The sequence below is a fragment of the Eubacterium pyruvativorans genome (assembly GCF_900102225.1).
In the GTDB taxonomy this organism is placed as follows: Bacteria; Bacillota; Clostridia; order Peptostreptococcales; family Anaerovoracaceae; genus Aminicella; species Aminicella pyruvativorans.
In genome coordinates, this window is the sequence record NZ_FNBF01000014.1 from 1 (window position 1) to 44631 (window position 44631).

The 44631-nt window shown below is 52.9% G+C and carries 35 protein-coding genes; 3 read left to right on the forward strand and 32 right to left on the reverse strand.

The genetic code is table 11. The features are described from left to right. From BLQ24_RS06010 to BLQ24_RS06140, 28 genes are all read right to left on the reverse strand, one after another. A partial coding sequence (locus tag BLQ24_RS06010) for a transposase (protein WP_176755870.1) occupies positions 1–214 on the reverse strand: 214 nt, incomplete at its 3' end. 392 nt (positions 215–606) lie between these two features. Next, positions 607–1200 carry a YdbC family protein gene (locus BLQ24_RS10485; RefSeq protein ID WP_090163694.1) on the reverse strand — a complete coding sequence of 198 codons (594 nt, stop codon included), beginning with the start codon at positions 1198–1200 and terminating at the stop codon, positions 607–609. 250 nt (positions 1201–1450) lie between these two features. Then, complete coding sequence (locus BLQ24_RS06020) at positions 1451–2368, reverse strand: metallophosphoesterase (RefSeq protein WP_176755871.1); 918 nt, start codon at positions 2366–2368, stop codon at positions 1451–1453. A gap of 93 nt (positions 2369–2461) precedes the next feature. After that, the gene (locus tag BLQ24_RS06025; RefSeq protein ID WP_090163698.1) at positions 2462–5863 is read right to left on the reverse strand and encodes a GGDEF domain-containing protein; all 3402 of its coding nucleotides are present in this window, start codon (positions 5861–5863) and stop codon (positions 2462–2464) included. Positions 5864–5939: 76 nt separating this feature from the next. Next, positions 5940–7121 carry a low temperature requirement protein A gene (locus BLQ24_RS06030; RefSeq protein ID WP_090163700.1) on the reverse strand — a complete coding sequence of 394 codons (1182 nt, stop codon included), beginning with the start codon at positions 7119–7121 and terminating at the stop codon, positions 5940–5942. Continuing rightward, on the reverse strand, positions 7118–7654 hold the full coding sequence (locus tag BLQ24_RS06035) for a flavodoxin (RefSeq protein WP_090163703.1): 537 nt from the start codon (positions 7652–7654) through the stop codon (positions 7118–7120). The genes BLQ24_RS06030 and BLQ24_RS06035 overlap by 4 nt, the downstream gene beginning before the upstream one ends. Before the next feature lie 96 nt (positions 7655–7750). Continuing rightward, the gene (locus tag BLQ24_RS06040) at positions 7751–8689 is read right to left on the reverse strand and encodes a ketopantoate reductase family protein (RefSeq protein WP_090163705.1); all 939 of its coding nucleotides are present in this window, start codon (positions 8687–8689) and stop codon (positions 7751–7753) included. Beyond that, entirely contained in the window at positions 8676–8819 is a 144-nt protein-coding gene (locus BLQ24_RS10110) for a hypothetical protein (RefSeq protein ID WP_176755872.1), read from the reverse strand. Before BLQ24_RS10110 ends, BLQ24_RS06040 begins: the two co-directional genes overlap by 14 nt. A gap of 2 nt (positions 8820–8821) precedes the next feature. Then, complete coding sequence (locus BLQ24_RS06045; protein ID WP_090163707.1) at positions 8822–10402, reverse strand: glucose-6-phosphate isomerase; 1581 nt, start codon at positions 10400–10402, stop codon at positions 8822–8824. Then, positions 10381–12225: a sensor domain-containing diguanylate cyclase gene (locus tag BLQ24_RS06050; RefSeq protein ID WP_176755873.1), complete on the reverse strand. Its 1845-nt coding sequence runs from the start codon at positions 12223–12225 to the stop codon at positions 10381–10383. The genes BLQ24_RS06045 and BLQ24_RS06050 overlap by 22 nt, the downstream gene beginning before the upstream one ends. Positions 12226–12427: 202 nt before the next feature. Then, positions 12428–13204 carry a ZIP family metal transporter gene (locus tag BLQ24_RS06055; protein WP_090163711.1) on the reverse strand — a complete coding sequence of 259 codons (777 nt, stop codon included), beginning with the start codon at positions 13202–13204 and terminating at the stop codon, positions 12428–12430. A 79-nt stretch (positions 13205–13283) separates the two neighbouring features. Next, positions 13284–14087 carry a nitroreductase family protein gene (locus BLQ24_RS06060; RefSeq protein WP_176755874.1) on the reverse strand — a complete coding sequence of 268 codons (804 nt, stop codon included), beginning with the start codon at positions 14085–14087 and terminating at the stop codon, positions 13284–13286. Positions 14088–14346: 259 nt separating this feature from the next. Continuing rightward, positions 14347–14745, reverse strand: a complete 399-nt coding sequence (locus BLQ24_RS06065) for a hypothetical protein (RefSeq protein ID WP_090163715.1) — start codon at positions 14743–14745, stop codon at positions 14347–14349. 742 nt (positions 14746–15487) lie between these two features. Next, positions 15488–16060 carry an acetolactate synthase small subunit gene (gene ilvN / locus BLQ24_RS06070; protein ID WP_090163718.1) on the reverse strand — a complete coding sequence of 191 codons (573 nt, stop codon included), beginning with the start codon at positions 16058–16060 and terminating at the stop codon, positions 15488–15490. Positions 16061–16162: 102 nt separating this feature from the next. After that, a complete protein-coding gene (gene ilvB / locus BLQ24_RS06075; RefSeq protein WP_090163720.1) occupies positions 16163–17884 on the reverse strand; it encodes a biosynthetic-type acetolactate synthase large subunit in 1722 nt (573 codons plus the stop codon). A gap of 299 nt (positions 17885–18183) precedes the next feature. Then, the gene (locus tag BLQ24_RS06080; protein WP_090163723.1) at positions 18184–19947 is read right to left on the reverse strand and encodes an ABC-ATPase domain-containing protein; all 1764 of its coding nucleotides are present in this window, start codon (positions 19945–19947) and stop codon (positions 18184–18186) included. Positions 19948–20125: 178 nt separating this feature from the next. Beyond that, positions 20126–20677 carry a LemA family protein gene (locus tag BLQ24_RS06085; RefSeq protein ID WP_090163724.1) on the reverse strand — a complete coding sequence of 184 codons (552 nt, stop codon included), beginning with the start codon at positions 20675–20677 and terminating at the stop codon, positions 20126–20128. Positions 20678–20728: 51 nt separating this feature from the next. Beyond that, positions 20729–22657, reverse strand: coding sequence for a DUF2207 domain-containing protein (locus BLQ24_RS06090; RefSeq protein ID WP_090163726.1), 1929 nt, complete (start codon positions 22655–22657; stop codon positions 20729–20731). Between the two features lie 131 nt (positions 22658–22788). Beyond that, entirely contained in the window at positions 22789–24588 is a 1800-nt protein-coding gene (ade, locus tag BLQ24_RS06095; RefSeq protein ID WP_090163749.1) for an adenine deaminase, read from the reverse strand. A 414-nt stretch (positions 24589–25002) separates the two neighbouring features. Then, positions 25003–25335, reverse strand: coding sequence for an ATP-binding cassette domain-containing protein (locus BLQ24_RS10445; RefSeq protein ID WP_272867339.1), 333 nt, complete (start codon positions 25333–25335; stop codon positions 25003–25005). Positions 25336–25457: 122 nt separating this feature from the next. Beyond that, positions 25458–30725: a DEAD/DEAH box helicase gene (locus tag BLQ24_RS06105; protein ID WP_090163729.1), complete on the reverse strand. Its 5268-nt coding sequence runs from the start codon at positions 30723–30725 to the stop codon at positions 25458–25460. 3 nt (positions 30726–30728) lie between these two features. Further along, positions 30729–31754, reverse strand: coding sequence for a hypothetical protein (locus BLQ24_RS06110; protein ID WP_090163731.1), 1026 nt, complete (start codon positions 31752–31754; stop codon positions 30729–30731). A 4-nt stretch (positions 31755–31758) separates the two neighbouring features. Beyond that, positions 31759–33774, reverse strand: a complete 2016-nt coding sequence (locus BLQ24_RS06115; RefSeq protein ID WP_090163733.1) for a coiled-coil domain-containing protein — start codon at positions 33772–33774, stop codon at positions 31759–31761. Further along, positions 33767–35251 carry a hypothetical protein gene (locus BLQ24_RS09975; RefSeq protein ID WP_143004265.1) on the reverse strand — a complete coding sequence of 495 codons (1485 nt, stop codon included), beginning with the start codon at positions 35249–35251 and terminating at the stop codon, positions 33767–33769. The genes BLQ24_RS06115 and BLQ24_RS09975 overlap by 8 nt, the downstream gene beginning before the upstream one ends. A gap of 98 nt (positions 35252–35349) precedes the next feature. Beyond that, positions 35350–35583, reverse strand: coding sequence for a helix-turn-helix domain-containing protein (locus tag BLQ24_RS06125; protein WP_090163736.1), 234 nt, complete (start codon positions 35581–35583; stop codon positions 35350–35352). Positions 35584–35940: 357 nt separating this feature from the next. Further along, complete coding sequence (locus tag BLQ24_RS10490) at positions 35941–36090, reverse strand: winged helix-turn-helix transcriptional regulator (protein WP_336433265.1); 150 nt, start codon at positions 36088–36090, stop codon at positions 35941–35943. Positions 36091–36398: 308 nt separating this feature from the next. After that, complete coding sequence (locus BLQ24_RS06135; protein ID WP_242869603.1) at positions 36399–36977, reverse strand: DUF3793 family protein; 579 nt, start codon at positions 36975–36977, stop codon at positions 36399–36401. A 320-nt stretch (positions 36978–37297) separates the two neighbouring features. Further along, entirely contained in the window at positions 37298–39448 is a 2151-nt protein-coding gene (locus BLQ24_RS06140; RefSeq protein ID WP_176755875.1) for a VWA domain-containing protein, read from the reverse strand. A gap of 296 nt (positions 39449–39744) precedes the next feature. Between BLQ24_RS06140 and BLQ24_RS10560 the strand changes: the two genes are divergently transcribed. The 3 genes from BLQ24_RS10560 to BLQ24_RS10525 all read left to right on the forward strand — a co-directional run bounded on the left by BLQ24_RS10560 (position 39745) and on the right by BLQ24_RS10525 (position 40596). Further along, positions 39745–39963 (forward strand): GntR family transcriptional regulator, encoded by a 219-nt coding sequence (locus tag BLQ24_RS10560; RefSeq protein ID WP_090163740.1) that lies wholly within the window; start codon positions 39745–39747, stop codon positions 39961–39963. Further along, the gene (locus tag BLQ24_RS10495) at positions 39963–40217 is read left to right on the forward strand and encodes an ATP-binding cassette domain-containing protein (RefSeq protein ID WP_336433264.1); all 255 of its coding nucleotides are present in this window, start codon (positions 39963–39965) and stop codon (positions 40215–40217) included. Before BLQ24_RS10560 ends, BLQ24_RS10495 begins: the two co-directional genes overlap by 1 nt. A gap of 136 nt (positions 40218–40353) precedes the next feature. After that, a complete protein-coding gene (locus BLQ24_RS10525; protein ID WP_090163741.1) occupies positions 40354–40596 on the forward strand; it encodes an ABC-2 transporter permease in 243 nt (80 codons plus the stop codon). 41 nt (positions 40597–40637) lie between these two features. On the opposite strand, the gene BLQ24_RS06160 is transcribed toward BLQ24_RS10525, so the two are convergent. From BLQ24_RS06160 to BLQ24_RS06180, 4 genes are all read right to left on the reverse strand, one after another. Beyond that, on the reverse strand, positions 40638–41267 hold the full coding sequence (locus BLQ24_RS06160) for a class I SAM-dependent DNA methyltransferase (RefSeq protein ID WP_090163743.1): 630 nt from the start codon (positions 41265–41267) through the stop codon (positions 40638–40640). 164 nt (positions 41268–41431) lie between these two features. Then, the gene (locus BLQ24_RS06165) at positions 41432–41869 is read right to left on the reverse strand and encodes an Rrf2 family transcriptional regulator (RefSeq protein WP_090163745.1); all 438 of its coding nucleotides are present in this window, start codon (positions 41867–41869) and stop codon (positions 41432–41434) included. Between the two features lie 286 nt (positions 41870–42155). After that, a complete protein-coding gene (locus BLQ24_RS06175) occupies positions 42156–43010 on the reverse strand; it encodes a protein-ADP-ribose hydrolase (protein ID WP_090163747.1) in 855 nt (284 codons plus the stop codon). Positions 43011–43075: 65 nt separating this feature from the next. Beyond that, positions 43076–44020, reverse strand: coding sequence for an SIR2 family NAD-dependent protein deacylase (locus tag BLQ24_RS06180; RefSeq protein WP_242869604.1), 945 nt, complete (start codon positions 44018–44020; stop codon positions 43076–43078). Positions 44021–44631: the final 611 nt, after the last annotated feature.

Below are 44631 nucleotides of genomic sequence, written 5' to 3' on the forward strand. Positions count from 1 at the left end.
TCCGGGTCTTCAGGGTCCGGCTGCGGATGCCGTTGCGACTGTCTGTGCGTTCGTCAGAACGCTCATACGGCGCAGCCCGAAGCTGTTCCTGAGACTCCGCCTTCAGGATGCTGTTGAGACTGTTGGTGAGCAGTGTCCGGAACGCTTCATCGCGATCCACGGAAAGTAATTGTAGAATTTCCTCCTGATTCAATGTAATATTGAGTTGAGCCATCGTGTTCTCCTTCCTTGGTATTAATGGTGATTTTGGTCGATTTTCATTATACCTAAAGGTCGAGCACCTGGCTCTTTTTAATTTTTCAATTTACACCATTATACGGACGCCGCCGAAAAATCCCTTAAAGATATCCAACGTGTATGTCATGGGTAAATTAATCATAATGTTAATTTTTGGTATTCTGACAGTCGGGTGCGAAAACATAGATTTTCAAATTTCCGCACCCCGCACAATCGTGTCGTCCCTGATTTTCGGCAGAACCGGCCGAAAATGGGTGCGAAATCAGCGAAAACGAGAATTTCGCACCTGCCCGGCCTCCTGCTCGGCCGTCCGCACTTCATGATCTGCCCGGTCGCCTGCTCGGTCTGCCGTCAGCCGTCCTGCACCCCTCAGAACGGCAGCTCCCCCTCTTCCTCCGCCGGACCGGCTTCGGCCACGTGGGAAATTCCGGAAGACGAATAATCTGATTCCGGCGTTTCGCCGCCTGCCTCACCTTCCGGCAGCTCGCCGCATTCCTCCGCCCCGCTGTCAGAGCCTGTGCCGGCATCCGGTGCTGTGGTTTCCGTTTCCCACCGGTCATTCACAGGGGGTACGCGGTTTTCCTGCGCGGTCCGGTTCGGCATTGCCTGATCCGATGCGGTCCGGCCCGGTGCCGCCGGATCCGGCGCCGGACGGTCCGGCACCTCCTCGAATGCCTCGTCCGCCGCCCGGAGGTTCGTCTCGTTCCGGGGATTGCGGGTTCTGCGGTCGTTGCTGAAATTGTTGAATATGCGGACCAGCTGGCGGATCTCATCCATGTACAGTGTGACTCCCTTGGACATGTGCATGTGGTCCGGGCTCCAGTCCCGGATATCGAATTTCGGCGGTGCCCCGTTCCAGCTCACGATATTCAGTTCCTTCCTCCATCCGTTCTTCTTCGTGCCGATGGTGCCCACCATCGCCTTGATCTCATAGCTGATATCCGAATCATACTCTCTGGCCATACTGATTCTCCTTTTCCTTCTTCCGACGGAGCGGAGCGGCGCCTGCCCGGATGCAGGTACTGCAGGGCCCTGAGCGAACTCCGAGCGGGCCCCGGGCAGGCGTCCGCCATCTGCTCCGTTCTGATCTGTTCTGATTTTGTTCTACGAAGGTACCAGTATTTCCAGATATTGTCAATCGAACGGCCGCAAAAAAACGGGGATGGGAAAAAGAAAATCTTTTCCCATCCCCGGAACCTTTGTCCTGAAGGCCTCAGCGCTTCTCCGGGCGAAGCCGCAGCAGCACCAGCTCCGGCCGGTTATGAAGGCGCAGCGGGAAGGTGCTGTTTCCCAGCCCCCGGCTGATCACCATATGTGCATCTCCCGCCCGGTGAAGTCCCTGGGTGAGGCGGGGCAGGATCCCCTGTTCCGGCGCATACAGCCCCTGTCCCCCGGGCAGGCGGAACTGGCCGCCGTGGGCATGTCCGGAGAAGATCAGATCCACCCCCGGCCGGGCATAGAATGGCAGCAGCTGGGGTTCATGGGCCAGCAGAATTGCGATCCGCTCCGCCGGAAGCGCATCCGGAAATCCGTTCGGTTTTTCGCCCGGAACTTCGCCTGCATCTTCAGCCGGACCATCGCTCCGGCCCGCCATCCGGTCGATCTGCCCTGTAATGATCTCCGGATGGAATCCCCGGTGCTCCACCCGGCTTCCGGTTCCCGGCTCCTGGCCTCTGGCCCGGAACACCGTTTCCTCCGCCAGACCCATGACCCGAACCGGCACCGGGGGACGTCCCACCGGAAGCAGGACCGACCGGTCCCGCAGGACCCGGACGCCCAGGGCCGAGAGTTTTTCATAGAAAGATTCCGCTTCCCGGGTCCTGAGATCCGCCTCGTGGTTCCCGTTCACGTAGCACACCGGCCCCAGCGCAGCCAGCCCCGCCGCTGCCTCCAGAGATGCCCGGTAGTCTGTATGACGCCGGTCCGCCAGGTCGCCGGTGATCAGAATCAGATCCGGTTTCGCCTGAGCCGCCAGCCGGAGTAATTCACACTGGCCGGCGCCGAACCGTTCGCTTTGTAAGTCGGACACCTGCAGGATGTGAAGCCCGGGGTGCCCGGCCGGGAGACGGTTCGTGGCGAGCGTGTAAACCGTACACTGAACGGGCCCGTTGAGTTTTCTCCAGATGTTCATTTCAGCGGCTCCTCTCTGTTCCGGAAGGACGCTGCAGCACATTTTCCTGCATGTGTCCTTTCCGCTTCACACCCTGACTGCAGCGCACTTTTCCTACTCCTCAATCCGGTACAGGCCCCGCTGCCGCTTGGCACGGTAAAGCGCCAGATCTGCCAGATTGAACAGATCCCTGACGAATCCCCGGCGGTGTATTCCGCCGATGCTGACGCTCAGCCGGATCTCCGGGTGTCTGGTCAGATGGATTCTGCCGATTTCTCCCAGAATCCGCTTCAGTTTATCCTCGAAACAATCCCGGGTGATTTCGCAGAATGCGACCACGAACTCATCTCCGCCGTACCGCACTTCGTCCTCCGAGCGGACACAGCTGTCAATTGCCTGACCCACCCGGAACAGGACTTCATCCCCTGCAAGGTGGCCGAATTCGTCGTTAATCTGCTTGAACCCGTCAATGTCGATGATGGCCACAGCACTGACATATTCTGCAGACATGATCTCATCGTAGTACCTGCGGTTATGGATCTGCGCCAGGGAGTCGATGTACAGTTCCCGCCGGCAGATGGAGATCATCTGAATGAATGCCTCCTGCTCGCTGGCTGCCAGTCTGGAGCTTCCGTCCATCCGTTTGGCAATTTCCATGACCACCGGCTTCCCGTTCAGAACGAGATAGCGGGAGATGACGGCAAAGATATCCTGTCCGTCGGTCTCAAACTTGGATACCGTGGACCGGCTTCGAAGCGCCTCTGCGGAAGTACATTCCACGCAGGGGGAATTCTGTCCCCAGATTTCGTAACAGCGCTTCCCGGAATTTCCCCAGCTCCGGTCCTCCCGGAAGGACATGACCCGGTGATGTTCCACATCCACGACCCGGACCACATCGAAGATTTCTCTGAGAAGCCGGATTTGGCGCTGCAGTTCTTCGGAACGGATCCGCCGGTTCCCGCCGGACTTTCCGCCCGGAGCCGAAGCGGTCAGGGCAGCATTTCTCGCCGGAACCGGAGGATGGTCCGCCGCCGTTTTTTTCCATTCCGACACCTTTCTTTCGGGCAGTTCTCCCATCTGGCTTTCGTACTCGTCCTGAAGCGCCAGGTAATGACCGAACGCCGGCGTGACCGCCGGGGTCAGGAAAAGCAGAACCTGCCCCTCTCTGCCCATGCGGATCATGCGGAATTCTTCCCAGTGAACGGATCTTCCGTTTACCACCCGGAACGCACTGACACACTGCCGCTTACTGGCATTATGGAAGTAGGTACGGATCTTGTGCGGATTGAACCAGCGGAGGAAACGCTCCCGGTCCTCTTCCTGAATATAGGTTGCCACATTGGCAGCATTCAGCTCCCAGATTTCCCCGGTCTTCTCATAGATGAAATCAGAGGCCAGTACTTCCACCTTCATCGTATCCAAATCGAGTCGGTACACACTGTCGTACACATTCATGACACACTGCACCACCGGATCCGCATTAGCCAGCAGCAGCTGCTTCGAAATCACCGTGGTGTCCCGGATTTCCACCTTGCAGAAGCTAACTCCGTTCACGGAGAAGAGCATCCGGGCCGAAACCGAATAGTACACGCCGTTCCAGTAGTAGTTCAGGATTTCCTTCCTGCCTGTGAGCACCGCACTGTCAATCGCCATTCTCATGCGCAGAGAGAAATCCAAATCCGAGCGGGGCATTTCCCCCTGGAGAAACAGTTCCTCCATGTTCCGGCACTCCGCTTCCTTCCGGAGTCTGGGACTGCGGTATACGATTTCCAGATTCTCACCCCGGTGTACAGCAAAAAGCCAGGAGCTGGATTCGTCAAATTTGACATCCGCAATCCGGTCATAGAGGATTCGCTCGGAGACAGACTCCGGGTTCGTTCCGGACTGTTTCAGGTACGGCATCAGTTCTTCATACGGCAGCGGCCGGCTGTAGTAGAAGCCCTGAATCCGCTCACATCCCAGATCCAGCAGGAACTCTGCCTGTTCCTTCGTTTCCACTCCTTCACACAGGATGCGGATGCCCATTTCCTTCGCCATATTCACCATATTGCGGACGATGCACCGGCTCTTTTCATTCAGCCGGCTGATGAATACCCGGTCCAGCTTGATTTCGTCGAATTCGAAATCCTTCAGCACGTTCAGCGAAGAATAGGATGCACCGAAATCATCCATCCACACCTGGTACCCCGCATTATGGAACCGGATGATCTCCTTCCGGATTTTCTCCGGATTATCCATGACCGTTGTCTCTGTAATTTCGACGGATACCTGATTCCTGCGGATGTGGTGCCGCTCCACCGCCGCCTCCAGCTCTGTGAAAGGATCGAACTGAATGAAATCCTTCCGGGACAGATTCAGCGACACCGGCAGGGAACGGCTCCCGGTATCCCTCTCGAACCGGGCGATCATCCCCGCCACTTCATCAATCACGAACCGGGCCAGCTTGTAGGAGATGTCCTTCTCCTCCAGGGCCGGAACGAAGAGGCCCGGGGGAATCAGGCCGTATTTCGGATCGTTCCACCGGCTCAGCGCTTCGTAAGAAGTCACTTTCCCGGTCAGCGTGCGGATGACCGGCTGGAGATACACCGTGATCCAGCCTTTTTCCAGCGCCGTATCAATGTGATTCTGGATGTACAGTTTCCGCTCCAGCTTCTTCGCCTGCTCCCCGGTATATTCTCCGGCAGTGTCCATTTCACCCCGGACCGACTCAAAGGCCAGATTCGCCCGGTTTGCCGCCATTTCCGGCGTAATACTCTGGTCATTCCAGTCATAATGACCCGCTTCAATCCTGGTCGGAAATCGTTCGTCAATGTCCGCCGCATCCGCCCGGAGTTTCTCGATCTTCTCGCTAATGTTTCCGTCGCTGCAGAACACCAGAAACTGATCCGCATAGGCCCGGGCAACGTAATCCGACCGGAATGTCTTCCGCACCAGTCCGGCGAAACGTTTCAGGAAGTCGTCTCCGGCATCGTATCCGTAAATCTCGTTGTACTCCCGGAACCCCACCACATTCAGGTAGATCACTTCCCAGGGCATGTCCCGGAACTGCCGTTCGTTATTCTGCTGCTGTTCCTCCACCCAGTGGATCAGATGCGTGCGGCTGTAGAGACCGGTCAGATGATCGTAGGTGTCCCCGTAATCCCAGTCCTCCGCCGGCGTCACATACAGGGTATGGACCTTCCCGTAAACCGGATCCTTCAGTTCCATGCCGGTGATATCCACTTTCACCAGACCTCCCTGCTTCGTAATCAGCCGGCAGGAATGGTGCCCCCGGATGCTGCCGGAGCGTTCCACCTCCCCAAGCACGGAACGCAGATCGTCCGAATAGACGATGTTCATATATACCCCGCCGGAAGCAGTCATCAGTTCTTCCTTCGAGGCGTATCCGCAGATTTTCGAAAATTCGCCGTTCAGGGCAATCATATCGCTGCCCTGCTCGATGGATTTCACGGCGACGAATCCATACGGAATATTTTCCGCTGCCTCGATCAGATTCGCCAGTGCATTATTATTCATTGCCAAAGAAAACTCCCGTTATTCCTTACTTTATATCATTCTTGCGTCCCATTCCCCGTTATACTTTGTCCTCCGCTCAATGGGACATGTCGGAACAGCCGCACTCGCTCTTCCGCTTTCGGTCCTCCCGCACAGCCCGCATCATGCAGAGCAGCAGCGCCACGCCGAAGACGTACAGAACAGAAACCAGAAGATTGGCGTACATGTTGTTTCTCAAAAATATCATCGCGATTACAAATCCAACCGTCAGGAGACCCATTCGCATCAGGAAAGGGCGGTCCGGCGCACAATGGGGCCGGAAGTGCCCCCGGAGCAGAAACAGCGACAGGAAATACGCCGCCATGGAAATTGTTATCATCATGATTTTCGGTGCAGCGGCGATCCGTTCCTCCTCCATGATTTCGAAGGACACGGTGATGCAGTTCATGGCGAAAATGATGAAAATATGGATCAGCATGTACCGCATTCCCGCATGGTCGCCCTCCCGGTCGATCAGATGGTCGTAGATCACTTCATAACTGAGGAAGAGCCCTACCACCACCAGGAAGGTCATCAGGGAGACATAGATCGTCCCGCCGTGGAACCGGCCGTCCCCCCGGAAGTAGGCCGCTATGGCGATGATCATTTCCCCGAAGGTGAACACCACATAGAGCATGGCCCGTTCCGACAGATGGGCGAAGTCCACCAGTCCCCCGCCGCTGCTTCTCCGGGTGATCAGTGTCAGAATCACTCCTGACAGAATGGCAATGACGGAAAACAGAACGCCCGTGGTCCGGTTGGGAACCGCCGCCAGGAAGATGAACACTGCCTCCGCCGCCAGGTTGACCGCCATGCGCCGGATCAGATCCCGGTTCCACACGTCTGTCTCATGGTTACGGAGTTCCAGGAGATACTGAAGCCCCACATTCAGGACGATCAGTCCCCAGGCGATATGATACTGTGTCTGGTACGCCTGCCAGTCGTTCCGGGTGCTTTCTCCCATGAAGTAGATCAGATACATGTTCACCAGAAGAAAAACATGATCCCGGGCACCGTTTCTGCCGTACAGATTAATATAAAATGTGGTGAATGTCCAGATCTGGATCACCGCCAGGGTGCTGACCAGAAAGACAACGAATGCGCCCGGCTCGATGAATCCGTTCCGGAAATGATGAAGAATCGCATTCTCCCGGCCGATCAGGTACACGAAAACCAGATCGTAGACCAGCTCCAGATATTCAACTTTCTTCTCTTCTTTTTTGAAAATATTCATATTCATCGGGTCATATTCTCTTTCCGGCTGAGCCGGGACGCTCCCCACGCCTTCACCGTTTCTTCCGCACCGGAGACCTCAGCGCCGTGTACCGCCAGACTTCCCATGACCCTGGCACCGGGGCAGGCCTTCTTCAATGCCTTCACCGCTTTCCGGGAACCAGACCCCTCATGGGTGATCACCGGCCAGATCCGCTTCCCCCGAAGATTCAGCCGTTCCAGCTGAGTGAGGACAATGTGCGGGCAGGTGCCCCACCAGATCGGAAAGGCCACAACAATATTATCGTAGGATTCTGCGCTGTCCAGATACGCACGCAGATCCGGCCGGGCGCCCGTCCGGATCTCCTCCTTCGACACCCGGGTGCATTCCATATAATCTTCCGGGTAAGGCTCTTCCGGTTCGATGCGGAAAACGTCTGCATCCGTCGCCTCCCGGAGGAAGGAAACCAGTCTTTCCGTATTCCCCGTTTCCAGATGAATCAGATCCCCGTTCACGTAATTCTCGCCGGCTCTGGAAAAATATATAATCAACGGCCTCATTTTCAATCTCCCGTTCACGCCTGCCACCCGGGTTTCCGGTTCCTAACAGCAAATTACTACAAATATACCATATCCCGGGGCGTCCTGCCGCAAGTTTTAGTATTCCGCTTCAATTTCATGAACCCGCCGGTTCAGGTAGTCATTCACCGGCGTGGCAATTCCCAGTTCCCGGCCGAACCGCATGACGGCGCCGGAGAACATGTCCACTTCGGATTTCCGCTTCTGGCGCCGGTCCTGGGCCATGGACGGCACGGAGGACGGATCCAGGGATCGGAGAATCCCGGTATACTCCTTCACTTCCTCTTCCCCCAGCGGAATTCCCTTCGCCCGGGCAATCAGGCAGACTTCCCGCATGGCGGAAAGCATGACGGCATATTCCAATCCTCCGTCGGTGAGGCAGACACCGTAATCCGCATCGAACACCATGGTCGTCTGGTTGCATCCCGTGTTCGCCATGAATTTACACCACTGGCGATAAAGGATATTTTCCTCCCGGTGGTACGGGAACCTGACCTGATCGAAGAAGGCGCACACAGCATCCAGTTTCTCGGTCAGCACCTTCTGCAATTTCTCATCCCCGGTCCGGGGTACCCCGATGAACAGCCGGCCCGCCTTCGAGTATTTCAGATCGGAACCGTACCGCTCCGCATCCATCTCCTGGGAGACAGAATACAGCACTTTTTCCTTTCCGAACCGCTCTCCGATGATTTCCTCACTGTCCACACCGTTCATCAGTGAAATGATGATCGTGTTTTCCGTTACACAAGGCGCCGCCGTTTCCAGGCCCGCCCGGAGCCCTGGATACTTCAGTCCCACGAACAGCAGATCCGCCGGCTTTGCCTCCTCCGGCGTCACCATCCTCAGCTTCACCGGCTGACCGTTGATGGTATACACCTCCTGCTCATGCCTGGCTTTCCGGGCCGGGTCCATGACATATTCCGGCTGACCGTTTCCCAGGTTCTCCCGGATCGGCGTACCGAACAGCATGCCCAGTGCGCCCATTCCGACAAAGGTTACATTTTCAATCGTTCTCATTCTTTTCCTCCCCGCCCTGCGAAATCCCGCAAAGCGCTGCAATATCAAGTATTAAACGGATCGTCAAAAGACGATCCGTCATCATTTCACCCTGCGGAAAGCCTCCATGCTTCCCGTTTACCTCTTTCATTCTCAGATCCCCAGAAGATCGCTGTACACCCTGAGAGCTCCGTCCGTATCCCGGGACAGTACCTTCTTCGCCAGTACTTTTCCCAGCTGAACCCCCTCCTGATCGAAACTGTTCAGATTCCAGAGGAACCCCTGGAACATGACCTTGTTCTCGAAATGGGCCAGCAGCGCCCCCAGGCTCTCCGGCGTCAGTTCCTCACCGATAATGATGCTCGACGGACGGCCTCCCGGGAATTTTTTGTTCCGGTCCGCATCGTCCTTCCCGCAGGCAAAGGCCACAATCTGAGCCGCCACATTCGCACAGAGCTTCTGCTGGCTGGTGGTTCCCTGAATCACATCATCTGTTCCCAGCTGACTCTTCCGGAATCCCACAAACTGAAGAGGGATAATATCCGTTCCCTGGTGAAGCAGCTGGTAGAAGGAGTGCTGCCCGTTAGTCCCCGGTTCTCCGAAGATAACCGGACCGGTGGGATAGGATACCGGCTCCCCGAACCGGTTCACCGACTTGCCGTTGGATTCCATATCCAGCTGCTGCAGGTGGGCCGGGAAACGGCTCAGTGCCTGGGAATAGGGCAGAATCGCCGTGCTTCCGTACCCCAGCACGTTCCGCTCGTACACCCCGATCAGCCCATCCAGCATGTCCGGGTTCTTCAGCGGGTCCTCTTCCGCAGCCAGCCGGTCTTCCGCTGCTGCGCCCGCCAGGAACGCTTCGAAAACCGAAGGACCGAAGGCCAGAGACAGCACGGCGCCGCCCACCGCAGAAGTGGAGGAATACCTTCCTCCCACGAAGTCATCCATGAAGAAGGCCGCCATGTAGTCGTCACTATGCGCCAGCGGCGAGGTTTCACTGGTGACGGCGATCATGTGCCGGGCCGGATCCAGTCCCTGCTCCCGCAGCGCATTCTTCACGAAAGCCTCATTGGTCAGCGTTTCCAGGGTGGTGCCGGACTTGGACACCAGGATGAAGATCGTCCGGGACACATCAGAAGATGCCAGAACCTGCGCCGCATCATCCGGATCCACATTGCTGATGAAATCCGCTTCCATGAACGCCTTCCCGTTGGTTTTTGCCCAGTTCCGCAGAGCCAGGTACATCGCCCGGGGTCCCAGGTCGCTGCCGCCGATGCCGATCTGCACCACATGATCGAAGCATTGGCCCGACTCGTTCCGGATCTTTCCGCTGTGCACGTCCGACGCAAAATCCGCAATCCGACGCAGCTGCTCTGTATAGAACACCCGCTTGTTCACGCCGCCTTCGATCACGTCCTTCCCCAGCTGCCCCCGGGTCAGATGGTGAAGCACCAGGCGATTTTCGCCGGTGTTGATCCTTTCTCCTTCATAAAGCGCCCGGAATTTTCCGGTGAGGTCTGCCTCCCGGGCCAGATCCCCCAGAGCAGAAAGAATACGGTCATCCACGGCTTTCGCCCCGTAATTCCAGGCCAGTCCCGCCGCCATGGGCACGCTGTACCGGCTCACCCTGCGGGCGCCGTTTTCCCCCGCCATCTCAGCGGCGAGATCCACCTTCGGCAGTTCTCTGAGTGCATCAAAGGACTGCAGTTCATCTAAATTTCTCCATTCCGGCATCCGGTATTCCTCCTTTTCTGATATGAAAGCTCTGTTTCCTGGGTTCCCGGGGCTTTCGATGCACGTTCCGGGTGTGCGCCTTCACGTTCCCTGAGCAGGGCAAAAACCACCTTGCCATGACGGTCGTCTGAAACCAGATCAGCCATCTGGAGCACCTTCCGAACCGTCCCCTGTTTCGTGATGATCCGGAATTCCCGGATCTCGTCGATGGCAGAACAGCTCGATTCCGAATCCGCTCCGGTCCGTCCCGTTTTCTGTTCCATGGCAGCGCAGAAGGCATCCCGGTCCTCCGGAACAATCAACCGGCAGAACCGGCTTCCGGTCATATGAAGCAGATCCTCGAAACTGTCACATCCGGTCAGATGGACCAGTTTCTCGTTGGCAAACAGGATGCGCCGGTCTTCTCCCGCCCGGTATACCAGGAAGGCCCCCGGCACCCCTTCCGCCATGGTGGCGGCGCTGAACCCCAGCTGCTCCCGGTTCATCTCTGCCATATCCTGCGTATATCTTCTGGCGCCGCTCTTCCCGCTCATTTTCACGGCATACAGCGCTTCATCCGCCAACACCATCAGTCCGGACCGGTCCTGTGCCTGCTCCGGATAATCCGCATACCCTGCAGACATGGTGTAGGTGATGGCCCTTCCGCCGTGATCGAAAGAGATGCGTCCCGCTACCGCCCGTTCAGTCATTTCCGCACATTCCGCCGCGGTTCGTCCGATGATCGCCACACAAAACTCATCTCCGCCGGTCCGTCCGATCAGAGAATCGGACGGAAACATCTTCCGGAGATGCGAGGCCGCAGTGATCAGCGCTCTGTCTCCCGCCGGGTGCCCGTACATATCATTTACCATCTTGAAATCATCCAGATCCAGAAATACGGCGGTCAGATTCGTCTCCGGATGTTCTTCCAGCTGTTTCTCCAGCCTGCCCATGAACCCGCCCCGGCTGTACAGCCCGGTCAGCGCGTCCCGGTAGGCCAGCGTCCGGAGCTTCCGTTCCTGTTCGATCACCCGGAGCAGGGAATAAATCAGCAGGCCTGCGGATACCGTAAGCATCAGCCCGCCGGCATATGCCCACCGCACCCGGTCAGAATGCCATCCCTGGACCGGTGTCACACTCAGCCGCCAGCGGGTTTCTCCGATCCGGATCACCTTACTTTCCGGTCTGTCCAGCGTTTCACCTTCTCCCACAGAGGCCTCAATCCGTTTAAACCGGTCTGAAACCGGCGAAGCGGTGGTATCCAGACAGTAATCATATCCGAAGGAATGGAGTTCATTCAGCGTATGCTGATAGAGGGACGGCACCCTGATGACGATAACCGCATACCCCCAGAAATCCCCGGAATGCAAAAACACCGGATTCACCACAGTAAGGATCTTTTTCGTCTTGTTCTCACGAAACGGGCCGTACAGCACCGGCACCTGGTACCGCTTCGCATAGGCCAGAACCTCATCGGGATATTTCGATTTCTCTGTAAACTCCGATGGCAGACCGGATCCCGGATAGGACTCCGAAACCTCTCCCCCCGGTGCCAGAATGATCCGTTCGACCCAGTCCCGCATGAGCAGTTTCGCAGCCATCCGGAAATTACCCGTATCCCCGTTCCGGTCTGCGACCCACTCTCCCAGAGAGATACTTCGATAGATCCCGGTCTCTAGTCCCCGATCCAGATTCGATGCCGAAGAGGCCGCAATATCATAGGCCCGCTGCCGGTGCTGGGCCAGGTCCTGACTCCGCACATTCTCGGCGTTCACCAATGTGGCAGTCACCATCAGCAGAGCAGCCACTGCCACGATCATTCTGTGCTTCCAGTTCAGTCCCATAATCCTCCGCTCCCGGCAGGTCTGCTGATCCGCTTTAGTGCAATAAATTCCCTGTGCGAAAAAAACAGGCACAAGGTTCATCCCCTCATGCCCGTCGTCCTGACATTTCCCATAGAGATGATACTCTATAGGGGCATTTTACCATCATCTTCTGTGCATTTCTACCCGGATGCACGGATAATCTGCGGGGTGATTCCTCCCATCAGCCCAGCGCCACATCCAGCACCATCATCAGAACGAATCCCACCGCAAAGGCGATCGTTCCGACATTGGAATGACTTCCCTCGGACATTTCCGGGATCAATTCCTCCACTACCACATAGAACATCGCTCCGGCCGCAAAACTCAGAAGGTAAGGCATCACCGGGACCACCAGTCCCGCCGCCGCCACCGTCAGTGCACCGGCCAGGGGCTCCACCGCACCGGACATCATCCCCGCCAGGAAAGTGCGGCGCTTCGGCATCCCCTCCGCAAGCAGCGGCATGGACACGATGGCACCCTCCGGGAAATTCTGAATGGCAATGCCGATGGACAGTGCCAGCGCAGCGGCTGCCGTGATATCACTGGTGCCGTAGAGCCAGCCTGCCAGCACCACCCCCACGGCCATTCCCTCCGGAACATTGTGGATCGTCACTGCCAGAATCAGTTTCGTCGTCCGCTTCATGCCGGATCTCGGTCCTTCCTCCACCCGGTCCATATGCATATGCGGCGTGACCTCGTCGAAAAGCAGCAGCAGCAGAATGCCTGCCAGGAACCCGATGGCCGCCGGCAGGAACGAAAACCGGCCCATCTTCGCAGCTTCCTCCAGTGCCGGGGCCAGCAGACTCCAGAAACTGGCCGCCACCATGACACCGGCGGCGAACCCCGTGAGGATTTTCTGAATTCCCGGACGGATTTCATTCTTCAACAGGAACACCATAGCGGCACCGGCGGTGGTGCCGATGAAAGGGATCAGCAATCCCTGAATAATTGTGGGCATTTCCTTTCCTTTCTGTACATCATAATCAGATAATAATCCGATAAAACAGCATGTTATTTCCCGGACCGCTCCGTGCGGATCAGCGGTACGTCACTTCTGCCTTCTTCCGGGGTACGGTTCTCCGGAATTTCACCGCCGGCGTTCCGATCACCAGCACCGTGTGCACGTGATAGTCATCCCGGATCCCCAGTTCCTTCCGGATCTCCCCGGAACCCTCGACCGCAAACCGGGAAAAACCGCTGTACAGCATCCCCAGCCCCAGAGAATAGACCATCGTCTCCATGTGGGCGGAAGCAACACCGGCAGAAATCGGATCATCGGAGGACACCAGAATAACCGTTCCGGCATTGAAAAACAACCGGTCCTTTCCGTTTTCCCGGTAATCCCGCTCCATGTCCAGCCACATGTCCGTATAGAAGGACGCCCGCCGTCCCTCCTCCAGCATCTTCCTGCCAGCAGCCCCCAGCTGACGGATCAGCTGTTCCCGGACCCGCGGAAGATCCTGCCGGATCACCGTATAGGCCACGTTCTGGCGGTTTCCGCCTGTAGGCGCATACCGGCCGGCTTCCAGAATCATCTCCAGCTGGGAATCGGTCACCGGGGTGTCCCGGAACTGACGGATGCTGCGGCGGGACTTCATCAGATCCAGAAATGCCTGCGGATCCACCTTCGCCCCCGTCTCCTCCAGTTCCTGCACTTCACTCATATCATACCCGTTCAAGGAGACCGCATTCACAGGACAAACCGCTACGCAGTGTCCGCACTCGAAACACTTCTCATTCTTCGGAACAGCCTTTCCGTCCCGCAGAAGAATATCCTCCGGGAAACAGTCTCGGACACACTGTCCACAGCCGATACACCGTTTCTGATCAATACTTATCATAACTATTTCTGCCTTTCTTTTCCTCGCTCCGGCGGCCCGTTCCCGGCGCCGCCGCTTTCCGAAGAATATACCACGTCGCAAAGATACTGACAACCCTGCGCCCAGGATTCGGACCGGCACAAAAAAAAGAGCTGCGGGCCGAACGATCGAAACCCGCCCGGCCCGCAACCGCTGCATCAACTTACGCCTCTATACCAGCCTGCGCCTTCCCGCCGGCTTACGTCTCTAAGTCAGCCTGCGCCTCTAAGTCAGTCTGCGCCTACTTCTCCAGTTCCAGCGTCAGCCCCTGTTTCTTCGCAGTCAGTTTCATGACATTATCGTCATTTACCTTGCCTTCCATCTTGGACTTTCCGTCATCCACTGTGATTGTTTCGTCCTTCAGGCTCCACGTCGCCGACCCGCTTTCTCCGAACACCTCGATCTGACACTTATCTCCGGACTTGAATTCAATGTATCCGGCATCCTTCCCGCCGTTGTACTTCTTCAGCTGCTTGGCATCCAGCTTGATCCCGGACATCTCCGCCGACTTAATCTTCCACTTCCCGTAATACTTCGCCTGCGGATCATCCTTCTCCCCGCAGCCGGACAGCAGAACCAACCCGGAGACCAGCACCAGCGCTGCCAATACACACAGCACCTTCTTCATTCTGATCTTCATATCCTTCCCTCCTGTTCCTGTAAACACAACACAAATCTTTTCGTCTAAGTCGGACAATAATGACTACTCTGTCTAATTGCATTATAGGAACAACCGGGCGTTCTCCATAGTACCCCACGGGTACTTTTCCCTTTCCGCCGGGAGCGGCGCCGCCCAAACAGGGTGCAGCGGGATTCGACACAATGAAGACGAAATGCGGAGATCCCATCCTGTCATCGCTGTGGCTGTATACTGTATGGAAAATGTGCGGAATCGCTCATTCAGGCCAAATCCGCACCAAAAACACAGGTTGCAGGGGTGCGAAAACAGTAGAAAAACTTGATTAATTTATTCCTGATGCCCCTGTGGGTGCGTTTTGACGAAAATTAGATTTTCCGCACTCGATCATTGCCGTTGAATCCGGACAGTTGGACAAAAAACAAACCAGTTCCCGTTCAATCGCATTGCACGCAACCTTCTTCATCGGGTAAATCGGATCAATAAACTGCAAACGATGCGAATCTGGTATGCTTGAGTAAATTAATAATAATTACGAAATGCCATTCTCCACCTGCCTGGCTTCAGCGTGGTGCGATAATCAGGTTTTTTCGATTTCCGCACCCGCCTGAATCGTGTCGCCTCCGTTTTCCGGTCGCACCATCAAAAAGAGGATGCGAAATCCAGATTTTTCCAAATATCGCACCTTGCCACCAGCCAGCGCCGGCTCTGCGTCCTGTATCACTCGACGTTATGCGACGCCGCATCACTTCACGCTCTTCCCGTAATTAAATTCGCTGCTCTCCTTCGTTTTCTCGTCAATGGTATATTTCCCCCGCTCCATACCCAGGATGCCGGTCCGCGCCAGCTCCAGGATACCGAACGGCGCCAGAAGATCCCGGATCGCACTGATCTTCGACTCGTCCCCGATGAGGGCCAGAGTCAGGGTTTCCCGGGACACGTCGATAACGGAGGCGCGGAAAATATTGCCGATCTGTATGATCTCATTCCTGGTTTCAAACGTCGGCGCACTGCATTTGAACAGAACGAATTCCCGGCGGATCGTCTCCTCTTCCTTCAGCAGTTTTGCATAGTAGACCGGCACCATCTTGTTCAGCTGGGCCAGCAGCAGCCGGGTGCTGTTCGCATCCGCCACCACCTCGATGGTCAGCCGGGTCAGTCCTTCGTCCAGTGTTGCGCCGGCCGTGAAGGACTCAATATTGTAGCCGCTCCGGGAGAACAGCCTCGCCACTATGGACAGCACGCCCGGCCGGTTTTCTACCAGAACGGACAGCGTGCGCCGTCTGGCCTCGTTATCGGATGTATGATTCGTTGACATTCTGTATTCTCCTCTCCAGTTTACAGGCACATGGTTCCGGGCCCGGCTTCAGGCCTTCCATCCCCGGGCCCGTTTCCCTCTGTATTCATCCCCCAGACGCCGCTAATTCAGCAGGAATTCTGTGATGTTCGTTCCGCCGTTCACCATCGGCCGGACCATCTCTTCCGTGGCCACAGCGCAGTCAATCACATAGCCCCGGCCGGCTTTCCGCTCCTGCTTCGCATCTTCAATGGCGGACCGCAGTTCCTCCACACAGGTCACCCGGGCACCCTTCAGACCATAAGCCTCCGCCAGTTTGACGAAGTCCGGCCCCCGGTCCAGAATTGTCTGGCTGTAGCGTTGTCCGTACATCAGCTTCTGCCACTGGTGCACCATGCCCAGCACGCCGTTGTTGAAGATAAATGTAATAATCGGCAGCTTATAGTGTTCTTCCGTAGCCAGCTCGTTGCAATTCATCCGGAAAGACCCGTCTCCGGTGATGTGAATCACTGTTTTTTCCGGATTCCCCGCCTGGGCGCCGATGGCGGCTCCCAAACCGAATCCCATGGTGCCGTATCCCCCGGAAGTCAGCAGCTGCCCCGGATAGCTGAAGTGGAAATGCTGGATCGCCCACATCTGGTGCTCCCCCACATCCGTCGCCACCGTCGTGTCCTTCGGCAGCATCTCCGCAATAGTGGAGAGAATCTGCTTCGGGGTCATGGCGCCATTCACATCATCGTCGTATTTCGTCTCCGTCGGGAAAGAAAATACATACTGCTTCCATTCGGTGTGATTGTACTGGGGAATCTGCTCATTCAGCTTTCTCAGCACATCCTTCGCATTGCCGATGATGTGGTGGTCGGTCTGCACATTCTTGTTGATTTCCGCCCGGTCAATGTCGATGTGCACGATCTTCGCCTGCGGAGCGAAAGTATCCGGCTTCAATGCCACCCGGTCCGAAAACCGGCATCCCACGGCGATCAGCAGGTCGCATCCGGCCACACCCCGGTTGGATGCCTGGGAGCCGTGCATACCGATCATGCCGGTGGCCAGCGGATCTGCACCGTCCATGGCGCCTCCGCCCATCAGCGTGATGGCCACCGGTGCATCGATCTTCCGGGCGAACTCTCGGAATTCCATATGGGCCCGGCTCCGGGTGACGCCGCCGCCGCAGATCAGCATCGGTTTCTCCGAATCCCGGATCATCTCCGCCAGAATGTCAATGTCCTGCTGATCCGGCTCCGGCATCAGCAAAGAACTGGTTCTGGCCCTGCTGATCAGTTTCCCCAGCATGCCGTTCTTCCGGTGCTCTTCCCGGGGCAGCGGCACATAATCCACCAGAGCCGCCGTCACATCCTTGGTAATATCGATGAGCACCGGTCCCGGCCGGCCGCTTCTGGCCAGACCGAAAGCCGTGCGGATCGTGTCCGCCAGCTTATTTACATCCCGCACCAGATAGGTGGATTTCGTAATCGGCATGGCGACGCCGGTGATATCCACTTCCTGGAACGTATCCTTCCCCAGAAGTTTCTGACCCACATTACAGCAGATGAACACCACCGGGGAAGAATCCATGTAAGCAGTGGCAATACCCGTGGTCAGGTTCGTCGCCCCCGGCCCGGAAGTGGCCAGACAGACACCGACCTTTCCGGTGGACCGGGCATAACCGTCCGCCGCATGGGCCGCCCCCTGCTCGTGAGATGTAAGATAGTGCGTAATCCTGTCCTGATATTTATATAATTCGTCGTAGATATTCAGAATCGTACCGCCCGGATACCCGAACACCGTGTCCACGCCCTGTTCCAGGAGACACTCCACAACGACTCTCGCTCCTGTCATTTCCATAACTCTTCTCCTTCCGTTTCTTTGACCGAGGGGGAGGAGAGGACAAAAAGCAACCGGCTTCCCGTTCTCCCATGCGCCCCCGCGCTCCCTCGTATTACAAAAAAAATCGCCCCGGGACACGCACTGAACGGTTCCCGAGGCAGTCTTCACTCTCACCAACAATTCGTCCAAAGCAGCAACAAATTGTTATGAATACTAACATATCGCAATATATTTTGTCAAGAAGAAACAATTAACAGGCAGGATTCGGCGGCGCCCGCTATTTCAGCACAGCACCCGCAGCGGTCCGGCTGCGCCCGCTACTTCCAGCGCAGCATCCGGCAGCGGTCCACCGCCGCCGCTATTTCCAGGCTCCGGATCTCCGCCAGATTTCCCGGCACCGGCCGGTCTCCGGCAGCAGAGCGAAGGGTCTTCCGGATTTCCGATTCCATTTCTTCGGCAAGCCGCTTCACCGGCGTGCGGCCGTCCATTCCGTGCTCCGCCGCCCGGATCAGTTCCCGGCACAGAGACTCCAGCTGCTCCGAATCGGCGATCTGTTCCACTCCTCTGAGATCCACCGTGCCGCGGCCGATCATGAATCCGTCCGGCCCCAGAACCTTGGACTTCGGTCCCCGGCCGTTTCTGCCGCGGAATTCCGGACCAGCCTGCGGGCAGCGGCGGGTTCCGGATTCCCGGACGCTCCGGTCTTTTCCGCATTCCGGCTCTCCCGTTTCTGCTTCTACGCCGTTTTCCGAGAGGATTTCCCGGACTTTTTTTGTCACATCCCGGGGAACATACTGGTTCATCTGGATGACCCGGTCCGCCACCCGGAAGAAATCACCGGAACTGCCGGCAACCAGCACCGTGGAGACCCCCTCCGCACCCAGAGCACGCATCCGGCTCAGATACGGGATGATCGGCTCCTCCTCCGGGGACACGATCCGCTGCATCAGGCTGTCCCGCACCATGAAATTGGTGGCACAGGTGTCTTCGTCCATGAGCAGGCACCCGGCTCCGGCTGCGATGGCTTCCACACAGGACGCCGCCTGGGAGGTGCTGCCGCTGGCATCCTCGGTGGAAAAGTCCGCCGTGGATTTCCCATTCGGCAGACTGCGGATGAAGAGACTGATGTCATCCCGGTTCACACACCGGCCGTCCTCGGCCCGGATTTTTACGGCAGTCCGGTCGGTGACGATGAACTCCCGTCCGTCTCCGGCGATATGATTGTAGATGCCCCGTTCCAGTGCGTTCAGCAGGGTGGACTTGCCGTGGTAGCCGCCGCCGATGATCAGCGTGATGCCCGCCGGAATGCCCATGCCTGTGACGGTGCCCCGGTGGGGCAGTTTGAAAGTGACCCGGTCCTCCTCCGGGGAGCGAAACGGCACCGCATTCTTCATCGGTCTCTGGGAAATGCCGCTCTCCCGGGGCAGCACAGAACCGTCGGCGACGAAGGCCACCAGTCCCGTGCGCCGCACCTCATTCCGGAGCGCTTCCTGGTCGTCCGCCAGATCGCAGACGGCCTTCAGCTTCTCCGCCGGGAGACGGGAGAACAGGAGTGACTCCTCCACACAGGCAGGGAGCCAGTTGAAGAGGATTTTTTCCAGTTCCCCGGCCAGCACGGTACGGCCCGCCGCCGGGAAGCCTACCAGGAAACGAACCGTCAGGGCGCCGCTCTTTGGATCGAACTGGCATGCGCTTCGCTCCAGAATTTCCTGTCCCGGCCGGGAGCAGGAGAGAACACCGCTCTTTCCGGACCCCCCTGCCTGCCGGGAGTACTTCCCGATGGCCCGGCCGAAACGACGGAGCAGCTCATCCTGCAGAGCGATTCTTCTGCAGTCCCGTTCCAGCCATTCTCCCGGGAATCCCGCCTCTCTCCCGGACAGATGAACACTCACATGGGAAGGCGCTGCGAAGGGGTCTCCCTGCACATGATCGATGAACAGCCGGTAACCGCCGAAATCATACTGTCCCCGGAGATCCTTGTATGCCGGATACCCCCGGTGATCGATCCGGCGCAGCTTCCGCCGGAGATCCTCACTGGTCTCCTCCCGTCTTCCTCTGTTTCCATAATTCCGATTCTCCATGAATAACTTACCTCTTTTCTGTCTCTGCTGTTTCTTCGCCCGGCATCGGACTTTCTTTTTGTCTATTCCTGCAGGATGCCACACGGAATAAGCGGGGAACGATCTGTTCCCCGCGCGAAAAATAACGATTCTATTGATACACCCATCCGCTCCAGATCGGTTCCGGCGGGAGCGGCGTCTACTGGAAGCTGACCCGGACATTCTCCCGGGAAGCCTCGTCCGTCTCGAACATCGGCTTCTTTTCATAGTGAAAAACAGAGGCGACGATGCTGGTCGGGAAAGCCTGTACCTTGATGTTGAACTTCTTCACCACCGCATTATAGTACTTTCTGGCGTTGGCGATATCCTCCTCCACCTTCTTCAACTGGCCCATCAGCTCCTGGAAGTTACTGTTCGCCTTCAGATCCGGGTAGGCTTCCGAAACAGCGAACAGAGAACGCAGTGTGCCGGACAGCACATTCTCGTTCTGCAGTTTTTCCGCCGTCGTGGAAGAATGGGCGATGGCGGCACGGGCTTCGGTCACTGCGCTGAGGGTTTCCTTCTCGTGGGCAGCGTAGCCCTTCACGGTTTCCACCAGATTCGGAATCAGATCGAACCGCTTCTTCAGATAGACGTCCATGGTGGCGAACGCCTCTTCACAGTCGTTGCTGCTTTTGACGAATCCATTATACATCACAACGAAAAGAATCAGAAGCAGCGCGATCACCGCAATGACAATAATAACAACCATATTTCCCCTACCTTTCTGATTGCATTGTTCTGTATTGATTTCCGGAGGGCCCTACCAGGCTCCGCCGCCTCCGCCGCCGGAACCCCCTCCGGAAAATCCGCCGCCTCCGGAGAAACCGCCGCCCAGGCTGCTCCAGCCTCCGCTGTCCGAAGACAACTGAACGTCGTGCACCGCTGCGGCCGAGAAGTTCCGTATCCGGGAACTGAACATACTGGCATAAAAAACATTCCCGTAAGCCTCAGTACCATACGGAATGTACCAGTCCGGCTTCTCCAGCGGGATCTGCTCGAACTGCTTCGCCCAGCGCTCCGTGAGTCCCAGTACATAAGCGTACGGCAGAATGTTATAGAAATAGTCCGGATCCTCTTCCACCAGCTCATTCAGTTTCGCCAGCTCCGCATCCCGGATGAAATTCCGGAACCCCTTCAGTTTCGCCTGGGTCCGGGCACTCCAGTCGCTCCGGATCTGCATGCTGAAGAGCAGCAGCGGTGAGAGGATCAGAAAGATACACAGGCCGGCGACCACGGCAAGGTCCGGCTGTCCCGTACGAATCCCGCCGATCAGGTATATGTATATCGCACCAAGGGCAACATAGCAGGCGCTCCACAGGGCATACCGGATCGCGGTGGAAGAACGCTTCCGGCTGTACCGATATTCGCTCACCTTCCGGAACCCGAGCATCAGCGCCGTCAGCAGGACGGTGCCGAGCACACAGATACCCAGCCCCTGCATGAGCCCGGCCTGGAATGCCCCGTCCCGAAGCAGCGCCAGAAGGATGAGCAGGAACACAGCGGCAACACACAGAATTGTTCCGATCATCCCGGCGGTTTTCGACTGTTTCGAATAGACGCTGCGTTCTCCCGTGAAGGAATCCTCTGTCATATCTTTCACCGCCTCATAGGCTTTCCCCAGCCGATCCCCGGCAGCCTTCATGCTGACCGTGAATCCGTTCTCCTTCTTCTGACCCTTCGTGCCGAAAATTCCGCGGTAGAACCGCTTCGCCGCCCCGCTTTCCTCTTCCGAAATATCCGCTGTCTTCTCGAACTCGAAGTTTTTCTCTCCGGTTTCCCGGATCCGGATATATCCCTTGGAGGCCAGATAAAAAAACATGGAAGTGATATCCTTTCGGTCCACATTTCCGTCCACCAGATAACCGACTTCCAGGGGATTCATGTCCTCCGGCGCATAGAATTCCACCGTCTCGGCATACTGCGGCCGGCGTCCCAGCCGGAGTCTGAGCAGCAGCAGAAGAAACACGGCACCGGCCAGAATGGCGGTGGAAAGATAGTTCGTCCAGTCGATGCTGGGAGCCCCTTTCCAGTACCCCTCCGGCACCCCCGCCCGGATCGTCACACCGCACTTCGCCGGAACATTTTCCAGATGCACCGATACCCGGTGCCGGTTCTTCTCGTATTTCCAGCCCCCAGTGAGGCTGTCCCCGCTGCCGTAGCTGCCGGTATAGACCCGGACCTTCTTCAGCGTCAGATCCGCCGGGAGATCCATGGTGATGCCGGCGCTGCTGATATCGGAGGACCATCCTGTAGGAAGCAGATCTGTGTAGATGTCATTCGCCGCGCCTTTTCTGGTAATGTGAGCCAGGGTGTAATGAATCGTATAGGTCTTCTTCCCGGTGACATACCGGTCTGCCGACCCGATCCGGACGACCATGCTCCCGTCCTGCCTCTTCGCCGAGTAAGCATCCCCGTCCACCCGGATATCCCGGATCCGGTAATTCGCACCGGTGGGAATATCCCGGTAGATGCCGTGGCGGCGTTCACTGAAATTCACCCGGATCTTCTCGGTGAACCGGAATTCATAATTCTTCATCACCTGAACATGAACACGATACCAGTCTGTCGTGTATCCCTGGGATGAAGCCGCCTCCGCCGTCCGGGTTGCCGCCGCCCCCGCCGAAAGCAGGAAGACAACTGCCAGGATCAACAGAAGTACCGGCCGGACCCGTTTCTTTCTGCTGTACATGAGGCCCCCTTTCACAGTAATATTCTGTAATTACGTACTTTCAATCTGACTTTTCTGTCTTTCTGCAATTATAGTGCAGAAAACCCTCCGTGTATAGTACCCGGGGGGTAACATGCACGGAGGGCTGTATTCTACTGCAGGAACAGATCCACGAAGCGGAAGGTCCGGCAGTCCACCAGGCCCCGGTTGGTGAGCCGAAGCTCCGGAAGACACGCCAGCGGAATCAGCGCCATGGTCATGTACGGAGAAGCAATGGAGCATCCCATCTCCTTCCAGGCCCGGTCCAGCTTCGCCACCTGATCCGCCATCTCCTCCGCCGGCAGATCATTCATCAGACCGGCGATCGGCAGCGGAACCACCGCCAGCACCTGACCGTCCGCTGCGGCGCACATGCCGCCGCCGCACTGAATCAGCGTATTCGCCGCCAGCGCCATATCCTCGTCGTTGGTCCCTGCCACCAGAAGATTATGAGCATCGTGGGCCACCGTCTGGGCCATGGCTCCCTTCCGGAATCCGAATCCCTTCACGAAGCCCATCCCCTTCGTCCCGGTCTCATGATGCCGTTCGATCACTGCCATTTTCATCACGTCCCGGCCGGCATCCGGCTCCACATATCCGTCCCGGACCGGCAGGTCCAGAATCCGCTCGTAATTTCCCACCCGTTCCGGAATGATCTCGATGACCCGGGTCTTCACCGTATCCGCTCCGGAAGGCGCCTGAATCCGGAAGCTGTCCGGCGTCACCGGATGTCCCACATGCATGGTGTTCCGCACACAGTCCGGGAAATTCGGTGCTCCGATCTTCACCGTCATTCTGCCGTTCTCCGCCACCACTTCTCCGTCGATGATGGTTCTCGTGATGCGGATGTCATTCAGATCGTCGAAGAAAACAATGTCGGCACACTTCCCCGGCGTGATGCTGCCCATTTCATGATCCATGCGGAAGCAGGTGGCCGGATTGATCGTCACGAACTGAATGGCCTTCACCGGATCCAGTCCTTCCCGCACCGCACACCGAACGATGTGGTCCAGGTGCCCTTTGTCCACCAGCGTATCCGGGTGGGTGTCGTCGGAGATCAGGCATGCGAACCGGTCATCAATATGATTTTCTGTGATGGCCTTGATGATCACCGGCATATCGTGCCAGGCACTGCCGTACCGGATCAGCGCATACATGCCCCGGCGCATCTTCTCCAGCACATCCTCCGGGCGGGTGGACTCATGGCAGCAGCGCACGCCGGAAGCGATGTACGCATTCAGCCCTGCCCCGGTATCCGGCACAGAGTAATGACCTGTGATCACCTGATCCGCCTTCAGCGTTTCCTCCAGTTCCCCGTGAATCGCCGGATCGCCGTTGAGAACGTTCGGGAAGCTCATCATCTCTCCCAGTCCCATCACGCCGTCCCAGGTCATCATCTCCCGGACCTCCTCCGGCCCGATGTGGGACCCGGTGTCCTCGAACCCCGCCACCGCCGGCACACAGGACGGCACATTGGACATGGCCTTCAGCGGTGCCCGGCGGGCATCGTCGATCATCGCTTTCACACCGGCCGGCCCGCATACATTGCAGATTTCATGAGGATCCATGAAAATCCCGGTGGTGCCCCGGGGCACCACAACCCGGGCATATTCACCCACACTCATCATAGAAGACTCCACATGAATATGCGCATCCATGAATCCCGGCGCAATATACTGTCCGGCGGCATCGATCACCTTCGTATCCGGTCCGATGCAGTGCGCCCCGTCCCCTACCAGTGCAATCCTGCCTTCTGCAATCGCCACGTCGATTCCTTCCTGAATCTCCGCCGTGCACACATTGACCAGTCTGGCGTTTCGAATCACCAGATCAGCCTTTCTCGTCCCCATGGCAGTCATCGCCAGCTGCCGGGTCACGGCATAATGGGGCTTCCTGCAGAATGTATTCAGCATCTTCTTTCCTCCTCCATGCAATACAACGGAAAAAGCCGGACTGTGAAGCACCTTCTTCGTCACTTCCCGGCAGCAGATCCGGCATCTGCGTCGCTTCATAAAAACTCCAGGTACAGCAGATCACAGTCCTTTCAATCGCATCCTGCAATTTCCGACGGAGCTCAGCCTCGGACAGCTGTCCTAACATCCCTGCACCTCATTTCTCTTCATTTACCTGTTATTTTACAACGGTCCATGCCGAAATACTATCCATCTCTTCTGAAATACCATCCATATTGGACAAAAGGAAAACAAGCTGCCGTTCCACGAACGAATCCCGGGATTTTCTTGTCCCAACGAAAAACACCGAAGGCAATGCTGCGAAAGTAAAGCAGCATGCCTTCGGGATAACGCAGGGCCAAGCACAGTCCGCCCTCAGATCTTCGTCAGTTTTCCGTCTTCCATCCGGTAGATACAGTCCGCCAGGTCCAGAACCCGCTCATCGTGGGTGACCATGACGGCTGCCCGGTTCCTGCTGTGGGCTTCCATTCGGATCATCTCCACAACATGGTGTCCCCGCTCAGAGTCCAGGGAAGCCGTCGGCTCATCCGCCAGAATCAGCGCCGCATCGGATGCAAAAGCCCGGGCGATGGCCACTCTCTGCCGCTCGCCGCCGGAGAGGACCGAAGGGTACTGCCGGACCACATGGGCGATGCTCAGTTCCTGGAACAGCTCCTGTACAGAGGAAACCTGTCCAGGTTTCCTCATTTTCGCAGATCCGCCCACTGGCCGTATCCGCAAAAATTGCTTGCTGGGGGAAGCATCCCCAGTCCCCTTTGAAACCATCTGCGATGGTGGCTGCAAAAGATCTATACGATTCGGGTATCAACTCATTTCTTGATCTTTTTAATATCTCCTGTAATTTCTTTTAGTGCAATCGGCTTTGCATATTTGATTAGGGCATCACTAATGAAAATTGTATCAGACCCTCTTGGCTTAGCCCACATCGCCGGATAGATGACCAGTTTCTTGCTGGCCCATTTTCCCCGAACAGTTATGCGATGTCCATCAAAATCGACAGAAAAACCATAACGCTGGAGAATTCGTGTCATCGGAGCCAGAATTTCTTTCTGTTGGACGGGACTCAGTTCTGCCGGTAATTTTGTTTGTTCACCCCAGTCCAGCAAATTCAGCGCTGCCTTTCGATCCAACATTCCATGAACAAATTGATTTCGATAGTGCTTCAGGCACTTATGGCAGGCACTTTCACAGGTGCATCCCTCCAACAGCTCTCTGGTCTTTGAGAGCAGTGTATGGATCTGAGATTCCATACTGACTGCATAACCGGCGCCGCTGGAAAGACTGTCGTACAGATAGATGTCCACGTAATCACCGCTGGAATTTTGACGGATACGATACCCTGTTACCAGCTCCGTAAATTCTATATCCAATTCCTGGCAAGCGGCAAGTCGCAAGGCTTCTGCCAAAGATTGACCAGCTCGATTCAACCAGGAGCTCTTCTCTGCATTGACATCTACCTTCATCCTATCCAGTTCGAATTCCAGAACCAGCATATCGGTGATAAAATCGTACCCTAAATTCACATTGATGGTATCCGTATGCTTGCATGGAGTCCGATTAAATTTTGAGCTATAGGGCCGCTTAACATTTTTCAGAACGCTTTCATCATCACCAGGCATGGCAGCACCGCAGTCACAACAGACCGTGAATCCCTTATTACCTACACCTTTATTCAGCATAATAATTCTCTGGTTCGGTCGAACTGCCATTCGAATATTGGCACATCCATTGATCTCGGACACATCATCTGCCTCCGGCAATGTGGAGTATAGCGGCTGCTGGGTAGCAGAGTATTCTTCATTCAACTGAGCTGTTTCAATGGATCGGGCATCCTTGGGTGCAAAACCCCAAGGCCGCAGCATTTCACGCATAGGGGTCAGTGTTGGATTGCCGCAGAAGGGACAATGCTCCATATGGTCTTCCCGTAAACCAAACCATCCACACTTCTCGCAAGTCATAACGCCCTTGCGATAGTTGGCATCCTGAATAAAAGGCCGTGCAGGAGAGGCTGCAGTTGCTTCAGTTCGGTCTCCGCCGGGATAATAGAAACCACCGATCTGATAGGTCGTTTTGTCTACAACAATGGCTCTGCCGGGAGCGTATTCTCCAATGGCCATATCAAGTCCCCGTTCAACCTGATATTTCAGTTGCCCGTTTGGTTTGGAAATATAGGTGCTGACCACATTCTTAGGAAAGGAATATGTAGGGATGATGCCTTCTTCATAAAGCGCATCCAGCAAAGACTTTCTGCCGGATTCACTTCCGTCATCTGTTTCAAAGAGCTCGGGGTGTTTGTCACGCTTCGTCTTTAGCTGCGCCAAAGCCCTTGAAAGTGCATCCTTGTAGCTATCCAGCGCCTGTTTGGCCTGGGCAGGAATCAGAATATCATTGTCGGAAATCTGGTGGGTTTTCAGATAAACGCCAAACGCTTCCAAATGCTCATCTAAAAAAGTAATCGCCGGAATCGCATCAAGGCTCTCGGATTTTAATTTTAAGTAGCTTTGCAGTGCAACCATTCCTAAGTGACGCTGCACAATTTTTTCACTGCTGGTATCCACCCACGGTCTGCGAGGGTCTCCCCTGAACATGGGAACAGGATTAGCAAAGTACAGAGCATCATGGGGTCCATCTTCACAGAACGTCACAATGGTGGACAGACTGGAACCACGCCGACCAGCACGGCCGGCACGCTGTTGGTAGTTCTCTCTCATAGGGGGAATATTTCGCAATCCGACGGCCACCAGAGAGCCAATATCGATACCGACTTCCATGGTGGTCGTACTGCTGAGGATATCCACCGGTGCCTGACCAGCTTGCAAAAAGTCCTGAAAGCGCAGTTCATACTGCTCCGTTTTTGACCACAATTCATCTCGCTGATCCTTATGAGACAGCTGAGCAGTATGCTCTTCTGTGTCAATGACACGAATCGTTTCTCCGTTCATTGCGTCAGTAATCGGAGATCTCCAGAAATCCAGTGCAGCAATTTCTTCTTGTGTCATAGGATGGATCTGCTCACATTGACAGCTGGGGCATTTTCCATGCATAGGATATGCTGTTAATTCAGAGCAGCGTTCACAACGGTACCACGAATGATTTAAGTCGAACCGAGGCTTTACACGAGAAAGATCAACATAGTACTTTCCTTCATCGTGCTGTCCTTCTGCCATAAAGGTTTCACGAAGGACCCGTGCCCAAATTGCTTCTTCTGGATCATTGTCCTTCCATCCCATCAACTCTTTGAGCGTGTTGGAAAAATGCCAATCCTTATCCATGCCATAGCCTGCGTAGTTGGGACGGACCTTAAGTCGTACATCGTCGGAAATTGTTTGTCCAAGCACGACAAAGGAATCGCAGGCCCATAAAATCCAGGCGTTAAAAAACTCCAGAAAAGCATCTTCCTCAATATCAACCCCGGCTTCCTCCAGTGCGTCGATTGCATCCCATTTTGCGGAATCGGTCGGCTCAATCCAACTGATGGCAGAATCCACCAACGTATTATATCCTCCGCAATACAAGCGCAGGAGTTGCTCTTTCATCTGACTGGGAGCATGTTCTGCTATCGAAAACCGTGGTTCATAATCCCTGTGCCGTCGTTGGCTCTTCTCATAGCTTCTGATCGCCTGCTGCCCATGCTCCAGAAGAACTTCTTGCTGCTGTTCCTGGAACAAATGCACATGATTTTCGGCAGCAGCCATGGCAAAGAAGTCATACAAAGAATTTAACGAATATTCTTTCGTTCCCTGCTCCATTCGGTGGATTGCCAGAGCAGTTAGCTGTCTTGCTGCGGTCATATCCGAAGCATCTGACATATCCCGAGCCAGTTTTGCGGCTCTTTGACGGCTATCAGAAAAGAGAAGAACCTTTCTTCCTTCATTCGGCAGCTGATCCGGGCATCCCATTTTCTTCGGAACCGGAGGCTGCGCTTGGAACTGTGCTTTGATTAGATTGAAAAACGAAAGGTTGCCTCTGGTGCTGAAAGAAGTCAGCTGCATTTTGGAAAGCTCATGCCGACAATGGGGGCATGTGGAAAATGTCAGAATATTAGGACGTCCCTTCGCAGTAAAATCGCTGTAATAGAGTTTTCTAATTCCGGGTTTGCCATCCAAAGAATCATCTGCGAAATTAATAAATCCGCTTTCAATGTCCAGATAACAGGGGAATATTTTATTCTTACCTTGCTTTTGGGGTAACTGATAATCTGTATCTGGCAAGAACAGGTGGATTTCTTTTACCTCATCCTCATTAACAATTCCAGGTTGGTGCCACAAATAAGTTTCTTTGCGATTTTCAAAATCAGCAGTTAGAACATACCCTTTGATGAAAATACTGCCGCAGCGACGGTCGTTATAAAGCTCGTAAACTGCACTACCGCATTCCTTGCAGGTCATTCTGCCATCAGAAAAATAAATTTCTCCCAAGGTCAGCCCATTTTCAGAGTGACAATGGGGACAATTCGGATTTGTGCAGGCGTAAACGCCTTTGATTCCACGAAATAGCATGTGCATTCGGGCAGGAAACAGGACGCTGCCTTCTTCGCTGCGAGCCAGGGGAGCAATCGCCAACATAACACTCACAGCATGAATGGCATCCTCTGTTTCACCTTCCGGAAAAATGGAGTCTGCCAGTTCCTGCAAGGAAACGGCAGTCCCTCGGCAAAGCTGAAACATCTCACAGAACGGTTTATACGCAACGAGATGATCATATAGCCAATGACATGCGCAATCCACATCCATAAAGGGAGCTGGTGCCCCCGGAATACCGGACCAGAAATGATTCAGTGCATCCAATCGTTGGGTGTCATCGCCCTCGAAAGGTTCGGCTTCCATCCCAACAAAATGAGATAGTGGAAGATCATTGCAGCGCTCTGCATCAAGCTTTTCTTTTTCACCGGTCAGATAGCAGAACGAATGATTATCATCCGAGACAGTCAACGCATTGGCGAAGTCCCGCACCGCCTTGCGGTCTTCTTCGTCATTGTTTGGCATACTGGCAGTGGTCAGAATAAATTGGACTCGGCTCCGATCGATTCCTAAACGGTGAAACAATCTTCGGATCAACAGAGAAACTTCTCCACCGGCAGAACCACGATACATATGTGCTTCATCAATAACAAACAGAAGCTTGTTTTTGGGATCACTTTCTAACCATCTTTTGGTATCATCCCAGATTTTTTTCTCTCTGGGGCGAAGAAGCATATACTCCAGCATAGAATAGTTGGTGATCAGAATATCGGGGCAGAACTGCTGCATCTCAAAACGAGTGACTAATTCCGCATCTTCTGCATCGGGGATATGTTTGCTGTTGTGTAATTTCTCCAGGAAAGCATCAAAATTTTCCTTGGATGGAAGTTTACCTTCCTTCGTCAATTGACGCAGAAAATCTTCACCTTCATCCGTTTCCGGGTGGACCATTTTAGAATAGGTATTTTCCAGCCTATGATCGGCGTCCTTTCTGGGTTCCGATCCTGCATAAGGGGTACGGCCTGTATACATACCGAACTGTGGACGCCGGACACCATTTCCGCAAATCTCACGGAAAATTTTCACAAAGCGATGATCCGGGTCGCCGATCAGTCTGCGAAGACGACTCACCTGGTCAGAGACCAGTGCGTTCATGGGATACATGATAACCGTGCGTACACCACGAAGCTCCCAACTGTCTGTTCGATTTCTGGCCTCATTAGCAAGCTTTGCCATCAAGGGCCACATAAAACACTCAGTTTTACCGGAGCCTGTACCAGTGGACACAAACAAATCTTCCCCACTGAAGGCTGCCTCCAGAGCAGAAATCTGATGGCAGAAGGGTGCAGGATAGACACCCAGGTCTGCGATGGACAGCTGGGTAAAATAGTTTTTCAGCCAGTCAGGCAATACTTCGGAATCTTGTATTCCATTTTCTTTACTCTTATAGGCAGGCGAGGATTCAATATAAGGTTTCTGATATAAAACTCCTTCTTGGTCCAGCTTTCCCTGCAGCGCAGAAAGCAGAATGGGGGACTTCCCGAAATACTGGGATTTTATATAGTTTTCCAAAGCTTGCCGCAGCTGCATATGTACGGCATTTGCTCCATTTGCCATGTTTTATTCCTCCACAAAGCGGTATCCAATGGATTCCAGATGCTGCTTGAACACCGGATACACAATTCCGGACATTTCACGCTGAAACACTTGTGGTGTTTTCTGCGTAATATCAAAGTTGATCGGCCAGCTGTATAGCTTGAAGAAGTCCTCTTCTGCAGGGGGCAGACGATATCCCAATTTAATCGACACCGTATGATTTGAGGCAGATTTAACGACCACTGGCGGGAGCTTCTGCGCAGCCTCTAAAAGTCCACAGGCGATGCGCCGATACTCTCCATAGCCAGGCTGACCAATGGTTCTGAAATCATCTACCCTCCAGGAGGGAATTGACTTTTGCTCAAAATGGCCGTTAAGCCAGCGATAAAAGACGTACAGCCTATTGGGAGCTCCGTAACGGGCCATTGAGGGTATTTCAATCTTGTCCGGTTTTTCCTGCCAATATCCTCTGGAAAATGGTGGCTTCAAGCGCAAAAATTCCGCATCTTCGGGCCACTCCACTTCGTTCCAGTCATTGCTCGCCAAAACTTCCTGTAAATAGTCGGAAAGGGGCTGCTTCTGTAGCTCAAACATCTCTGCCGCAGATTGACCATGCTCTGCAGCTTTTGTAACACCATACAGCCCCAATCCGCTCATGTAACACGGCTTCTCCGGCGGAACGCCCCGGTACAAGGAGCATTGTCCCATCCCTCCGGTACTTGGTGTCGCAGGATACAACCGATGAGAAGAATGGTAAAAGAATCCGTTCCTTCTGTAGGTTTCGTATATATCCTCAATGATACCGCTCCGATCCGATGGGAAGCGATGTGCAGCCTCTGGGTAAATGGAAAGATATGCGTCCAAAACCTGGGCCGCTCTCTTCTTAAAGTGCTGAATAGAGACGAACTTTTCATCTTCGGGATGGTCCCAAATTGATGCAAGAGCCATCTTACCCGTTGCACTATAAATTGCTTTACAGAGGCTTTCTGTACCAGCAGTTTCTGCAATATTTAGCTGTTTTGATATTTCAGAAATCAGTTGATCTTTCATAATATCACTCTTCTACGTAACGCTGAAGCTCCGCCCGGACTTCTGATTTTATGTTTTTCTCACTATCCAGCAACTCAGTCAGTGCTTCCTGTTTACCGCTTAAAACGCACATGGGCAACATTCCAAACAGGCATTCCATGCTGGTATCAGAAATGGAGCCTATACACTTGGCGTCTGCCAAAACCTTTTCCAGACGGCTCAGCATCAGCCGACTCAAGCCCAGCTTTTTGACCGGGCCCATCTTAGCCCGATACTTTGGATCTGGCTTGAATTCATCGTATTCAACCGTTTCCTGACCAGCGTCCATATTTTCTACAGAGGGAAGCTGATCAACAAAGCATTCCGTAAAAACGGGATAAGCATAATGGTACAAACTGCGAGGCTCGATCTGAAGGTCTTCGGTGAACGGATGAAGCCACAAGGCAAAACCGTTGTTGGAATGAGAGATACAGGAAACCCAGTCTGGGTGGAACGGATTTTGCACCGCAGCCATGTCTGATTCCACAAACCCGGAAAATGCTTCGGCATCCTGTTCACCGCAGCATTTAAGTAGATCGATTTTTTGACCGCAGATCGTCATAGACAAGGCATCTGCAATGGCGTTTGCGTTGGGGCCGGCCAGTAACAGCGGCATACGATTCAGATATGAAGAGTATAGGAAGGAGGACAGCATAGTTGTCCATTGCGATCCGATACCCGCAAGCTGAAGGTTGTCACATAGCAGTTCGAAAGTATCCCTCCAGCTGCTGCATCCTTCCAGGTTGTCCATACTATGGCACACCTCGCCGAGGGTAAATGTCCAACGGTTTGTCGAACCACTCTGCACGGATTGCTGGGGCATAAAGGCCGACAATTCTGCAATAAAGCCAGCCATATCCTGCTGTGCCAAGCCAATTTTATCCTGGATGGCCTGAACGGTTTTAGTGCCTAATGCCTCATACTCTTCAATCTTCTTCAAAATGCTATCAAGTTTTGATTGTGCTTTTGATGTATCCGCAAGTAATTTTTTATAGGCAGCTTCAGCATCAGCCGCATCCTTATGTTTTTGATCAATTTCAGACTGAGCTGTAGCAATTTCTTCAGCATGAGTAGCCAGCCATTGACTTTTAACAGCGGCTTCACATTGAGCACGCAATGCATCGTGATTCAATGCAATTTGTGCTAAAACATCAGAATCAATGTCTCCCTCCTGAATAAGGCTACCGGCTCTCTTTACGAATTGTTCAACGTTTTCACTGGCAATTTCCAAGGGACAACCAAGTTTTTCTGAAACTTCTTCATACAGAGACTCCATACACGCTCGGTCAAAAAGTTCTTTACAATCCCTCCATTCAGCTTTAGTTTTCCCGATACAATCTTTATAAAGCTTCCATGACATGCGATCTGAAATTGTAGTCCGAATCAATTCATCGACATTACCAACAGGGATATACTTTTCAGGTTCTCCTAATCTTATACGCCTCATAAAGCGTAGGTTCTTATCATTCCAATTGTAAATGTCGCTGCTCTGGAAGGAAAAACAAGGGAGTGAATAGGTAGTATCCTTAAGCTTTGCATATTTGTTGCAGACAACAAACTCTTCAGGACGACACAGAACTCCTGTGAAATTACCCTTTGTTCTTTCGTAGCAAAATAACGTGTCACAAATATACGGCTTTGTCCAAACTGAACCGTCTTTTAAAGATTCAATTAGTTTTTGCGTGGATTTTACGTCTTGACTAACCACTACACGTATCGGCAAAATATCCGACACAAAAAAAGATTGCACGTAGTCGGTTTCCGAATCGTTAAGATTAGGAGTTGCTGTCCAGCGCCATACGCCTATCGTGTCCACCTGAGAAGGGCCGTCATTACGATATAATCTATCACGGTTTTCAAAATAGGTTGTGCTTCGATTGGATTTGTAAGGAACCGATAGTTGCTGATCGTTGATGTCAGCAATTCGAGTTAGCCAAATACGTCCATTAGAATCTTCCGAAATACGGCATACTGAAACAAACTCCACCATATCATTAGTCATGTTTCACAGCCCCCTTCTTTCTGTTTTGATAAGATACCATGAGCTTAAAAGCATCTACAGGAATATTCCCTTTCCGAATCATTCGATATAACCATTTTTTTGACTGTGGGAAATTCGAAAGGCTCTTTGCTATTCCCCCTACACTATGGGGAACAGCCATCGCAGGTCCATTGCAATTGTTTAATTTTTGAATCATTTCTTGATCAAAATCAGCGTAGTTTTTGTTTTCCTTTGACTTTTCGAATCTTATACTTCGAACCATGTCGCAGCTCTGGAAAATCCGAACCTCACACCCAAACGAAAGATCATCTACGGTGAGTATTTCCTCAGCAACAATATGTCGTATTTCTAAGATCTTATTATTTTTTAGGAGGATAACCTTTCCGTCAAAAGGTGTTTGAATGGTTAGTTGTTTTCCTTTAGGAAGTCGATTGCAGGTATCTTCTGCAATCAAATTTCCATCGATACTTTTGATCTGTACCTCCGGAAATGCTGCAACCATATCCAGGGGTTTTGTCATGAGGTAAGAAAAACCAATTGCGCCCGACTGCCCCAGAGATAATAACTGTTCTTTTGATGCTGCATAAATCCTATAGAGTTTCCTATCACCAAGATTTTGGTGCTGAGCATATATGGTAGCTGGGTAAATATTAAGTTCAGCATCTCCACCCTGCATATAAAAATAAATTCTTGGATCGTGGTGATACAAGAAATAAGGATCTTCAACATACGGTGGCCAAATCGGATAAAAAACTACTGGTTTTTCCGTTAAGAAAATCGACCTCTTCAAGAAAAATTGAGCAACTAAGGCAGAGAAATCCTGCACATGGATTTTATATAAATACCAGGTAAAGGAGCCCGTTCTGGTTTCAGCAATGCTTTCATAGGAGATTCCATGAGGTACACATCCAATGGATCCGCACTGAAGGAGATAGTAATCTCGATAAGGATATGCTTTACTGCCAGAATACAATATTTTCCCGGTAGAACAATCAAAAAATGAACCTCTGATATTGACGCCTGCTGTTTTAGACGGCCAATATCTATCCAAATTTGATGATGGATGATCATAAGAAAGATAGTACTCTGTGCTGGGAATATTCCCTACGTTTAGATAGGTAACACCTTCTAAAGAAAGTCTCTCAAATGAGTAAATATGCTGCTGCTTGTTATCATCTGTAATTATGATTTTTTGGCATCTGGGACCGCTTGTAGCAGAAGATGGTGCATGAAAAAAGCCTAATTCCAACAAGTAGCTTCCGTGAGCCACCTTAATGCGAAGTGGCATCGGATGACAGTTATATCCCGTGCTGGCCCGTGCATACGCTTGCGCACGATCTTCACACACTTTTTTCTGTGCAGCAGATGTATGACGAAAATGTCGTACATTGGCGCCAGGAGCTGTCAGTCCAACATTTTGTGCACACAAAGAGCAAACAAAAATCCCTCTATTAGCTGCGACTGTATACGGGTACATGGAGCAAGCTTCTTCTATTGATACACGACGATATCCAGCTTTTCCATCCCATACACATACATGGGTTAAGGGCATGTATGATCACCTCAATCCTGCTATCATTCTTTCGGATCTATAGCTGCAGAATTACTTTCTTTGATAAAGTCCATCATGTCTCCAGCGTTACAATCCATTACCTCCGCAATACGCAGTAAAACAGATAGGTTTACTTCCTGATTTTTACCTAACTTTGTGAAGGTAGCAGAAGAAAGCCCTGCTTTCTTTCTCAACTCAGCACGGGTTATTTCTTTCTCGGCACATAGTATCCACAGCTTTTTATAGCTAACTTTCATGTGTATCTCCCCACAGAAATGTGTTACTTACATTATAATCTTTTTTTCGACGTTCTCAATAGCAATCTCACAATCACAACAGAATTTTATGCTATTGCATTATCTTTGTTGTGAAACTAAATAATATAGATACTGTATCCTAAAATGTATTTTGATTTAACAAAAGGGAATCTATCGTTTATAGGAAAAACCAGGCATCATCAAGATTTTCATCTCAATGATGCCTGGTTCATGTTTTCCAACCCTGTCAGACAGATGCCATATATCAGTAATTTTCGTGGGCTACTGTTTTATGGCCACCTATCTAATGCGGCATTTTTTCTTTCTTCCGGCATGATTTCAATGTAGAGGTAATTCTTATATTTTTCTTTCACCATTTCGATCATTCTTCCGGCACTGGATCATTGTCAAATCATTACTTTCTTTGTAAAACATGCCGGCCCATTCACAGATACTTTGCAGAATCGGAACAACGGACTTTCCCTTCTCCGTCAGAGAACATTCCACTCTGGGCGGTATTTCGTCATAGGATTTCCGCCGAACAGATCCATTCCGTACTCCAACGGACAGCGGATGTCCTTGTCCAATTTCCTTTGATATTCCATATTCCCTCAACCAGCCTTATATATTCGTTTTCAACGATTGCACAACATTTCCATTCATCATCGTTACCTCCACTATTCACAATCCCTTGATACGACATACTTACTCTATGAGATTGAACATCCGGAAGCAAGATACTAACGACATTGTAAGTCACTTATAAATTTCATAGTAACTTCTTTTCCATAAATCATCTCAAGACGGTCCGACATTTACAGGGGCGCTTCCATCCTCCTGCCATTTCGGGTGTCCACAATCAGTTTTTCCAGGGGAACCCCTCTTCTCACTGCCCGGCGATAGGATTCCGTACATTTCCTGAACCGGGCAAACGTTCTAACAGCTTCCGCTTCGTTCCCGTAGGCTTTCCAGCAGCCCACGCACTTCACCCCGTCCCAGGGACTGTTGATGAACTGCCTCACATCAGACGGCGGATAACCGAGAAAGAGACCGATCTCATGGGGAAACGCACTTTCCGTAACCAGCCGGCGGATTAACTCCACAATACAGAACCCCGGTTTCCCGCAGGGATATCCTTTCTCCTCCAGAATACGCTCCGCATCAGGAAATACAAGATCCGAGCAGAGATCCTCCGGACGGTACAGATAAATCAGGATGCTCTCCTGCGTCCGTCTCAAAGGAATCAGTCGCAGCCCCCTCTTCACAAGAATTGTATTCAGCGCCCGGATCTCCGGCGTGAGATCCTTTCCGCAGTTTTTCAAAGAAAATATATTTCCGGTCTTCAGCCCTGCCAGGGTCGGTGCGCAGTGCTCCACAATCGCTTTCTCCAGCAAAGGATTTACCTCCGTTTCTAAAATTAGTTACGACTAACCATGTGCGAAAAAAATAAAATAAACCGCCGCGCAGTTAGCTTTGCCTAATCATCATAGCAGAAAAGACCCCCTGGCGCAAGGAGATGCTGCAGCAATCCTGCTGTACACCAATCTTTTTCTTCGTCATTGCCATCCGCAGGCCGAAAAAGGGGGGCCGCCCCCGAACGATGCTCGTCGTCCGGGAAGCTGCCCCTCTCCGATGCAGGCCTTCAGGAATTGTCTCTGACGATTGATCAGTCAAGCGCCGGATTTTCGGTCATCCTAAGCGTTTCATTACTGTGTTATTTCGCCGCCCTGCGTCGTCTCCAGATGATCACTGCGACTCCTGCCGCCGCCAATGCGAAGATTCCGCCGTAGAGCAGGACATTGCAGTCGTCTCCGGTCTTCGGTCCCTTGGCGGAAACTGCGGCCGGCTTCGTGGCTGCCGTATTAGGCGTGCTTCCATTCGACGGCTTGGTCGGTTTCGATGGTTTATCCGGGATCACCGGCTCGTCCGGCTCATCCGGTGCCGCATCATCGTTCGTGATAGTGAAGTCAAAGCCGCTGATGTCCATGCTGGCTCTAAATCCGTCGATGGCACCTTCCGTCACCGTGATAACGTCCGTCGTGTTCACGGTCTCTGTATATGTCCAGTTGTTTGCGTCGGACAGTGTTTCCGTGTATGCCCTGCCGTTTCTCGTGATCACCACATTGATCGATGCCGGTTTCGTTCCGCCGTCGTCCAGTTTCCAGACCTTTCGGACGGAGAGGGTGGCGGCCGGCGCATCCGGGGTTACCGGTGTAACCGGAGCCGGGGACACGGTATAACTTACTGTCGGTTCCGGGAACTTTTCCGCCGTCAGTTCCTTCCCATTCGAATCGATTGGATGGAGAACCGCTTCTTTGTTTGTCTTCAGGGAGTCATACCCTTTGGAGCCATCCTTGTCATACTTTCCATACGTTCCGGATGCAGTCTGCGGATCGTTCAGATGAACGTCGTAAACAATCTGGAGTTTATCCTTCAATGTAACAGGAACATTGCAAGATACGGTAAACTGTTCCTCGCTGGTATTCCCTGTTCCTTCCGGATGATAACGCAGGACAAACTTATATTTCCCCTCACACGAGCTGTCCGGTCCGAAGCCGTATGTGTTCGCCCTGATTTCTTCCTTCTCGAGTTCTTTCCCTCCATAAACGATCTTGATCTTGTCAATATCATTAACGAACTGGAAGTCATAATCATTTCTGTGGTCGTCGGTTCCATAACCAATGACATCTGTGATGGAACTTCCGCTTCCGACAACATAGTAAATTTCCTTCTTGATGATATTGAAATCGATGCTTCCCTCATTCCTGCTCACACCTTCGTTCAGATACCTCATGAAGGATGGACCCCATTGGAACTGGCTCCCCTTTCCAGACTCTGCAGTCAGTGCATAGGTGTGATATTTGGATGCCGCATCTGCATAAGCCACATAGGACTTGTAGAGCGCTTTGTCCACCGTCATCGCATGATACGCACGAGTGTTATAGGAAATGTATTTCCCGTCAGAATACGTCCCGGTTCCATATGGTATATCGTACTTACTCCCGTCAGCTTCGATCTGTTCCTTCGCTTTCCCGAGATAGGAATCCCACCTCTCCTTCACCTCATCCGAATCATATTTCACGCTCCAGCTGTCCGGGCCTGCGACTGCGTTGGTCCGGTCGCCGTTTTCCGAATTGATTGCGGTTGGCTTGGAATTATACATGTAAGTAATTCCGTCGCTGACGAGGATCAGATATTTCCGGCCGTTATCGACGGATGAATCCTCATCCAGCATTTTCGTCCCGGCGAGAATTCCTGCATGAAGATTCGTTCCGGATTCTAGTTTGCTGTTAACCGCATTCTCTATGAAACCTTCGTTGTCCTTTGTCAGCTTGGTCAGTGGAAGCACTTGTTTGGCTTCTTTGTTGAAGACCACAACGCCAACCTTCACTGTCGCTCCGCTGTTGTCAATACTCTCTTGCAAGTCGGAGAGCATACCGATAATACTGTCCTTAACATCGGCGCTGGTTGACTTGTCCAGGACAAAAACGACATCTGTAGCGATCGGCACTTCTGCAGACGGCACAGAAAGTGTTATGGTCGAATTGAACTTGCTGTCCAGATTCGTCGCAGTCTTGGATTTCGAACGAGACCAATCTTTCGGAATGTCCGGGGTCACATTATTGGAAGATTCCCCCACATCGTCCCCGGTCTTCCCTGTAGTTTCTGCAGGTGTCTCTGTTTTCACTTCAGATGGCTGCGCCACTTCTGAATCAGTCTGCTGTCCTTCCTCGGCTTCACCGGAGTTATTTCCGCTGCCCGCTTCAGAGCCGCCGGATTCCTGGTCCGACCCGGACTGCAGTTCCGCTGCGGACGTTCCGCCTCCTGTATCAAAGTTTCCTTCCGCCATCACACTGGTTGGCATAAACATCACGACCATGAGCAGCGCAAGAACAACTGCGCTTAACCGAATGCTTATGCGAGGCTTCTGTTCATGTTTTCTATGCCCTCCTCGAAATGCAACATGGTATGCACCGTGCTGCAAGCATAAGTAAATCCGACAACTAATTCTCCTGAGGATATCACAGAATTTTCGCAATTCAATCCTTCTGACATATCCTTTTTATTAATTATAATTATAATACTTTTCTATTTCAACGATTAATTACTCTTATCTATATCGTATTATAGATCAATCCGCTCGAAATCAGCGCTCTGACCGTGAAAAAGGCCTGCGACCGCCTGGAGGAAGAAGGCTTTGTCACCACTGTGCACGGGAAGGGCACCTGCGTTGCTGCGACGAACAGGCAGCTTGCCCTGGAAGCGCGAAGGATGTCTGTGGAAGACAGCTTCGCAGCCGCCGTTCAGAAGGCGAAGTCGGTCGGATTCACCAGGGACGACGTGATAGATATCGTAAGGATCATATGGAAGGGCGACTGATGGTTAAGGTTGATAATCCTGTGAAAAACTACGGTGATTTCCGCCTTCACGTCTCCATGGAGGTACCGGACGGCACCGTTACAGGCATTGCCGGGAAGAACGGGGTCGGGAAGAGCACGATCATCAAGGCAATTCTCGGGCCGATCCGTCCGGACGCAGGACACATTTCGATCAGCGGCAGAGAGGCTTCTGAACTGAGCGGGACAGAGAAAACGGAGACACCGACATCATCCTCAGCGATTATGCCGTCCTGAAGGTCCATGATGATGTGTACGAAAAGCTTGACAAAGAATATCTTCTGAGAACGCAGAAAGAGCCTTTCGGATATGCGTGCCTGACAAACGAAAAACAGTTCTATATTGATAATTATCCGGGCATTGTCGTTGAAAGATGACACTGCCGGTTGACCGGAAAACATATGTCAGAGAAAAATACCTGTTCATCCTGATTTGTACTGCAGCAGCATGGTGCATCGCAGCAATTCTGTACTGTATCGGAGAAAGGCAGACTGGTTCACCTTCTATCGGCTCTGCCTCCCGCTATCCTCCTCATTCTGATTGCCGGCGGGAATCTGCTGGCAGCCTCGGGTGCTATCTGTGGAGTATCCGAATCATGGAAAGGAAAGAGTTCTGATTTTCCGAGGCCTCCCGTGAGAGGCCTCGGGTGGTATATGGTTATGCCGGATTCATTGCGAGGACACACATCCACGATTTCGAACCGTGATGATTCGTTCTGACCTCTGTAAATCCCGCCTTCTCAAGGGCAGCTTCCATTTCCTGCGCAGTATAGATCTTCATTCCGTCAATGATTTTCTCATATTTAAGGGAAGAGGCGTCTGTCCCATCGGATTCATTGCATATCATAAACCATCCTCCCGGTTTCAGGATACCGGCCACCTGGTTGAAACACCGGTCGAGTCCGGGCCAGAAATAGATCGTTTCAAACGCCGTAGCAAGGTCATAAGTTTCCTTCGGCAAATCAAGAGAAGAAACATCCCCCTGCATGATCGTGCAGCATCCCGCATCTATTTCGTCCCGGTTATACTCCCTCGCCTTATCCACGGAAAGGGGAGAATAGTCAACCCCCGTCACATGACTTCCCGGGAATTTTTCAAGGAGCAGAGAAACACTTCGTCCTCCGCCGCAGCCGAGGTCAACGGCTTTCTTCACCGGAATTTCCGGAAGCTGTTTGAATCCCCAGTCGGTCAGTTTCGCATGCCCGGAATTCATTCCGGAGATCATCAGCCGGCCGAGTTTCCCCTCCGGCTTTCGTGTCTGATTGAAATACTTCTTCAAGAGTCCCACGGTAATCCTCCCGATCTGCCGCTGCAGTTTCGCATGCAGGATTGCATCATTTACCCAAACCGTTTATTTACCACTTCTAATCTTGGTTAGCCTTTTCTAACTTAACTCCATTCTACTCTTCCCGGCCGACAATTTCAATCATTTTTTTCCTTGCCACGAGTTGATCATCCCGCATTCTCTATTTCTTTGTAAAGATCAGAGATCACATCACTGAGCTTTTTCTCTTTCAAACTGTCCTCAAAATCTTTCTGTACATCCTGCAGCTTACCGTAGAGAGCCGCATGGATATTCCTCCCCACCGGGCACAGCGGATTCGAACTCTCATGGAAGTGGAACAAATCTTCCTTGTTCTTCTCCACGGCTTCATACACGTCATAGAACGTGATCTGATCCAGCGGTCTGGTGATTGCGATGCCCCCCGGCCCTCTTTTGATTTCAATCAGCCCGGCATTTCTCAAGTCGGACATGAGATTCCGGATAATCACCGGATTGCTCCCGATGCTGGAAGCAAGAAGGCCGCTGGTCACCTTCTCATCTTTCCCGAAGTACTCTGCGGCTGCCAGAATGTGAATGGCTATTGTAAATTTAGTTGAAATCTGCATGATATATTTTCCTTCTGTTCCTCATCGCGAGAAGGCTCCCGGCCGCTGCCGGAAGCCTGAAATTTATTTCTCTGGAGATTTTATTTTATCATACTTCGGGGTTACCGATTAAGCTCTGACAACAGAAATTCTCTGCTGAATATGATTTCCTTTTTCGATTTCGTCAACCATCGCAATGGCATAATCCGCATAGGAGATAACGCTTTCGCCTCTGTCATTCAGCGTCAGTTCTTCGCCGCCGAGAAGATATTTTCCGCATTAGCTACTCTGCCGTTTGCTGCAGCAACTAATCCAAATCTTTTTCTTTGTCCCTTCCGTCACATGAATGACCAGCAGACAGAACCTTCCTGTAAATATCCCGGTCGCTGTCCTTAAACACATTGAAAATGACGCGGTGAACCGATGCGTCCGGATGTGCATCGAGCCAGCTTCTCACCGTACGCACGGCGATTTCCGCCGCCCTTTCCTGGGGAAAATGGAATATCCCGGTGGAAATGCAGCAGAATGCCACCGATTCCAGCTGATATGCGGACGCAAGAGAAAGTACCGACCGGTAGCTGGAGGCCAGCAATTCCTCATCTTCTTCGGTAAGCCATCCTGACACAACCGGCCCCACCGTATGAATCACATATCCGGCAGGAAGATTGTACCCCGGCGTGATTTTCGCCGTGCCGGTCGGTTCTTTGCGCCCCTGTGCCTTCATGATCTGATAACACTTCTCCCGCAGCTCGACCCCTGCCATGGTATGAATCATGTTGTCGATGCAGCCATGCAGCGGTGAGAAGCAGCCGAGCATCTGTGCGTTGGCGGCATTCACAATCCCATCTGCCTTCAGTGTGGTGATATCTCCCTGCCAGAGACAAAGGCGGCCATCCTGTCCGCTCGCCGGAAGCTCCGCCGCATCCGTGATTCCCTTTTCCGCTGTGATGCTCTTCAGGACTTCCGACTGCACCCTGTAGAAGTCATCCGGCAGGGTATGTCCGGTATCCCCGGACGGCATCCGGACATTGCAGAGCGCCCGATACAGATTAAATAACTGTTCCACATCATCCGGCAGGCCATATGCCGCATACTCCGGCATTTCAGCTTTCAGACAATTGATCAGAAAATGAAGCTGTGCGATCAATTCGTTCTCATTCATACAGTCTCCTCCTTATCTCTCACGGATCCGGGAATCCGGCCGTCATCAGAAATCAAATGATATTTTCAAACGCCCAGCGCGCCGATTACCTCTCCGATTCCCTGATCGATACAGACACTCCGGTCTGCAATCTCCCGGCTGCAGCCCGCCTCCCCCAGATTGACGCAGGCGTAGAAGGCATTCGGGTTCTGCTCCGTCTTCTTCCAGAAAGGGAATTTGATGATGACCGGTGTGTTCATTCCGACCCCCAGTTCCAGATACAGAACACGAAGCCGTTTATGCCGGCGCAGGAAATCCTGATACCGCTCCGCCGCCTGATGCCAGCCCCCGTCCTCCACGAAAGTCTCATCACAGCGAAGATTGGTAGTCATCAGATTGCCGTCGTCCGGACAGACAGGAACCAGGTCGGACGGCACCCTCATACTGATCTCAGCACTTTCCGGAACAATCAGTTCTCCATGATCCCCGATCCGGTACCCTTCCGAGAGAACCATCTTCCGGATCATCTCTTCGTTATCGTAGGTCCTGCCTTTCGATGCACCGCCGGGCGAACAGCTCTGGAACAGACCGTAATCCCCCTGGGTATAGAAAAGCTGCTTCTTATCGAATCCGCTCCTCTGAAAGCAATGATCCACATTGGTCGTCAGCACGAAGTAATCTTTGTCCTTCACCAGTTCGAGCAGCCTCCCATAGAGGTCCGACGGAACCGGAGCATAGCGGTTAATCCAGATGTACCGGCACCAGTATCCCCAGAATTCTTCTATCGTTTCATACGGATAGAAACCGCCGGAATACATATCCTTGAATCCGTACTTCGCTTCAAAATCGGCGAAATATTTCCGGAACCGGTCTCCGGAATAGGTATACCCCGCTGCGGTGGACAACCCGCTTCCCGCACCGATCACAACTGCGTCCGCACTGGCCAGCTGCTCCCACAGTACGGAGATTTTCTCCTCAAAGCTCATTTTCGAACCGTTCATCATGAGCATATCCGGATAATATATGTACATCAGATATTCCTCCTGTTCGTCAATGATTCTGATCCGTGATCCCTCCTGAAACCGGTTCCTTCACCCGCTTTCTCAGATGTAACATAGATCATTTCATCTAACAACGTTACTATAGCAGGAGTGTGCCTTGCTGTCAACATATTTATTACATTTAGTCATGACCTTGAGCCTTTGGCGATCGGAGGCAGATCACTTTTTGTACAAAAAAAGACCGGCTGGACGATCGTCCATCGAGCCGGTCAGGGCATCAGCAAATTGTTGGATAACGAATAATAAGTTTCGCAAATTCAATTGAATAAAAATAGACATAGTCTAATGCCATCGGTAAAATTAAGTTACCACACAAAATCCACCAAGGAGGCAATGACTATGTGGTAGAGTCCGTATAGACGGGCATCACGTGAATTATATTCCCAGGCTATCCAAGACAATCTTCAGATTCCCTCTACGTTGTTTACCTTTTTCAGACAGAAAAAGAGCAGTCCGCTGCTATGCGAACCGCTCCCTCGGGCAACCCTCGCGTGGATAACTCCTGCCCTTCGAACTTCGCCTCCGGCTCGTTCTCAGGGGGCTTCTTACGCCGTAGGTTGCTCCCGCTCAGCCTTCGTCTT

Bases quoted from the DNA above. Each gene is read 5' to 3' on its own strand.
- BLQ24_RS09975 (WP_143004265.1), bottom strand. From the start codon at position 35,251: ATGTACCCGTATACAGTCGCAGCTAATAGAGGGATTTTTGTTTGCTCT.
- BLQ24_RS06080 (WP_090163723.1), bottom strand. From the start codon at position 19,947: ATGGAGAATCGGAATTATGGAAACAGAGGAAGACGGGAGGAGACCAGT.
- BLQ24_RS10445 (WP_272867339.1), bottom strand. From the start codon at position 25,335: ATGAGGAAACCTGGACAGGTTTCCTCTGTACAGGAGCTGTTCCAGGAA.
- BLQ24_RS06035 (WP_090163703.1), bottom strand. From the start codon at position 7,654: ATGAGGCCGTTGATTATATATTTTTCCAGAGCCGGCGAGAATTACGTG.
- BLQ24_RS06025 (WP_090163698.1), bottom strand. From the start codon at position 5,863: ATGAATAATAATGCACTGGCGAATCTGATCGAGGCAGCGGAAAATATT.
- BLQ24_RS06175 (WP_090163747.1), bottom strand. From the start codon at position 43,010: ATGAATGAGAACGAATTGATCGCACAGCTTCATTTTCTGATCAATTGT.
- BLQ24_RS06045 (WP_090163707.1), bottom strand. From the start codon at position 10,402: ATGCCGGAATGGAGAAATTTAGATGAACTGCAGTCCTTTGATGCACTC.
- BLQ24_RS06165 (WP_090163745.1), bottom strand. From the start codon at position 41,869: ATGCAGATTTCAACTAAATTTACAATAGCCATTCACATTCTGGCAGCC.
- ade (WP_090163749.1), bottom strand. From the start codon at position 24,588: ATGCTGAATACATTCTGCAGGAAGCCCCATTATGCCGTGACCCGGCAG.
- BLQ24_RS06115 (WP_090163733.1), bottom strand. From the start codon at position 33,774: ATGACTAATGATATGGTGGAGTTTGTTTCAGTATGCCGTATTTCGGAA.
- BLQ24_RS06140 (WP_176755875.1), bottom strand. From the start codon at position 39,448: ATGCCAACCAGTGTGATGGCGGAAGGAAACTTTGATACAGGAGGCGGA.
- BLQ24_RS10485 (WP_090163694.1), bottom strand. From the start codon at position 1,200: ATGGCCAGAGAGTATGATTCGGATATCAGCTATGAGATCAAGGCGATG.
- BLQ24_RS06040 (WP_090163705.1), bottom strand. From the start codon at position 8,689: ATGAGAACGATTGAAAATGTAACCTTTGTCGGAATGGGCGCACTGGGC.
- ilvB (WP_090163720.1), bottom strand. From the start codon at position 17,884: ATGGAAATGACAGGAGCGAGAGTCGTTGTGGAGTGTCTCCTGGAACAG.
- ilvN (WP_090163718.1), bottom strand. From the start codon at position 16,060: ATGTCAACGAATCATACATCCGATAACGAGGCCAGACGGCGCACGCTG.
- BLQ24_RS06030 (WP_090163700.1), bottom strand. From the start codon at position 7,121: ATGAATATGAATATTTTCAAAAAAGAAGAGAAGAAAGTTGAATATCTG.
- BLQ24_RS06055 (WP_090163711.1), bottom strand. From the start codon at position 13,204: ATGCCCACAATTATTCAGGGATTGCTGATCCCTTTCATCGGCACCACC.
- BLQ24_RS06065 (WP_090163715.1), bottom strand. From the start codon at position 14,745: ATGAAGATCAGAATGAAGAAGGTGCTGTGTGTATTGGCAGCGCTGGTG.
- BLQ24_RS06050 (WP_176755873.1), bottom strand. From the start codon at position 12,225: ATGGGACTGAACTGGAAGCACAGAATGATCGTGGCAGTGGCTGCTCTG.
- BLQ24_RS06090 (WP_090163726.1), bottom strand. From the start codon at position 22,657: ATGTACAGCAGAAAGAAACGGGTCCGGCCGGTACTTCTGTTGATCCTG.
- BLQ24_RS06125 (WP_090163736.1), bottom strand. From the start codon at position 35,583: ATGAAAGTTAGCTATAAAAAGCTGTGGATACTATGTGCCGAGAAAGAA.
- BLQ24_RS10525 (WP_090163741.1), top strand. From the start codon at position 40,354: ATGACACTGCCGGTTGACCGGAAAACATATGTCAGAGAAAAATACCTG.
- BLQ24_RS06060 (WP_176755874.1), bottom strand. From the start codon at position 14,087: ATGATAAGTATTGATCAGAAACGGTGTATCGGCTGTGGACAGTGTGTC.
- BLQ24_RS06020 (WP_176755871.1), bottom strand. From the start codon at position 2,368: ATGAACATCTGGAGAAAACTCAACGGGCCCGTTCAGTGTACGGTTTAC.
- BLQ24_RS06110 (WP_090163731.1), bottom strand. From the start codon at position 31,754: ATGAAAGATCAACTGATTTCTGAAATATCAAAACAGCTAAATATTGCA.
- BLQ24_RS06085 (WP_090163724.1), bottom strand. From the start codon at position 20,677: ATGGTTGTTATTATTGTCATTGCGGTGATCGCGCTGCTTCTGATTCTT.
- BLQ24_RS10495 (WP_336433264.1), top strand. From the start codon at position 39,963: ATGGTTAAGGTTGATAATCCTGTGAAAAACTACGGTGATTTCCGCCTT.
- BLQ24_RS10110 (WP_176755872.1), bottom strand. From the start codon at position 8,819: ATGAAAGAGGTAAACGGGAAGCATGGAGGCTTTCCGCAGGGTGAAATG.
- BLQ24_RS06105 (WP_090163729.1), bottom strand. From the start codon at position 30,725: ATGGCAAATGGAGCAAATGCCGTACATATGCAGCTGCGGCAAGCTTTG.
- BLQ24_RS06180 (WP_242869604.1), bottom strand. From the start codon at position 44,020: ATGTACATATATTATCCGGATATGCTCATGATGAACGGTTCGAAAATG.